Genomic DNA, 57,671 nt, shown 5'->3' with positions numbered 1-57,671 from the left:
CAAAAGATTTCACCGCTATCGACGCCGCTCAAGCCGAATTACAGACAGCTTGGAATGCAGCTTCTGAAGATATGTACAAAGCTTCCCAGGAAGCATCGGCCAATGGACAAGCCGGAGAGGATGCAGGTCAATCGACTGCCAATGCCGGAGAAGATGTGACCGACGTGGAATACGAAGAAGTGAAGGACAACGATAAGAAGTAGGTTTTAAGTACGAGGTACGAGGTAAGAAGTACGAGGTACGCGTTACAAAGAAACCCTCGCGGAGCGATTCCACGAGGGTTTTTTACTTGATTGTTCTTTTAAAACAATTTCTCCGGATATATCCCGTCTTTCACTAAACGGGCAATGTTTTCCTGCACAATGGGCTTATCTTCTGGGTACGTCACACCAAACCACTTCTGCGACGTAGGCAGTACTTTAAATGTAGCTTTCCCCTGCTGGATGAGTTCATCGGCCACTTTGGGAATTAAAAATTCTGATTTTGGATTATCTTCATTGGCAGGCACAAACGCTTTGAAAAGTTCCTCACTCACGCCAAAAATAGCAGGTGTAAAACCCCAGAAATTCATAGATACCCGGCTGCTTCTGGGTAGTTCCGTCTCCACGCCATCCTCCTCAAAGAAAATACGCTTTTCTCCGTCTACCTCTTTAAAGTAGACTTTCAAACGCTCATTGATTTCCGTCATGTTACCCTGGTCATCCACTTTACACACTCCCCTCGATACCGACCCATAATCAGATAAAGTTTTATCTATTTGGTATCCCATCAAAGAAAACTTGTCATCAGCAACCTCGTCGGTTAGGAATTTTGCCATCTTTTCAAACGCTTCATATCCATAGAAATCATCTGCATTGATCACGCAAAACGGCTCATGTATCTGGTTGCGTGCAGAAAGTACGGCATGCGCCGTACCCCAGGGTTTCGAGCGTTCAATTTGCCGATCAATACCGAAAGGTGTCAGATCATAGCTTTGATACACATAATCTGTCTCGATTTTACCGGCCAACTTCGGTTCAAAGATCTCTTTAAATTTTTCGGCAAATTCTTCCCGGATAATGAAACTTACTTTTCCAAATCCGGCCCTTATGGCATCATAAATTGAATAATCAATGATGGTTTCGCCATTTGGCCCGAAAGGATCTATCTGCTTCATGCTTCCGTAGCGGCTTGCCATTCCGGCCGCAAGGATTAACAACGTGGGTTTACTCATTTTAATTTATCGCTTTTTATGTGTAAGAATAATCAGTTTGTGCCAAATATACCATTTTAACAGCGCCTCTACCTCCTTTTTCTGAACATCGCCGCCAGGAGTCCATTGGCAAGTCTTGCAAGCAATTTAGTACCCTCTCTTGCCAGGGTAGTGGTTGCAGCTTTCTGTGCAGCCTCCAAGGGTGTTTGACGCGTACTTTTCCGGCCTCCCCTACTTTTGGAATGCTGCTGTTCGGATTCCTCTTTTTCAACCCGCTCGGTTTGGATTTGTATTTTTTCCGCTAAAATCTCGGCTGCACTTCTCCTGTCCACGGATTCATGGTACTTGGTATACATGGACGAGGCCTTCACCAATTGCTGATAGGTTGGATCATCGACGGGGCCCATTACTGCACGTGGCGGTATGAGATGGGTCGCAACCACTTCAGTAGGTATCCCTTTGTCATTAAGCACCGTGATAAGCGCTTGTCCCGTACCGAGTGAGGTAAGTACCCGGTCTATCTCGTAAAATTCAGAATGCGGATACGTTTTAACGGTCTTCCGCAACGCTTCCGCATCGTTGGGCGTAAAGGCACGCAATGCATGCTGCACACGGTTGCCCAATTGCCCCAATACACTCTCCGGAATATCGGTGGGTGCCTGGGTACAGAAAAACACACCGACCCCTTTGGAGCGGATTAACCTGACAATCTGTTCAACCTGTGTGAGAAATGCCTTGGGCGCATCCTTAAACAACAGGTGGGCTTCCTCAAAAAAGAACACCAGTTTGGGCTTATCCAGATCGCCCACCTCGGGTAAGCTTTTGAACAACTGCGCCAACAGACTCAACAGAAACGTGGAAAACAGGATCGGTTGATCCTGAATATCCGAAATATTCAGCAGGCTGATGACACCCCTGCCATCCACCCTTCCAAACAAGTCATTTATGTCAAACTCTTTTTCCCCGAAGATATCGGACACTCCTTGCTGTTCCAAAGCGACCAGTTTACGCAATATGGTACCGGCGGTGCTGCTACTGATACGCCCATAGCTATCCTTGATTTCTGCCGCTCCCGGTCCATCTGTGAGGTATGAGATCAGCTTTTTCAGGTCGGCAAAATCAACCAATGGCAATTTAGTATCGTCGGCATATTTGAATACAGCGGCCAGTACGCCCGTTTGTGTATCGTTCAATTCCAGGATACGCCCCAGCATAACGGGACCGAAATCCTCCACCGTGAGCCGCATAGGATTTCCCACTTTGCCACTTAGCGAAAACAACTCAACAGGAAATCCCGAGGGAACAAAAGGCCACTCCAGGGCTTCTCCTCGCTCCACCAGCGCTGGATTGGATTCGCCCGGCTGATGCAGACCCGAGAGATCGCCTTTGACGTCGAGCAGGAAAACCGGTACACCCGCATCAGAAAGCTGCTCAGCGATCAGCTGCAATGTACGTGTTTTACCAGTACCTGTGGCGCCGGCAATCAGGCCGTGCCGGTTCATCATCTTCAGCGCAAGATTTACCTTTGCGGCAGCGATAACTTCGCCATCCAGCAGGCCGGCGCCCAAAAAAATAAAAGCCCCCTTGGGATTATAGGAGGCTACTACTTTTTCTGCAAACTTGGATTGATTTCCCATGATATATTTAACAAATCAGGGGTGAAGCTACGCACTTCGGAATATAATTCCAAACCAAACGTTTGCAATTTCACATAAGGGCCACAGCAATACCTTTATTTCAATTCCCGGATGCGCATATTACGGAACCATGCCCGGTCACCGTGGTCTTGTAAGGCAATTTTCCCTTTGTCTACGAGCTTATAATCGGGGTAATCCTTCCATTTCCCAGCTTTCTTTTCGTTGCTCCACGCTTCAGTCCCCTCTTCAAACTCAACGATCTTCTGTCCATTAAGCCAATGTTCGACATGCCCGTTGTGATAGACAATTTTACTTGAATTCCACTCCCCGACCGGATTCAGCTGCTTCTTTGCGGTGTCAGCCGGGTTCATGGCGTAGTTTGCACCGGCTTTCTGCCAATCTTCCAATTTACCTGGAAAACCGATATCGTCAATCAGCTGGTACTCCGGCCCGGTTTCGTAAGGTGCCTTGTATTTGGGCGATTCAACAACATGATACATCAATCCTCCGTTTCCTCCGGGTGCTATTTTCCATTCCCATTCAAGTTCAAAATTTCCGAATTCCCTTTCCGTGACGATGTCACCACCGACATCGCTGCCACCTGTCTTTCCGAGACAGGTCAATACGCCATCCTCCACAACCCAATTGTCTACAGGTCCTGCCTTATTGAACCCATGCCAACCCGCCAGCGACTTGCCGTCAAACAAGGGTATCCAAGTGTCATTTTTCCCGCCACTGGATGCGCATGACGCCAGCAAGTAAGATAGTATACCGAATAAAATAAATGTAAAAAACCGATTCATAAAAAGAAAAATTAATGTAAATGATGATAAAAAGTAAGTTTCTCAATTACCTTGGGCAGAATCAACCCCACTTTCATTCCACGGTTTTCCGCGGCTATTTTTAACAGGTCGCTGAAATGATATCCGATCGATCCCACACAATTAAATGTCAGCGATCGATACCCCGGATATAAGCAAACCAATTTTCCGAAGAAATCCTGAAAAGCTTCTCCCACGATACGTTTGCGGTAGTCTCCCGCCGCTTCGGGTTCATCCAAAAAACGTGTAAATGAAGCGCAATAGCGATTCGGATGCGTTGAGGCATACACCCGCTCCAAGAGGGTTGCTTCATCCAGTGTATGCATACGTTCGAACGCACGGCGCACTACGCCGTCCATTTGGTTCCGCAAGAAATCCATCAATATACGTTTGCCGATAGCGGCCCCACTGCCTTCATCGCCCAGTAAAAAACCCAACGAATCGATATGGAATGTGATCCCACTACCATCGTATAAACACGTATTGGTACCCGTGCCTAAAATAGCTGCGAACCCCGGACCATCGCCGAGCAATGCTTTTGCAGCAGCAAGCAAATCCACGGACACCTGTATTGCGGCAGCTTCCGTAAAAACCTGCCGCAACGCCCGTTCCATATTAGAAATTTGCGCTCCTTGGCATCCCGCACCGTAGAAAAAGACTTGGCGGACTGCCGTTGGGTCAAGGTAAGCCCCAATTTCATCTGCCATGGCTTCTCCAATTGAATCGGCACCCATAAAGAAGGGATTATAACCGGATGTAGAAAAATACCTCGTCGAACCATCGTCGGAAATTATGCCCCAATCGGTTTTGGTCGACCCGCTGTCTGCAACTAAAATCACGATCGATGCACTCCTTTCATTTTTGCACCAAACCGGTAGCCGAATGCCGCATACCAGCCGACAATCAGGTAACAGGGAATGACCAGCCAATAGGCTTGTTGGGCATCCAACCGATCGGCAAGCCAACCATAAAATAGGGGAATAACCGCGGCACCGGAAATAGCCATCACCAGCAAGGAAGATCCGATCTTGGTGAATTTCCCCAGCCCATCAATAGCCAGCGGCCACACCGATGGCCAAATCAGCGAATTGGCCAACCCCAGTAAGGCAATGAAAACCACAGATGTCACACCTTCGGTAAACAAAGCAGACAGGCCGAAGAGGATCCCCAGTCCGGCTGAACATTTGAGCGCATCACGCTGGCTTACGAATCTCGGTATGCAGACGATACCAATCAGGTAACCTATCAACATGCCGACAAGCGTAAAAGAGGTGAAAAATTTTGCCGTGGACAATGGAATACCCAGAAAAGCTCCGTAACTAATAATCGTGTTGCCCGCAATGACCTCAACACCTGTGTATACAAAAAGGGTAAGCACGCCGAAAAGCAACTGAGGGAATTGAAAAACACTGGCTTTTTCTCCTATGTCTGTTCCATCCGTCTCCGTTTCTAACGCCGATTCATCGATTTCCGGCAAACCAGAACGGTAAACCCATAACGAAAGCAATAACAACATACCGGTGATAACCAAGTAAGGAACAATGACCTTTCCTGCCAGTTCGTTTAATACCACCGCCTTCTCAGAATCGGTTAAGGAAAGTAATTGGTCTTTTATGTTGTCGGCATTATCCAATACAACGGCACCCAGAATTGCTGGCGCGAGAATGCCTGCGATGCCATTGCAGATCCCCATGATACTGATTCGCCTGGCCGCGCTGTCTATCGGCCCAAGAATCGTGACATACGGGTTGGATGCCGTTTGCAAGATAGCCAGCCCAGCACCCTGAATAAACAAACCAAAAAGGAACACCGGATAAGACCGGTAAATAGCCGCTGGCACAAAAATAAGGGAACCTGCCGCCACGGCGAGCAGACCTATGGACATTCCTTTTTTGAATCCGGTAAACTTCAGCAACCATCCGGATGGCACCGCCATCACGAAATAGGAAATATAAAATGCAAAAGCGACCAAATAGGATTGAAAGTTATTTAGTTCGCAAGCAATCTGAAGATACGGGATCAGCACCGAGCTTAACCAGGTGATAAATCCGAGGATAAAAAATAAGGCGCCGATAATAATCAACGGCTGGATAAATCGCTTCATTTAGTATTACCGATTAGTATTACCGATTTTTTAATTTAATTGACTCGATGATCGTTTCATAGACATTTTCGGGAAATATATTCGGCTGTCCATACCAAAAAAATGAATCATATCCTTCATAAACTCCAGCCTTGATGTGCCTGCTGGTTGGCAGATAGCTGGACACGTCGTTGCAATAACCGGCCACAGTGACCAATTTGTCCGGCCAGAGCGCCTTTACACCCAAGCCATATTCAGTGGTCGTTTCCCGGGAAATCCCCACCAGTTTCCAATTGCCGATATTAAGGGTTTGGACAAATACAGGCATGGTTGCAGGCATTTCGTCGTTTTCGATATATTGCAGCATCAGATCGGCCCACCGGACATTCTTTTCCGCCCCGACGTCCCCTTCTTTCCCTTCATTGGCCGTCCGGAACTCCCTGATTTTATCTTCCGGCCATGGGCGGCTGTCAAACTTTACGGTATCCAAATAAAAAGTAATACCCCCTTGGATCGGCTGCATTTGGCTCCGATCAAGCACATCGGTCACAGCGGAAACCACTTTTTTAGCCGTCACCCGATGATCGGCATCGACAGGGTTAATATCACCACCACAGCCTTGCAGAAACATGGCAGACCGCACTTTCGAATGGTGTAGCAGCATTTCCCGGGCAACACCGGGGTAATTCGGACTGATGGTTACACCTTCCCGCCCCGCATTTTGAAATACCGGGTGGCACCCCGCCAAAAATATAATATCGTCTTTATCCAGGTTTTCGTAATCTACGCGGATCACATCAAGCGCTTTGTCGTAGGGCAAGTCCGTCCCGGGTAGGTTCCGATTATGCCCGATATCAACCTCAGATTTTCCGACATACAGGTTTGCAGGTTGCAGGGTTTCGGTCGCCTGGCGCATAGCATCCAGGATACCGGATTTCACTACCGTATAAAGATAGGTACTGTCGGGCTTTTGGCAATGTGGCCCCCAGGTATGCCAGTATTGCGTAACGGGAGCATAATGCGTATGCGATGCATTCACCATCACCGCATTAGGCGCTATCCCGAATATTCGCTGGATATCCTGCTTCAGGGCATCCACAAAGCTAGCATCAAACCCGCAGACGTCCGCCCCCAGAATAGCAACCCGATCTTTTCCCTTTTTGATCAACAGCGCATTCACCGCAAGCTGGCGCGTGCTGTTGTGCTGTCCTTTGTATAGCACACCTGCACGATCCATTGCCCAGAAACCTTCGCCGGACGCCATCACCAACTGCATGTCCTGATCATAGGTGATCCCGTTGCGGATTGCTACCCGCAGCCAGCCGTCCGGTCCATCATACCGCAGGATTTCCTGCTTGGCGGTGAGTACGTAAAGGTTTTCCCGATCCGCCATGACATCGATCACATCATCGCATTTCACCAGGGTATCCCACATTAGCCGACCACCGCCCTCCTTTGCCGTCCAAAGCATTCCCGTAGCATCCAATAAGACCCAGTGGTCCTTCCAATGGGATAAGGCCTTCGGAGTTTGTTCCAGCATACCCCTGCGTCTCCAATGCAACTCGTCCTGACGGGATCGTGTAGCTTCCAGCAATTCATTATCGGCTGTCAATGCCAACAAACTGTTGTTACTTCCCGTAATCTGGCTGATGCATTCGGCTTGCTTCAAGGCCTTTGGCCCACCTTCCAATTCATTCAAATCGACCTGCCAAATCGTACCTTCGCGCAGTAGGTATAGCCTGTCTGCCACAATTGCGGCATCGTCTGCCTTACCCAGGTTTGCGCACGTTTTCCATTCGAGGGAAAAACGTCCTTCGCGGGGTGCACCGTAGCCGGCAAGTGCAACGGAAAGAATAGGTCGATTGGGTTCGATCGATGCCTGGCCCTTACCAACCCGATATTCATACTGCGTAAATGCCAGCCAAGGCATCGCAAATAAACCGGCAAGCAAAATGATACGCCTATACATTTCTCGACACATGTTCCATTGCTTGTTTTACGCTGCCATATTTCAACAGCACCATTTTTGCCTCCTCATAGTCGGAAATACCGGCTTTTTCCATCAGCATCCGTACAGCCCGGTCGGTGATTTTATCATTAATCAATGCAACGTTGACCATGCTGTTGTCCTCGACCCTCCCCAATTGGATCATCGTGGTGGTGCTGATCATATCAAAAATCATCTTCTGTGCCGTACCGCATTTCATGCGTGTGCTACCGGTGACAAATTCCGGCCCGGTAATGACTTCTACGGGAAAATCTGAAGCGGCCGCGATAGGAGAATCGGGATTGCTGACAATGCAGCCTGTGGGAATACTGCGTTGCCTGCATTGATACAGGGCGGCCAATACAAATGGAGTAGTACCACTTGCCGAAATGCCGATTACGATGTCCTGCGTAGTTACGTTCGCCGCTTGCAATTTTTCCCATGCCTCTCTGGTGTCGTCTTCCTTTTCTTCCAACGCATCTGCCAGCCGATCGATCCCTCCCGCTAAAATCACGTTGAATATCCCCTTGGGCAGCCCATAGGTGGTTGGAAGCTCAATGACATCCAGCACGGAAAGCCGGCCGCCACTACCAGCACCTACGTAGAATAACCGGCCGCCGCCGCTAATTTTTTCCACAATCGCCTTGATCAGCCGGCTAAGCTGCGGCAAGACCTGCTTTATCTGAACGGCAACCGACTGATCTTCTTGATTGATCAACTCGACAAGCTCGTCAACTGATTTCTTTTCCAGATGCCTGTACACAGACGGGCTTTCCGTAACTCTCAAATCCATGTATTCTCCTTTTTTTAAGCCTTCGCAATTTGCTTCGCGTACTTTTGGATTTTCCGTATCGCTTCAGCGATCTGTTCCATGTTTTCCCGCGTTCCAAGTAACATAGTCTGAAAAAACCACAGCGACTGTTCTCTTGTTAACGTATCGTTCTGCGGACATTGATTACGGTCCAGCCACTCTTTCATGGTTTTCTCTCCATAAATACGCAGATAGTGCGGATTTGAGGCCAGCCCGGTCACATATGCATCGCGGTTCATCTGCCCATATCCGGGGTCACACGGAATTCCCTCTGCATTCAGGGCTTCTACAAATTTACCGCGGCTCAGGCCGTGAAAATGTTCTTTCAGGTAGCGGAACATATATAAGTGATAGGCACTCCGCGTAGTACCCGGATACCATTTTGCCGGTTCGATACCAGGGATATCAGCCAATAGTTCGGTCAGGTATTTGGCGTTTTCCGTTCTCGTTTCCACCTGTTGCTGCAGGCGCGTCATCTGTGCCAACAACAGGTTCCCCTGGAACTCAGTAAGCCTTAAGTTTGTGGCCCTCGTTCCCGATCCGGTACCATAAGACGTACCGGTTCCACCCTGCCCTTGATTATGGAACGTATAACAAGCACGCGCGAAATCTGCATCGTTGGTCAGGATCGCTCCGCCTTCCGCGCAGTTCAGGTTTTTGGATGACTGGAAGCTGAAAGCGCCAGCCAGCCCGAAGTTGCCCACCTTTTTACCTTTCCACTCTGCAAGGTGAGCCTGGCAAGCATCCTCGATGATTGGAATACCAGCCTTTTCGCCCAGCCGTATGAGTGCATCGATATCTGCTGGCGTACCGCCGATATGCACCGGCATGATAGCTTTTGTCTGCGCGGTTACCGCAGCTTCCGCCTTTTTAACATCAATCTGGAATGTTTCGATATCCGTATCCACCAGGATTGGCAATGCATAGTTGAGCACCACCACATTGTAAGTAGCAATGAAGGTATATACCGGAATTACTACTTCATCCCCCGGCCCAATACCCAATGCGCCCAAAATCGTGGTTAACGCTGCCGTACCGCTGGATACTCCCAGGCAATGACCGGCTCCATTGAGGCCAGCATATGCCTTTTCAAACTCCGCCACTACGGGGCCGTTCAGGCGTCCCCAATTCCCACTTTTTAGCACCGAAACGAGTGCTTTTTCCTCACGGTCATCGAACAATGGCCATGCGCTAAAGCCACTCGTATAGGCTTTGCTGCCGCCGAGAATTGCTGGTTTTTTTGATTCCTGTCCGAGCGCAAAATTCGGACCGGCAACCGCTAACCCGGTTCCCGCAGCAGCAGCCATACTAATAAATTCCCTTCTGTTGAATTTTTGTTTCATGCAATTAAAATTAAAGCTTAGTGAAAAACTAATATTACCTTTCATCCGTTATTATTCCGCTTTCAAGGGCCAAAAACCTTTGACATCAAATTTATACCGCCACAAATCCCCTGATTCGTCGATCGCTAATAGGTCATTTCCCGACGCAACCACGGATTGATACATATCCCAACCGCTTCCCAATTGAACCCGTTGCTGCGGCATATTCGTCTCAGACATGGGAATTTGCCATAGCGTACCATCTGCCTCAATCCCCAAAAGTGAAGAACCGTAAGCAAACAGCTGTTCATACCGGTTCCAATCTGAGGCAATATCGCGGATATTCGCCCCATCCAGATCACCCTGTTCATTATACGGATAAGCTGTCGTTAAACCATCGGGCCGCACACCGATCAAAAAATGCTTGTATGGAAAAATCTTTTCGAATATATTCCAGCCCCATCCAATGGTACGACTGCTTCCAAACCCGCCGTTACCGTCTACTTGATATTGAATCACGTCTGTAGCGATCCCCACAACCCGGTCCGGTTCAAAATAAAAAATCTGGTTAAAAATCTGCCACCCTGCACCGATCTGCACCGGGTTGCCAAACGCTCCTGCATCATCAGTGGCATACAGTTGCAGTGCGCCGTCCCCATCCCGTACAATCAGTTTACCATCGACGAATGGAATCAGCAGGTTACGTTGATCTGCACCTAACGATAATATCTTTTCCCGTGGCACTTCCCCCGGCCCAAAAGACGCAATGACTTCAAAATATACCGTTTGGAGCGCCTCATTGACGGGTGCACCCTCGGCCTCGACGGTAATCGGCAGCAGGTAAGGTTTAAATGGCTCCAGATATCCTTTTGGCTTTAATATAACATTGAAAATCGGCGTTGAGTTTTGACCGGATTCAATAGCGCCTGTCAAGTTGGGCATCTCATAGCTCCCTACCGGCAAGCTCAGGTAGTCTGTTCCGTATTTCTCATTGTATTCGTCTACCAGCGTTTCGTCCGTAACGAACGACAGCGAAATTCGATGCCCTGCCTTTTTCATTCCACCGTAAAAAGCGTTGTATTTCAGCAGAAATTCGTCCGCTGTCAAGGTAACAGTTGCCGAAAGTGGACGATAGTTTGCCTGCGGGATATATACTTTACCGAACCCTTGTACGGTAGCCGTATCTTCGTCGATCTGCACCTCTGCACTGCAGCCCGCCAGGAGCAGCATCGATGTGATTGCAATACCAAGATTTGTACTCTTTTTCATTAAGATCATTTTTTTTACATGCTGTTTGTTCTCAGCGGCGTTCAAGAGATCGCTTCGCTAAATTCATGTTTTATGTTTATGACAATTTATGCAGATTTCATTTTCAATGATATTTATTGGTTTTTATAGCACATTACCAACCTGGGTTTTGAACGATACCGGGGCTTTTGTCAATTTCAGATTGGGGTATGGGAAACAGGTAATGTGTGGGTGCCTGGAACACGCGCGTTTCAAACACAGTCCGCTCATAAAATGCATCATCTTGTAGATGTGTGCCTGCGGCAACATTCATCCCCTGGAAGGCACCACTTTCCGTTTGCTGAGCCACCTTCCATCGGTGACAATCGAAATATCGATGTGTTTCAAAAGCTAGCTCAATCCGCCTTTCGTGCCGGATACGTTCACGCATCTGGGCTTGCGAAAGTCCCGTTGGGAGCGGAGGCATTCCTGCCCGCTCCCGGATAGCATTCACATAATAATACACGTCGGGAACGGGACCGTCGGACTCATTCAACGCCTCTGCATAATTGAGATAAAACTCGCCTAATCGAAAGAAAATCCAGGTCTTTAACGAGTACTCCCCTCTTGAAATATTCACAGAAGGCTCTAGAAATTTCTTCAGCAAATAGCCCGTTGTGTTGTAGTCCCTGCCCGCGTTCCCTCTGCCATCGGCACCTGTTTGCCAAAATTCCAGTCGCCTGCCCCCAAAACCGGCACCGTTGAAATTAATTGTCGCATAGAACCGCGGATCACGGCCAACGTACATATTACGAACTCCCGCAAGCCACCTGCCCGATGGATCATCCGATGCCGCATAACCCGACTCCTGGTATCCCGAAGCTTCATTGATGATTGGATTACCATTACCTGAATAACCCGTTATCGGGGCCATGCCATTGGCCATTTCATATGCATCAATGATACGCTGGGTCGGATTCCATCCGTTCCACCCTCCCAAACTCGCGGGAAATGCACATCGTTCCATCCAGCCATCACGACCGCTGTTCCGCGCAAAAAGCACCTCTTCATTGTGATTGGTGATGAACAATTGTTGATAATTGGCCACGGGATTGTTGCCGGCAACCCGAAATAATCGATACCCCGCTTCTTCGCAGCGATCGATGCATTGTTTGTTTGCTTCGGCAGCAATCTTCCAGCGATCCGGAGACTGCGCCGCCGAAAACAAGGGCGTACCCTCATTGTCGACAAATCCAGCATAATCCGGATTCCCATTCCAAAGTGGGCTTGCATGGTAAAGCAACACCCGCGCTTTAAGAGCCAGTGCAGCCGCTGCAGTGGGCCGCCCCAAATGGCGACTGTCAACCACCTGCATGGGCAGGAGCCGGATCGCCTCGTCGCACTGGCTAACGACAAAGGATACACACTCATCCAACGGCCGGCGCTTGATCTGCAGAAAATCGTCATCCAAATTGGCTGCATAATCCATAATCGGCACCGGCCCGTATATCCGCATGAGTATAAAATGGTAAAAAGCACGCAGAAATACCGCTTCACCGATCCATCTGTCCTTATCCACTTGGGTAAATGAACCATCCAATGGCGTCAATTCGATATACTTGAGGAAAATATTTGCCTTCCGGATCCCCTCGTACATATTCTTCCAAATCTGGCCCGCCACATTGAACGCATTCCATGACCCCCGGTTGATCAACTTGGCGAATTTTTCAGGCCAAGGTACATTTAATTCATCAGACGCGATAACAAACGGCTGAATTTCAGCCATATCTGTAAAATAAATTTCATTCGGAATCCCTGCGTAGATGTCGGTTAGGAACGCCTCTGCGTAACGCCGCTGTAGAAACGCCTCCTCAATAACAATATCCTCTTCAGGCGCCTTATCCAAAAAACCTTTTTGGCATGAACTGACAATGAGCTGGACAACAGCAATCAGCCCAAATGCAACGAACTTCTTCATCTGTATAATGATTAATATTTTCAATTGAATTTAATTTGCAGTCCAAAATTGACCGAGCGTTGCAGCGGATAGCCACCCGTGCCGTCATTTGATTCAGGATCGATGATCTTCACGTGATCCCAGGTGTATAAGTTCATGCCGTTGACAAACAATCGTAGTTCTTTCAGGTGCAATCGGTGGGTCAAATGCTCCGGCACATTGAAACCGATTTCCGCATTACGAAGCCTCAAGTAATTGCCATTACGAAGCCAAATCGTCGAATTCAGAAAGTTATTCGGATTATTGCCCCTATCGATCGCCGGATAATGTGCGTCCGGCTGATCGGGCGTCCAGCGATTGTCATAATATTCACGCAGGACATTATTAACGCCTTCCCCATCATAGAATGGCCAAATGGAGTAGCCATTTAGAAAAATGCTCGACTGCGCCGCTCCGGTAAAGTACAGGCTTACATCAAACCATTTATATGCAATCGTACCACCGAAACCGAAAGACATTTGCGGCAGCCTGGGATAACCTACTGGCACCTGGTCGTACGAGTCAATAACTCCGTCTCCGTTTATATCACGGTACTTGACGTCCCCCGGCCGGGTTACCGAAAATGTCTGACGAGGCCATGCTTTAATCTCTTCTTCGCTCGCAAATAAGCCCTCTGCGATATAAACATGATGCGTATTCAGTGCCAATCCCCTCGACGAAAGGTACGGATATCGACGTTGAGGTTCATCATTTTCAACGATCGTGTTTTTGGCAAAAGTAAAATTCCCGCGGAATGTATACATCCAACCCGAGGTAGTTGAATTACGCATCTCCAACAAGGCATCCAACCCCTTATTTTTCATCACGCCGATGTTGGCATAGGGAATAGACCACGGGAAAAAGCCTGCAACGTCTGGAACCGTTGATCGGCGCATCAATATTCCCGACCGGTGCTCATTGAAGGCATCGACTTGCAGCGTAATCCGGTCATTCCACAACCCTAGGTCAATACCCACGTTATTTTTCGTGGCACGTTCCCATGTGATGCGATCATTCCCGATCTGGTTTTCCTCCATCCCATAATACAACTGCTGATCCGGGCCGAACAGATAGGATTGTCCCGCGGTATTAATGGTATTGAGGAACAAGAACCGCTGGCCGATTTGGTCGTTACCGACTTTCCCATGGGATCCTCTGATTTTAAAGTGGTTGATCACTGATATATTCCAAAAGTTCTCGTTTGAAACCACCCAACCGGCTGAAAAAGCAGGAAACAACCCGAAACGTTTGCCCTTTGGAAAATTTTCTGACCCATTGTATCCAAAGTTTACCTCGGCCAAGTAACGGTCATCAAACGAATAAGTAGCCCTGCCAGAGACACCCTGCTTTCGAAACGGCAGATTCAATATCGAACTACCCGCAGTAAGATCCACATAGTCCCGTTGATTGTATAGTAACATGGCCGTCACGTAATGGGCATCAATTTGACGCTCGAAATTAACCTGGCCTTCCATGTAAATCGCCCGGTTTCCCGCATTGCTTATTCCATAGCCCAATGGCTTTTCTTCCCGATAAGGCGCACTATAGAGATCCTCGCCGGTATCGGGATCTTTACCCAAATAACGTTTCACTTCAAATTCTTTCGCCCGCACATTACTCGTGAGTGCATAACGGTCATAGGAAAAAAGCCCGCGCACCGACAATCCTTCGGTGAGGAGCGAAGAGAGATCCCACCGACCGCCGAATGTTGCTTGCAGGGTTGTATGGTCTTGCGTGGAATAGCCCGATTGTGTAGCTAATCCCCAAGGGTTCCCCCCTACGTACGTGGAGGCACCGCCCGGTGTGCCGTCTGGATTCAGCACTGGGTAGGCAATTGGAGAGATCACACGCAACATGTTGAATATCTGATCAGCCGATGCGCCGGGGTAATTGCCATTCTGAATAATGCCGCCTATCCCAAGCTGCATGGTTAGGTCTTTCGACAAGTTAACATCGACGTTACTCCTGAAATTATACCGCTTAATATTCGCATTGGTATTGTATTTATTCGCAGGATCCTGTTTATAGATTCCGTTTTGCAACGTATATCCTACGTTCGTATAATACTTGATTATTTCGGACCCTCCGGTAACACTTAGGTTGCTGATTGTCTGCCACGTTTTTTGGTTCAGCACAGTTGCGGTCCAATCCGAATTGGGATATAAATAAGGATCCGTTTGTTCAAAAAACTTATTGACTTCTTCATCCGACCAACGGGGTGCCAAACCTTGGTAACTTCTCGCTTCATTCATGAGCAATGCATATTCACCACCATTGATGTAATTCGGCAGTCGCAACGCAGTCAATGATGCCGCCTCGCTTCTGAACATAACGGTTGGCTTTCCGACCGTGCCCCGTTTTGTGTTGATAATGATGACGCCATTGGCCCCCCGGACGCCGTAGACGGCCGTGGCAGATGCGTCTTTCAGGATCGTGAAACTTTCGATTTCCTGTGCATTTATCTGGTTCATGTTTCGTTCTACCCCATCTATCAGGATCAGTGGTGCATTGTTTCCAAATGTCGACAATCCCCTGATGAAAACCTGCGCAGCGTCAGCACCCGGTTCACCGCTGGATTGCCGTGTAATGATGCCTGGTAGTTTACCCGCGATCGCGTTTGATAAAGACGGCGTGGAAGTCTTTTCCATCTCGCGGATCGAAATGGTTGATTGTGCACCGGTGAACGTTATTTTCCGCTGTGTTCCATAACCCACGACAGTAATCTCCTCCATCATGCTTTCCGAAGTCACCATGATCACATTAAAAACAATGCGATTTTCTACAGGAATTTCCTGTGATGCATAGCCAACATGTGTAAAAAGCAATGTGTCATTTGGTGAAACAACGATTGAAAATTGTCCTTTGTCGTCGGTTGCAACGTCAATCTCCGAGCGATATTTAACCGTCACCGATACGCCCGAAACAGGCTGCCCGCTATCGTCGGTTACCCGACCGGAGACTTGGGCCTGATTCCCTTCTTGGGCCGAAGACAACAGGGCAATCATCAGCAACACCATTATCCCCCCGAAACGTAAAAGTGCCGATCTGATCATGCTTAGCCTGATAAAAACTACCACGTAAACTCTCTTCATAAAATATAATTTGGTTAATGCTTATTTTCTGCCGCCTTAAGTCAAAATCGGCATTATCTCGACAAATATAACTTACATTTCAAATATTTGCAATATTTATTTTGATTTAAAATATATAAAACCGCAAAATAACAGAAAGTAATTCACAGCAATAATTTACATAAAGCCCTCAAAAACTACACTTACTGATCAGAATCAGGTAGATTTTCCGATTAAACCATGCTATATTTGCAGTATTTAATACACCATTATATGCAGTAAAACCGCAAACACGTTAACACAACCAACTATGAGAAAAGATAAACGACAAGCCCTTATTTTACGGGAAGTAGATTTGCACAATAAAGTTCTTTCTGTGGACTTAAGCGAGCAGCTCAATGTTTCTGACGACACCATCCGCCGCGATATTAAAGAATTGGCTGCAGAGGGCAAGATCATACGCGTACACGGGGGCGCTGTCAGTAAGTCCTTCGTCACGCCTTTCAATGCGGATAACATTGTATATGCAGCCAATGCCAAGGCACATATTGCGCGAAAAGCCTTATCGTTGATTAAAAACAGCATGGTCATCCTTACAGAAGGGGGCACTACCATGCTTGAACTCGCAAAGGCCATTCCCACTGCGCTGAAAGCAACTTTCATCACCATCAGTCCACAGGTCGCGATCACGCTCGCCCAGCACGAAAGCCTTGACGTTATCAGCATCGGGGGAAAATTGACAAAAAACGCGAATCTCCACATTGGTGCGAGCGTTGTCAATCAACTGGCGGGTTTAAAAGCGGATCTGTGCATCTTGGGAGCCAACGCGTTTTCATCTGAAGAAGGATTGACAGACCTGGACTGGGAAGTGGTACAGGTAAAGAAAGCGCTCATCCGATCGGCTAAGAAAGTAGCGGTCATCAGCATTTCCGAAAAGCTGAATACAGTTAAATGGCTGAATATCTGCTCCGCTAATCAGGTGGATTACTTGATTACTGAGCTGGATCCGACGGATCAACTGTTAAGTTCCTTCACGCAGAAAAGTATCAAGGTCCTCTAACACTGCGGTCAGCGTGCGGTTGTCGGACCTAACACAGTCAGCACCCCATGTTCATTGATTCCCATTTCGTCGATAAACACGACGCGTTCATCTCCCGTCTTTTTTGTCCGTCCGTGGTATACGCACAGCATCCTGCCGTCCGGCAGAAATACGACACTGTTATGCCCCGTACCGGTCACCTCACCCCCCTTTGCCGTATTTTTCTCCAGCACTGGGTTGTTTGCCGCTTTGGTAAACGGCCCCAGGGGACTTTTTGCCGTGGCGTAACCGACCGCATAGTTTTCGCCTGCAAAATGGTTGGCTGAATACATCATATAGTATGTGTCGCCATGTTTGAATGTAAAGGAGCCCTCTGTCCAACGTCTGTTTACTTCACGGCTGGTCACGGAGCGGCTCTCCCATTCGGCTTGCGCATCGTCCATTTTTTCCGGAGGCCGCAGCAGCAGCACGGGCTCGCCGATGATACCTGAAAAATCCGGCTTGAGCTCGACACCATACACCCAACTTTCTTCGATTTCATCAAACCATCCCTTTTGCTTTGCCCAATCAGCCACTTCGCTCTTTACCGCATGCTTATAGCAACAACGCGAATAATAGAGGTATACACGGCCATCTTCTGCGAAATAGACGTTCGCATCGATGATCGGATATCCGGGATCGAAGACAGGACGGCTTTGCAGGTCGATAAAAGGCCCTGTAGGCTTATCGGCCACCGCAACACCAATGCGAAAGTTTTCCAATTCCTTGCCGGGATTGTCTTTCCATTGTGCGCTGTAGAATAGATAAAATTTACCCTTATGCGCATATACTTCAGGTGCCCAGTATGCGCCGCCCCATGCAGCAGTGGAATCGCTCCACCCATTTTTGTTGCTGGCATGATAAACCTGGCCTTCGTTCTTCCAGTTCGCCAGATCGGCAGAGGAATAAACCGAAAAACCGTTCTTGGCACCGCCACCGGTGCCATACATAAAATAGCGCCCAATCGCATCGTCATAGATGACATACGGATCACCGAAGGCGACATCCAGAGGGTTGTTGAATGAAGTGGCTATTTCCTGCGCATCGGCAACCTCCGGCGCAACCTTTGTCAATTCGTTTACATGATGAAGCAAGATATGGAACCCGGGAGAAGCCATGGCACCGTGATCAAAACCATCCAGCTCATAAAGGTATACCTGCGGATGTCCAACCACCTTCATCATGCGGTAAAAGTAGGCAGTTTCTTCGTATCTACCCAGCATCTCTTGCTCCCGATCTCCCGATACCAATACAAACGGTGGGGCGTCCCGGCGCACATGGTACAACGGTGCATATTCATCTACAATCGGTTGTGTATCTTTTATTCCCCGCTCCGCCCGGATGGTCATGTGCGTAATCGCATGGCCACTGAAGTCGATAATTCCGGCAAGCTTGTCTGCGTCTTCGCCATACTTCTGCAGCCAGGATTTGTCAAGCCCCACCATCGCAACCAGATATCCCCCCGCTGAGTGGCCGGAAATGAAGATCTTTCCCCGATTACCCCCATATTCTTCAATGTGCTTGAAAACCCATGCGATTGCCGCCGCAGCGTCGTCAATATAAGTAGGTGCCTTCACTTTCGGGCTCAGCCGATAGTTAACCGCCACCACTGCAAGCCCCTTTTCTTTCAGCTCGTTTGGAATGAATTTTTCTCCGCCAGTGATTCCACCGCCGTGAAACCAAACCACCGTCGGGAAGTCGTTTCCATTTTCCGGGTAATAGACGTCCAGCACACAACGCTCCTTGCTATAGGTATCCTGCACCGTGTCGGGTCTATAACGAATATTTTCTGCCAATTGATAAGTATCCGACTTCACTGCCTGTTGTGCATGTGCGGTAAGCACAAAGGCGATCAGGTATCCGCTTATCAGTAGCGGTAAACACCGCTTTGTATGTATGGAGGGATTCATCATTTGAATACACGACTTTTCTGTGTGGAAACCGCTAAAGTACACAATGCTGTCGAAAAGATAAAATTCATTCCCTACGCGGACTCTGCGGGCGCGGTGGCATCGGTGCCGGGTGCCGCTTGAGCATTGCCTCAAGCTTCGCACGTACATCCGGCTGTTCAGCGGCAATATTCTTCCATTCCATTGGTCCCTGTTCGTAATCGTATAACTCATATTCGGCGACCGCGGTCGGATCATTAATTTTCCTCCATTCCACTAGCCGGTAGCGGTCGGTGCGGATAGCTCTCCCCAGATGGCCACCTCTGGGGAAGGCATGGTAGGCATGATCACGGATGCGGGTTTCCGGATTTTTGAGTACCGGTACCATGCTCAGGCCGTCAAGCGGTTGCGCTACTTGCGGCGCGGGCAAACCGGCAAGTTCTACCAACGTCGGGTAGATGTCTACCGTTTCGGTGAGCTGTGCCGTTCGTGATCCCGCCCGACTGACACCCGGAGCAGAGATAATCAACGGTATATGATTGGCTAACTCGTAATTTACATGTTTGGTCCACATGCCCATTTCACCAAGCATATAGCCATGATCCCCCCAAAGCACGACGATGGTGTTTTCATCCAATCCGAGTGCTGCCAACTCGTCCAATACTTTACCGATTTGGGCATCTACATAACTTACCCCTGCATAATAGCCGTGAATCAGTTTGCGCGTAAGGCTATCGGGAAACGGCTCATCAGTCACCGGAGTGGGAACAGGAACATACTGGTCAATTTCGTCTCCGTATTTTACCGCATAGGGCGGAGCGCCTTCCGGCCGGGTGGTACGCTGGGGCAAGGGAAGTGAGCTTTCGTCATACATATCCCAATATTTTTGGGGCACCGAAAACGGGAGATGGGGCCGGGCAAAGCCCACAGCCAAAAAAAACGGTTGGTCAGGCTGCGATTTCAGACCCCGAAGCCGTTCGATGGCCCGATTTGCGATACGGCCATCCGCGTAGGCATCGTCAGCTACATCGGGCGACTCCCAGGCAATCCCTTTCGGTAATGAACGTGCATAGTCCCAGTCTTTATTAGCAAATAAGGCCTCTTCACGTGTAAATCCGTCTTTTTTACTAGCGGGATCGACGTACTCAATCAACAAGTCTTTGTGGTGTGGCACGCTCCATGACGCCGTATCATTATACGTATTGTGTCCGATGTGAAATACCTTGCCCATCGACTCGGCGTGGTACCCATGCTGTTTAAAATATTGGGGCAGCGTCACTGCGTCGGGGTAGTGGTCGCGGAAATCGCTACCAAAATTATAGATTCCCGATGAGGTGGAGCGGCTGCCCAGCAGGAGGTTGTACCGGGAAGGCCCACATACGGCTTGGTTGGCATATGCCCGCTCAAACAACAGACCGTTTGCAGCCAGTTTATCTATATTGGGCGTAATGGCCAGTGTATCTCCGTATGCGCCGATGGCGGGGCGGAGATCGTCGATCAGTATCAACAGCACATTTGGCTGCTCCGGTTTGTGCACGAAGGTACACGAAGTACCCGCCAGAAAAGCAAGACCAGCGGTGCATAACACCGCCAGCTTCTTCATTACGTTACGCTGTTTATCATTCATCTTCATAGTCGTGTTATCCGTTACCATGTTGCTATACAATACATTAATTTTCCAATACCTTCAAGATTCAATATCCCTCGTTCTGTTCCAATGAAGGATCCGCATCTATGGCATCCTGCGGTATCGGGAATCGTGTATGGGTTTCACGGGCATTCGTTTTTCCCCGTTCATGAGCTGAGGATACAAACTTACCGAAACGGATGAGATCTTCGCGGCGTATACCTGCTTCCCCGTAAAACTCCCATGCCCGTTCGTTGAGCAAGTGATCGCGGAACGCTTGTAGGCCGGGAAAATCGGTCAATAAAACTGCATCGTCACCAACAAGACCGGCGCGTTCCCGTATTTGGTTTACCAGATCGACAGCCTCCTGATTTGGCCAATTCAGCTCGGCAAGTGCTTCCGCTTTGGCCAACAGGATATCTGCATACCGGATTTCCGGCAGGTCATTGCCATGTTCATTCACGATCGCATTCGGGTCGGGCCAAAACTTGATGGCACGCGTATTGTTATCATTCAGCAACGATACCGTTTGTCCCGCTCCGTTGATATAACTTGTCATAATCAAATTTTTACGCTTATCCGCACTCGTAAACGAATTGTAAAAGCGATCATACAGACGATATTGTGCCGCCCAATTCTGCCAACCACTCCGAAATTCCAGTCCCATTTCCGGACTTCGCTGGAAACCCGGCGGAAGCGCACCATTGACGTAATTGTTACCTCCACCCTGCGGTGATTGGGGAAATACCAAAATGAACTCGTTATTGCGTTCATTCTCTACCCTGAACAATTGTCCATATTCTGGATATAGCCGGTACGTATCGAGTGCAATGATGCTGTTGGCTGCATCAACTACCTTCTCCCACTGCTTGGTATTTAGGTAAAACTTGCACAAGGTGGCCAACGCCGCCCCTCTGTTCGGTCGCCCATAATTTGCTTCATCACCCGGTAACGGTAGTTCGGCAACCACCGATTGCAGTTCGCTTTCGATAAACGCTTTCATGGCATCATCCGTAGCCCGTCCCAACTCCAGCGGATCGTCGCTCGACGTCCGGAGCGGTACCGGGCCGAACCAACTATACATCTTCGCATACGCCAACGCCCGCATAAAGCGTGCTTCCGCCAGATAGGTCGCTTTTCGAGCAGCATCGTAGGTTCCCCGATCGATATTCTCCAATAACAGGTTGGCATTCCGTATCGCACGATAGGGCCGTAGCCAAAGAATGTTATTTAACCAGTTGCTAGCCAATGACGCATCCCATGTAAAGTTGATCATCTGAGTGGCAATCAGGTTTTCGCCCCCGTCCGTCTCCCACTCGATATCCGTACACCAGTTTTCCAGGTTAATCCGGGACTTCCCGTCCCAGCCACTCAGGAAGAGTTCGCCAAATGTCGAATTCAGCAACGAATTTACACCAGCTTCGGTAGCCAACAGCGATTCCGGATCCATTTCGGAATAGACCGGTTCTTCGAGGTACTTCTCGCAGCCCGCCGTGCTAAACACCAAAACCGACATGCCTATCAGGTGCCGCAACCGTCGTATTATTAAGATATGATTTGTGTTCATGACTTTTCAGATAAAAGATTAAAAATCAGCCGTCAGTCCGATCATCCACGTCCGGGCAAGCGGGTAAGCATTGTAATCAATCCGATTGAAAGCACCACCGTTTGGATTAATTGAAGGATCAAATCCCGAGTAGTTGGTGAATGTTGCGAGGTTTTCGACCGAAAAACTTACAGCCACATTCTTCAGGTAAGTCAACCCCGGTGAAAACCGGTAGGATAACGACATGTTACGGATGCGTGTATAGGAGGCATCTTCCACCGTATAACTGTTTACCCGCTTATCACCCTGGCCGCCGGGATTGACGAACGAAGGATAGCGGTTTGACGGATTTTCCGGCGTCCACCGGTTCAGGTAAAGCTCGGCATACCGATTTCGCCTGAAGCTGACCGGAAAATACGACTCCACCAAGTTGTTGTTCAGCATTTTCACACCTGAGACACCATCCAGAAAGATCGATAAGTTGAATCCTCGATAGGAAAATTGGTTTCCTACGGACCAGGTTAGCTTCGGGAATGCATTACCCAACAAGACCCGGTCTTCGCCGTTCACGGTTCCATCGTTGTTGACGTCGCGGTATTTAATATCACCCGGCGCCACTGCATCGCGCGTTACGGAAAAGTCATCATCCGTTTGCCAGATACCGTCGATTTCCCACCCATAAAAAGAAAACAACGGACTACCCGGTTGAAGGATGAACACGCCTGTGGTCTGTCCGGCACCTCCAGAGATAATCGGATTATCCTGACCGATATTCAGCACCTCATTGGCCAGTACAGCCAGGTTCAATTGTGTATTCCATTTCAGATTGCCTGTCAGGTTGTTGCTATTTACGCCGAACTCCCAGCCGCGGTTGCGTATACTCCCCACATTGGAAAGCCGGGTAGGGTACCCGGTGGACGACGGTATGGGCAATTCAAACAGCATATCGAATGTAGTTTTCGTAAAGTAATCCACGCTGCCTGAAATTCGCCCGTTGAACAGGCCAAAATCAATTCCGGCATTCAGTTGTTCGGTGGTCTCCCATTTTAAGTCCGGATTGGGATAACGCGCCGGCTGCGTACCCACACTGAGCCGGTCGTCCAAAATCGCCGATGGACCACCGCCGAAGGTGGTAAGCGCACTGTAGTTACCGATTTCCTGATTGCCGGTCTGCCCCCAGCTAAGCCGGGGCTTGAGTTCGGAAAACACCGATACATCCTGCATAAAATCCTCTTCCGTCAGTTTCCAGCCTAAGGCAAAGGAAGGGAAAAAACCAAACCGGTTGTTAATCCCGAAGCGCGAGGATCCATCGGCCCGTAGCGAAGCCGTAAACAGGTATTTGTTATTCAACTCGTAGTTCACCCGCCCCAAATAAGAAAGCAGGCGATTGGCCGCCCGGTTGGTTCCCATCCGAAAGGTTTCCTGATCGCCAAGGCCCAAATTGTCGGAGCCGGTGACGTCCGATGGGAAGCCGTCGGCATTTTGAGAGGAAGAGGTATACACGAACCGTTGCGTGGTGGCCCCGCCCATAACATTGAGGTAATGGTGTTCCCACCGGCGGTCATACGTGATCGTCCCTTCGAGCAGGTAGTTGCCCAGCATGCCGTTAAGTACCGATCCGCTACCGCCCGCGGCCATCGCACGCCGGGTCTTCTGCCCCACATAGACATCCCTCCGCCGGTTATTAATGTCTCCACCGGCATTGACCTTTGCGGTTAGGTAGGGGGTGATTTTATATTGTGCATATGCAGTACCGAACGTCCGATAGGCATTGGAGGTGGCCAGCGCCTCGTTTACCAATGACATCGGGTTATCCATGTCCAGAAACGATGACAACTGATAGTTGCCATCATTGTCATAGATCGGTAGCGTCGGGTCGAAATTGAGTGCCGTATACATGGCACCCGATTGGGCATTGATTCCAAAGCCGGACGGCACCTGCTCATCATGGGAATAACTCACATTCAGGGCCGTGCCCACTTCCAACCGATCCGTAATACGAGAACTGATATTAAGTTTTGCGGCATATCGGCTAAATGCCGTATTCTTCAGAATCCCCCCCTGGTCAAATGCGTTGAGTGCAAAGTAATACCGGGTTTGTTCACTTCCTCCACTGAATGCCAAACTGTGGTTCTGGATGGGCGCGTTGTTATCGAAAACCTGTGCCTGCCAATCCGTTCCCACGACATTGGCGTCGGTGATACGGTTGGTCTCGGGACCACCGCCAGCATCGATCAATGCGTTGATGACCTGGATATATTCCGCGGTGGACAGCAAATCGATCGTATTGGCAACCTGCTGTTGTCCGTACGATCCACTATATGACACTGTATTCCGGCCAGCCTTTCCTTTTTTGGTAGTAACCATGATCACGCCATTAGCACCCCGGGAACCGTAGATTGCCGTTGCCGATGCATCTTTAAGGATTTCTATTGACTCGATATCCTCCGGATTAATACCTGCCAACGGATTCCTTGGAGATGGAGGGGCATCGAAATTAGCGCCGCCACCACCCGCCACCGAAGAATTATCGATCGGCAAACCATCGATCACATATAGCGGGCTCGTCCCGGCGTTGACCGAACTCGCACCGCGGATACGTACCGCGACGCCGCCGCCCGGTTCACCGCTGCTTTGAATGAACTGTACGCCTGCCGCCTTACCGGCTATGAGCTGATCAAATGTTGCGTTGGCTCCTTTATTGAAGTCTTCCGCGCGGATGGAGCTCACCGCCCCGGTGATGTCGCTTTTGCGCTGGGTACCATATCCCACCACCACCACTTCACTCAAATCGGCAACGATCGGCTTCATCGTCAGGGAAGTCAAATCTGCCGAAGCAGCAAGTTCCCGGGTTTCATAGCCCACAAAAGAAATGACGATGACGGCATTCCGCTCCAAATCATTGAATGTAAAACGCCCGTCACTGCCTGTGCTGACTTCCTGTTGCGACCCTTTGATCCGCACCGCAGCGCCTTGCAGCGGATTGCCATGTTCATCGAGCACACGGCCGGAGATGGTTTGCTGTTGCAACTCCATGTCTCGCCGTGTATCGGAAGCTCTCCGCACACCGGGCTTCTCTTTGATTACGATTTCTTTGCCGGTAATTACGAAATCCAACGGCAGACCCTCCAGGATACGGGTCATCGCCTCATTGATATCCATATCGGTAAAGGAAACCGTTATCGTAGGCATTCGCTCGATATGTTTCACACTATACACGACGGAGTATCCGGTTTGGTTGCGGATTTCGGAAAAGATATTGCGAAGCCCTACCTGTTCCCGCTGGATAGTCAGCTTCTGCGCCGAGGTTTCGGCAAACACCTGAACCAAGCATACCGTCAGTAGAAAATACGTAATTTTCATAACCCTCAATATTAGCTTTGCAGGGGTAGCAACCGTATCACGATTGCCTGTTAACGAATAATTGTCCATAAAATAGTTAACGCTTTGACAAACACGATCGTCCAGCTTTGAAAGCTGCTTTGTGTTGATTATGTTTGTCTGTGTTTTGATAATCGAACAGACTGTCAGTCGCGAAACGGCGGGCTGTCCGAAAGTTAATTTATCATCACAATAAGCCGGAGGTGGTGAAGCATCTCCGGTCCTTTTACGTTTATGAGTCGGTGTTACGGCTTAATCACAATCCCCCTTTCTTCAATTTTAAAATGAACTTGACCCGTCAGCTCCAACCGGCGCAATACTTCCGATACGTTCGCGTACCGGGAGACTGTTCCCCCGAATCGAAGCTGCTTATCTGCACCCTCAAAATGAACATCAACGTCATACCAACGGCTGATATCACGCATGATATCTTCCAGCGTTTCCTCATTGAAGGCTATAAAGCCCGATTTCCAGGCGATAAACGGGGATGTATCCACTGGTCCGACCGATATTGCCCCCGCATTTACGATGGCCTGGTCACCCGGTGCCAATTGGTGGGTGCGCTGTGTAGTCGCAATCCTGATTTTGCCTTCGACCAGTGTTGTTTGTTCGGATGCTTCATCCGCATAGGCCGTAACATTGAATGACGTGCCGAGCACGGCAATCTCCTGCTCTGCGGTTTTGACTATAAACGGACGGTTGGAGTTATTAGCTACCTCAAAATAGGCCTCGCCAACCAACACCACGTTACGGTCTGTGCTAGCAAACCGTTGTGGAAATGCCAACCTGGAATCGGCATTGAGCCAGACTTTCGTACCGTCACTAAGTACCACCTGATAAGTACCTCCCTTTGGCGTAATGATTTCGTTGTATGTACTTTCACTTGTCTCAGCGTTTCCGTGAAAGCTCCCCACAACCGTGCTATCCGTGTAGAGCAGTTGATCGGACAAGATCATCACTCCGTGTTGGCTGCTATCCAGATGAATAGTCTGTCCACCTGCAAGCTTCAGTATCGCTTTATTGCCCCCTGCCGGTATGTCTGTCAATGGACGGACATCCGCACTGTTAGTTTCTGAACGGTACAGCAACGTAATCGTGGTAATCAGCACGATAGACGCAGCAGCAGCGAGCCATGGAATAACAGTTTTGGTAACCTTTGGTGATAACCTTCCCTGCAAATGCTTCCAAACGCGCTTTTTAGTGATTGAATCTTCAACTGCATCCTCGGTCGCGGACTCGCTGGGGTATGCACGCAAATACAGGCTTTCGATCAATAGGCGTTCAGCTTCTGTACATTGGCCCCGCCGGTAGCGATCCAAAAGCTTGATCAAGTCTTTTTCGTCCATCAATACGCTCGGTTTATAGAGTGATGACGGACAAAACTGCCATCAGGGTAAAAAATATTTTAAAATTAAGACCAAGGGAACGGCCAACAAACTCTTTTTCAGGAGAATCAATGCATTTTTTATTTGCCGGTTTACGTTATCCCGGGAGATTTTCAGGGAATCACTGATTTGTTGGTGGGTCATCATTTGGAGCCGGCTGAGCGTAAAGATTGTACGCATTTTCGGTGGCATTTTATCAACGCAAGCTTCAAACCGTTGCTCCAGCTCTTTTTCAAAAAGTTTACCATCGGTCGTATAGTTGCCCTCGCTATAGGTTTGTTTCAAGTCTTGAAGGTAGGACAGTCGGTATTTCGAACGATCGATGCGATCAATCACTTTATTTAGCGTAGCCCTAAACAAGTACGCTTTCAGAGAGCTATTAATTTGCAGGGAATCCCGCTTCTCCCAAAGCGTCATGAACAATTCCTGCACAACGTCTTCCGCATCGTCCGGATCAGCCATGGCATTGCGGGCATAACTCCACAGCGTTGTCCAATACCGATCATACAAGGCCCTGAACGCCTGTTGGTCGTCATCTCGAATCAACGCCAAAAGCACATCATCCGTACGCTTGCTGAAATCGTTCATGATCAACGAATATTACCAAGCCAAATTTCTACTCTTCCATGGAATTTCAAAACAACATGCATAAATCATGCGCAATTATGTACATTTTATGCCTATCGTCTGTCACCGGCTAGTTGCACCTTACTTATGTTTAATCGGGACATCCAATGCGGCTCCGCGATCTCCCTGTGTTTCCATCCATTGTTGCAGCTGCCCCAGGTAATTTTGAACCAACGTTTGGTATTCCGGCTTTTCTGCAAGGTTATTTAATTCATCCGGGTCATTGCGGATATCATAAAACTCAATTGCCGGTTTGTGTACGATCCGCTCCGTCAATGCTTTTGCGTGATCGTCATACGCCGCGCGATCTACCCAACTCGTCCAAGCCAGCTTTTCGTTTTCGGTATTCAGCATATACTTAATGTAGTAAGCCGAATCGGGAGTAAGATTCCAGATCAGTTTATATTGGCGGTCCCGCACACTCCGGATCGGATACGGCGGTCCTTCGGGAATATTGTTATGAATTCCGTAGGCTACGTCACGGTGTACCGCGCTTTCCCCTTCCAATACCGGTTTAAAGCTCCGCCCATCCAACCCCTCAATGGGATTTCCGCCTAGGATGTCAATTAAAGTCGGGGTGATATCTTCGTATTGGACAATGGCATCGGTCTCCGTGCCCGGCTTCACCTTTCCCGGCCATTTGACAATCATCGAGCTCTTCTGCCCGTTGTCATACAGGGTCCATTTGCCACCGGGAAACTGCGGTCCCTGTTCGCCCAGGAAAATGACAATCGTGTTCTCGACAGCTCCAGTTTCTTCCAGCAGGTTCATCACATCGCCTACCTGATTGTCCAGTCGGCGTACCTCTGCCAAGTAATTTCGAAATTCGCTTCTCGTCCGTTCGGTATCCACCCAGTGGGCCGGCAATTTGAGCCGTGCCGGATCAAACTCGTCCGGATTACCTACCGTCCACGGCGTGTGCGGGTTGATGCTCATCACAAAGAGGCAGTAAGGCTCGTCCTGTTGGATATAGCTCCTTACACTATCCAGGAAACATGCATCCGTTGATGCCACGCAATTCGGTTCGAATCCGTCGACCAAATCAAAGGGGAAAACCGTCCGCGGTTTCGTCATGTGGTCCTTCCCGGTCAGCCCAACGCGGTATCCGAGATCATTGAGGTAGTGTACAATGCTTTTTAAATCATCGTACACCGGCTTATGGTTCTGGTATGCACCATGCTTCACCGGATACAATCCGGTGAACAGCGAGGCCCGGGTGGGTATGCACATCGCTTCGGAAGCGATCATCGCATTGAACTTCATTCCTTCGGAAGCCAGTTGGTCGATGTGCGTCGTCCGGAGGTTCTCCCCGCCATAGCAGCTCAACTGATGCGAATCCAAGTCGTCTGCCATGATGATAACGATGTTCGGTTTTTCGTGCAATCGGGCCAAAGCCGCAGTGCCACTGAAAAACACCGCGATTAAAGACGCCGTCAATGCCCGGTAAACGTACTTTTCCATAATTGTCCTTTTAATCAAAGTTATGCTTTCTGTCACAGATACAAAAGTGTTATACCTGCTACCCCGTCAACGGCTCAGTTTATGGGCGGATTTGCCCTTCCAGTAGTCAACTCAGGCAGGTAAGTCCGCCAAGTAATCAATTTATTCTGCAGCAACTTAACCGTATCCGGATGTGTACCGGCAAGATTCGTCGTCTCGTACCGATCCTGTTCCAGGTCATACAACTCGGGATTGTCCCTGCGGTAATCGATCAATAATTTCCATTTCCCTGACCGAATGGCCAGATTGGGACTGCGATCATTTCCTTTCGGGTAGTTAAAAGCGTAATCATTGCGACCGTACTCCCAATACATATCCTTAGTCCGGGACGCAGCAGTGCCCAGCCATACAGACGTACGGTCTTCCCCATCCCCCTGGTAATTGGCGGGGAGCGTCGCTGCTGCAATATTTGACAAGGTAGGAAAGAGATCGGTCGAATTGAGTACCGAAACGCTATCTATGGCACCCGCCTGCACCTGACCGGGCCAGCGGACGATAAACGGCATGCGTATTCCTCCTTCATAAAGAGAAAATTTGCTACCCCGCAATCCTCCTGCCCGGCTGCCCCGGAAGCTGGGTAATGGACCGTTATCGCTGGTAAAAATCACTAAGGTGTTTTCAGCGATACCTAACTCCTCCAATCCATCAAACAAGCGTCCCAATTGCCTGTCAAATTCAGCGAGGACGAGTTTGAAAGCTTCCTCTTCTTCCGGATTCATCGGAAACTTTCCCTGCTGCCGTTGGTTTTCCTCAGGAACCCATGGCGTATGCATATCATCCGGCCAAAGGTTTACGAAACAGGGTTTATCGCGATGCCTCCGTAGGAAATCGAGCGTCTTATCCACGAAATATGCCGTTCTGTCCCAACGCTTTATAGAATCTTCATCCGACCATATCCAATCGGTAGCGGTCAGCACCGGGTCTGGCTCAGGACTCTCGTATGTGCTGGCATGTTCATCAAATCCATATTTTTCAAACGTCGGTGCATTTTTGATATCCCTTCCACCCCCCATATGCCATTTCCCAAAATGTGCTGTCGCATAGCCGGCACTTTTCAGCACCTTGGCGATGGACGGCGCATGTACGTTGAGGTAGTTGGCCTGTTCGGCCAACTCATTGCTCCGCCTGTTGTTGAGGAAGGTGGTAAAATTCCACTCCGCCGGAAACATACCGGTCAAGATACTTGCCCGTGAGGGACTGCAAATCGGGGCGGCGCTGTAGTACTGGGTAAACCGGGTACCTTCCGCGGCAAAGCTGTCCAACTGCGGAGTCGGCACAAAATCACCGCCAAATGCACCGATATCGCTGAACCCCATGTCATCGGTCAGAATCACCAGGATGTTGGGTTGTTCCTGACCCCAGGAAGCGGAACTCCCAAGCAGCAACCCAACTAAAAGTATACTTTTGCCAATAGTTTTCATCTTTATAAATTGTTTTTCAACAGCGATGAAATTATCAGATTTATTCATCTCATTATAGTCAAATAACCGCTACTACCCTTCTCGGATAATAGCGGTTAAAAAATCAAAAAATGAATAAGCCTATCGCAATCTTACGACCTGCGAATAGATTGCCTGGTCCTTGCCCACAGAACGCAATGCAATGCGGGCAAATACCGGTTTTCCTGCTTTGAAATCGGCATTATTAGCCAAATCCAACACTTCGGTAATTGTCGATCCAGGAGTTAAACCCTTGATTTCGAGCCGTTCGGTATACGACACATCATCAACGAAAGATGTCTTTCCAGCCAAGATCAGTACATAATCAATGTCCCGACCGCCGGCCACTTCATTAATCTGGAACGATGCGTTGACACTGCTCCCATTCAACGCAAGCTGTACGTTTGACAGGGTATAGAACGGCGTGACCTCGATATCCACATTAGCTGTACCTTTCACGTTAATAACCGTCGTATCCCGATCATTTACCCATGGACCATTGTTATCCCGGGTTACCAACTTATATTCTCCGTCGAATAATTTGGCCTCGAAAGTGCCATCCTGCCCCACATACACTGGAATGGGACTGTGCAATTCATAGCCATCTTGGTACAGCTGAAGCTGTACCGCCTCACCCGTACCGCGTACACCAACCGGTTCGCCGTTATAGACGACCCGTCCAAGCAATTTGGATTCCGGCTCATCATAGTTATCCAGTCCGCAGCTGCTTACCGCCACTATAGCGGGAAGCAACAACATATTCACATATTTTCTCATTGTTATAATCATAAAGGTTATTGAAACGGATTCAATACAATCTTAGGATTCGCATTCTGCCAACCCAAATCGATGAAGTTATAGTAATTCCGCAACTCGAAAAACCGCGGATGCAACGAGTTACTAAATACCTGTCGATCGAACACATACTTACCATCATTCGCCGTGCCGGGTGCTACCACCAAATAAGGGAACAACGCATATTGTTGGGCAGTCGGGCTATTGACCACACCATTCCATACAATATGTGCCCTACGGAAACGCTTCAAGTCCCAATACCGGTGGTTTTCAAAAGCAAACTCTACCCGACGTTCCTGGATAATATCATCCAAGGTTACGCTTGTCAACGGTTGGATACCCGCGCGTTCACGAATTTGGTTGATATAACCAACCGCAACCGGCTGCTGCCCCAGTTCCATGGCTGCTTCGGCAGCAATCAACACCGCTTCGGCAAATCGGAAGCGTGGAAACCACATCTCGCTGTTACGTCCACGGGTCGAGGCCCCTGAGGCTTCATCCAGAAACTTACGGAAGAAGAATCCGGTTTTATTGACATAGGGGTCGTTGTTACGAACCGGTCCATTTGCCGAGGTAATGAGCCGCCCGGCAGCATCCCGCTCGTCCGACTGGCCGACTACCGTCTGCCACGAACCATTATTCCATATTTTCTGCCCCGCTTGCAAAGGCACCGGTGTACCCTTAAACAGGGCATTCGGTAGAATAACTGTACCACCTAACCGCGCGTCCTTATTCGCGAAAGCATCCAATGGGTCATCGTAGAAGATGTAGTTCCCTTGGTTATCGCGGATATGTATAGCGCCATTCCGATTGTCGGTGTATTCAAAATCTTCCACTAAATTCAAGATCGGGCCGGCGTAGGCACGGTCGATATCCTCCGCATGTGAGCCAGGTATATTTCGCGTAGTAAAACTCGTCTGTTGGCCTGTACCCGGATAAATACGGTCATGAGCCCAGATAACCTCAGTATTGTTGTCTTTAATACTTAAAGCCTCGTAGAAATTGCGTTGCAGATCGTCTGGTTTATTCAACTGCAGCTGGTACGGACTATTGTTGATGACGTCCTGTGCTGCAGCTAAGGCTTGTTCGTAGTAGCCTTGTGCACGATCAGCCGGAATACCAACTTCACCACCCGGAGTTTTGATTGGGCTCGGCATCTTATTGTTATAATTCGCCAACGAACCAGCATAAATTGCCGCACGGGCTTTCAGCATTAAAGCTACCCATTTATTAGCCCGAGCGGAATGCGTATTCTTCTTGTCAGATAACAGTGTAGAAATGGCATCGCATTCGCCAATGATATAATCATATATTCCTGCCTCGGTTGAACGTGGATATTGCAATACTGTTATATCCATACCGCTTTCGTACTCAAACACTTCGTCGCCAACAATAGGCATACCACCCATTCCACGCGCCATATTGAAATATGTCCATGCACGCAGAAATCTGGCTTCGCCTTCGTATGTCTGCTTTTCATCCTCCGCAATTGCCGTAGTCTCACGCAGGCCTTTTAAGAACTGATTAATGTTACGAATCAACGTATAATCGTAGACTCGCCAAAGTTCATTTGAGTAGCCTTGAATATTGTCTGGACCGCCGTCGGACTTTCCAGCCTCATCCAATATGGTATATGTATAGTCGTCGCTGATGTGTTGACCCCAACTCACGCGGCCGTAATAATTGGCCAATACTGAGCGGACCATTACCTCGTCACCGAAAATTTGATCATCGGTCATGATGGTGTCGGGCTGACGCTCAAGGAAATCCGAACAACTGCTGAAGCAGGTAATCCCGCCCGCCAGCATCAGCACCTTGAATATTGATATGCTTGACTTTTTCATAATACTTTCTTTCTTTTAATGATATCCAACCTACTAAAATCTCACGTTTATACCGAAATTCATGATCCGCATCGTCGGATAACCCAATCCGTTTGTATCCTGCATTTCGGGGTCAATACCAATCAGGTTCGTAAGTGTAAAGAGGTTTTGTCCCGAAAAATACACCCGGACACCTGTAATGGAAAGTGGTTCCAGAATACGTTTAGGCAATGAATAACCAAAGTCCAGGTTACGCAGTTTAATATACCGGATTTTTTGCTTCCAAAAATCGCTATTCCAGTAGTTACTGTGGTCACCATTACCAATCAACAGCATGGGGTATTTACCCGGAATCAAGTCACTGTTGGCATCCCAAATATCGGAAAGCTTCCACGCGTCATCCGCATAGTACTGCGGAATATTCCCGCCGTTTTGAAAGGGGGTACGCATTTCCCACTCCTTGTAGAAGGTATACATACCGCCACCGGAAAAATCCAACGCCAAATCAAATCCTTTGTAAGCAAAGGCAAAATTCAGCCCAAAGTTCAGTGCAGGTGTAGCATCTTGGCGATAACCAATCGGCCGAAGATCCAAATCATTGATTACGCGATCGCCGTTGAGATCTTTATATTTCACGTCGCCCGGACGCAAGGTACGGTTGCCCTGACGGTCATTATCGATTGGCCAATTGGTAATTTCCTCCCAACTTTGGAATTGCCCGTCAGCCTGCAAGCCCCAGTTCAAATAACCATAACGTTGCACAAGCGAGTTCCGGTACTCGTCCCAGGAGTTGCTGAAACGGGGTTTGTAGCGATCCCAATCGAAGAAACGAGCGAATGTGACATTACCACCCAAGGAATAGGAAAAATCGTTGGTTTGATCGCTCCAACGCACCATAGCCTCGTAACCACGAATCATGTCGGAGTTCAAGTTTTCATTAGGCAAAGCAAAACCAGCCTCCGTAGGCACCAACACATCATACCGTGCTGCTGGAAGTCCCGTACGTTTCCGCTGGAAGAATTCAACCGTAGTAGTCAATCGGTTACGAAGAAATGCAGCGTCAAAACCAACATTAGCCATCTCAGCACGTAACCAAGACAGTGTCGTCACCGGAAGTCCCCGGGGTTGGGTTCCGATGATATAGGTTCCGTCGATTACTGAAGAAGCTACGTTCACCCAATCGCCATTGGCATTTCTATATCTTTTGTAGTTATAGCCGGCCATATAGTCGAACGGGTTATATCCGGCGGTATTGTCATCCCCAACAAGACCATATGATCCTCTAATTTTGAGATCGTTGACAACATTTCCGATTTTGCTGTCTTGCCAAAACGACTCTTGGGAAATGCGCCAACCTGCAGACGCCGCAGGGAAGAATCCCCAACGGTCATTCGGCGGGAACTTCCAAGACCCATCGTAGCGACCTAGTAATTCCAACAGGTATTTGCCGTTGTAATCGTAATTGATCTTCCCGATATAACCGATCCGGGCTTGTGGATTATCACCCCGATCGTCATAGGTATCCATCGTTTCATAGTCAATCAGGTGTAATGCGTTGGCCGTAGGAATGGAGTGTACCCATGTAGATGGATCTTTCCTCAAGATGGTCTCCACACCACCGATTACTGAGAGGTTATGTGCCCCAAATGCCTTATTGTAATTCAACTGTATATTGGATGTCATTTCTTCGACGTGACCCATGGTGCGCTCTCGCCAAGGATTGGTGTTTTCAAAATCCACTTCATAGGTATCCTCGGCTTCATTATACTTGTACAATTTGTAGGTGTACTCTTGATTGTCCATACGTTGGTTGGCAAAATAGTAACCTACCAATGCTTTAGCCTTCAGTCCATCGATGATATCGTATTCTGCATCAAAGTTGAGTTGGCTGACCCGCCAAGCCTCCGTCCGTTCACCGGCCAAATCGTAATTCAACCATGCGAAGTTCGTACCCGGGTCGGTGGAAGTCAACTGGGGATACAACGGATTATCGTTTGCAAATGGACGCACTGTCGGCAAGTTGCGGAATGTTGCGAAACGTGGCAGCCACAAGTCGTCGCCTCCCGGTACACCCGGATTCCGTCGCGCCTCTAACCGGGCATTGTAGCTGGCGCCTACTTTAAACCGTTCAGAGATCTGAGCATTGATATTCATTTGCACGTTCGTGCGCTTGAAACCACCGTAGTTTACAATCACATCCTGCTGATTGAGATGCCCTACGCTGAAATAATAGTTGATTTTCTCTGAACCACCCGATACGTTGGCATTCAAGTAAACCTGGGGCGAGGTTTCCCAAATGTAGTCGTACCAATCAAACGGTACATAGCCCTTCTCCGTCCCCTGCTGCCATTTGGCAAGATCTTCAGGCGAATATCGATAGTCGCCCACTCCTTGTACGGTTTCAGACTGAATGTAACTCTTTACAAAGGTCACCGCATCCGCTGGCTGCGGAAATGTAGACAAGTTTTGGAAACCGTAGTTGGATGTCAGGCTAATCGTATTTTTGGTATTACGCTTTCCCTTTTTGGTCGTAACCACCACAACACCATTTGCCGCCCGTACACCGTAGATGGCTGCCGAAGCATCTTTTAGTACGGAAATCGATTCGATATCGTTGAAATCCAAGTTATTAAACTGACCAGCATCCTTTTGTACCCCATCGATGACGTACAAGGGATCGCCCATGTTCCGGATACGCAGCTGGGTTGACGCCCCTGGTCGGCCATCTGTCTGCCGGAAGTTTACACCTGCCAATTTTCCCACTAAAGCACCGGAAGTTGTAGACGACAGCGACCGACTGATATCCTCCGCTCCAATAGAAGCAATGGCACCGGTCAACGTTTCCTTCTTCTGCGCCATACCGAATCCTGTTACGATGACTTCTTGCAACGATTCAGAAGAAGTCGTCAGGTCCACAGACACCGTACTGGCATTACCTACCCGGATCACGGCTTGATTATAACCGAGGTAGGAAACCAGCAGAGAGTCGCCCCCAGCCGCCACCTCTATGGAGAACGTGCCATCCACCGAGCTGGAAGTGGTTCGCTGGCTGACCAACGCTTTGACAGTGGCGCTGCCGATCGGAGTCTTGCCCTCCGCATCCCTTACCGTCCCGGTGATAGAACGGGTCTGGGCCATTGCCATGGATAGTCCCACGCACCATAGCAATGTTACAAGTAAAGATTTACTCATAATTCTGTTGTTTTGTTTTAATTGTTGATAACTGTATTAACTAATCCTCATTCAATTGACTAAATTCGAATATCTGCTAAATTGATTTATTGACACTCAATTATAGGCGGCGGACCTATGGAAGGCTCGCGTCTGACTATCTCAATAATTTCATTCCAAACCCTGGTGCGTCGGAGGGAATTAGGTTTCCATCTTTGATCGTATATCCGCTGAGATCCACGTCATCAGAGGTACTGGTAACACCCTCGATTGTTACGGTATTTCCAAGGCCTCCCGCCAAGTGGGCGGTATAATAAGATTTAAGCAACGAGCCCCAGGCGTGGGGCGATGCCTGCACGTTGTATCGGATGAGACCGGGCATGAGTTTCCGCCAATTGGTAAAGCCTAATCCCTCGATATCCGAAATATGTACATCCATCAGTTGCTGACGCATCAGCTCATCCAGCAACACCGGATCCGGATCCGCTTCCCCATCTGCAAGTAGGCTCTTGACGTTGGCATCTTTCATCCAGTTCCTGAGTTTGCGGTAATCTTCCACCGTTTCGTGGAAAGGTTCTTCGATCCAGAACAGTGGGGTATCCCCTATCCCGGTAAGGTACTGAGTAAACTCGTGGAACGTGAATCCGTTGTTACCATCCACTAGGATATCGCAATCCGGAAAGGCTTGCGCTACGGCCTTCGTCACTTCAATATCGCGGGCAAGCCCATCTTTCAGTGACATCCAGCGGTGGCCACGCCCAATCTTCAGCTTGAACTGCCGATATCCGAATTCATAATCTTGGCGGCATTCCCTCAATACCTTGTCTATCCCACCGGGTGCATGAGCTGGTTCGAGATCATCGAAATAAATCATACCCGTGTAGTACTTCGTGGTAAACGGTTTATCACGGCCCAGCAACGCGTATACCGGCTTATTCAAAACGATGCCTGCCAAATCGTGCAGTGCAATATCGAATGGAAGGAACCGATCATCGGTAAGACCTGCTGTGACCTGAAATACTTCTGACAGTTTTTTGCCCACCAACTCCGGTACAAGCCGTTGCGCAGCGCCCCGACCACCCAGCAGGGAAGCCCATCCCGTTGCGCCTTTATCAGTGGTGAGGGTGCATACTTCGATGCGCGGTCCGAACCCGTGTACATCCAATCTCGCATTCTTCCCCACAAAACGTGGATACTGCATCCGTATGTCTCGGAAGTCGACAGACCGGATGGTATGGTAGGCCAGCTCATCCTGCAAAGCGGTCTCCGCAGGAGGCAGGAACCATCCTGCAACGGCCGATTTAGACACCAGCCCGAGGGCCATACCCGCATTCAATGCACGGATAAATTCTCTTCTTTTAATCATTTTTGGTTTGTTTTAATTAGGTATTACCATTGGATCAATCTATCTGATTTGAATAGCGGCCCTCCCCACCGCAAAATGTCTTTTTTAGAAATCCAAAGCCCTCTGCCGCCAGCTCATCTGCACTGGCCGCCAATGGCCGCCAGATACTAGCTGCCCTCGCCAGTTCTTTGGAGGGCGCACCGAATGTTTCTATGACCAGACTTCCCCCGTAGCCGATCGTCTGTAAGGCATCGCGTATTCCCAGCCAATCGAGGTGGCCTGTCCCCGGTGTTCCGCGATCATTTTCATTGGCCTGTACGTGGACCAGCCGATCACCCAACTTGAGTATACTGGCTGGGATATTTTTTTCTTCAATATTGTTATGGAACGTATCCAACAGAATTTTCAACCGATCACTTGCAACCTCGTCTACTAATGCAATCGCTTGGTCGACCGTATTGATCATATCGGTCTCAAAACGATTTAGCGGCTCCAATGCTAAAGTTACCCCCAGTGCTTCTGCCCGGCGTGCCGCCAAGTGAAGGTTTTCCAGACACCATTGGCGCTCCTGCTGTTTCTGCGCTTCGGGAACCAGCCGGGTCTTTCCTACCGCGGAATACAATGGCCCCCCGAAGATGGGGCTTTCCAGTTCATTGGCTATTTCGAGGCAATCGATGATATAGGAAAGCCCGTTCGCCCGGACTCTGGCTTGATCACTGGAAATATCGCGGTCCATCCCGAACGCACCGCTTACGGTCACTTTCAGACCCAAACTGTGACATGCCTTTTTCAAGGCCACCCAATCGATCAATTCCCGGTCTTCCACGGCAATTTCAATGACGTCGTAGCCGATGTCCTTAGCTTTCCGCAGCACATCAAAAGATGCCGTAGAAAACGGTGAGACCCAAACAAACGTGCTTATTCCTATATCCATCTTTACAAGCTCAGTTCACTATTCAAAACTTGGTATTTCTACCCGCACGCCACCTTTCATGGCCGACTCATGCGCACAAATACCTGCACAGGTATAGTTTGCGGCAAGGGCAGCATCCACGGCTGAATCCCTGCCTTCTACAATGGCCGCAACAAATTCCTGTACCAAGTGGGGATGTGAACCACCGTGTCCCGCCCCTTGAAGAAAGGAGACGTGGTTGGGATCGTCAATCTTTTCCCGTTTGGTAAAGTCGGCGATCTCCGGAATCAACAATTCATCGGTATCCGGCACATCAATCCGCCGCGCATTTTCCCCACCGTCGAAGATGACGTGTTCTTCATCCTGTAGCTGTTCCCACTCGAACGACATCTTCGTGCCATATACGTCATAGCTCTCGCGATACTGGCGGACGACGTCAAACAACGACCGCGTTGCCTCAGCAACCACGTCCGAATTTTTCAATTTGAAGGTCGCGGTCTCAACCGCATAGGGGGCATTGTAACGGCTTGCCAGATCATCAGATAATCTGCCCGAGCCATGACAAACCACCGATTCCGCAATCGTGTTATTGATACGCAGCAACGGAGATATGGCGTGTGTACCGTTCAGCATTGGCGGGTATCCTTTCCAGTAGTCCGCCCAACCTTCCATACTCATATCCTGGATGTGCGACCCGCGCACAAACTGGATTTTTCCCAATTGCCCTGTTTCGGCCAGCTTTAACCCATAGAGGAACTCGCGGGTGTACAGCGCGGTCTCCATCATCATGTATACCTTGCCCGACTTGCGTTTGGCCGCTACAATCGCTTTGCAATCTTCCACCGTCATCGCCATCGGAATGGTACAGGCGGTATGCTTGTTCGCATTCAGCGATGCCAGCGTCATGCGTGCGTGTTCCGGCACGGGCGTCACAATGTGAATGGCATCGACGTCTTCCCGCTTCACTACCTCTTCGAAATCAGTGAAAATCAGGTTATCATCCAAATTAAACTTGTCCTTTAATTCATTAAGTGTGTCCTCATTCCGGGTACAGATTCCTACGGCTTTAATATTCGGGTGCTTCTGATAAATGGGAATGAATTCCTTCCCAAAACCCATACCTACGATAACGACAGTGATTTTTGACATATTCTGATTCTTATTAGCTAATTATATTTTTTCTATTTAGTCCGCAATCCAATTGACCGCGTTAATTAACAAGGTCTTATATGCTTCATGTTGATGGCTGCGCTCATCGTGGCCTGTTGTAATTCCGGCTATTTTTGCTTTCCGGTGCTTCACCGTAAATACGCCTGGATAAACTGCGTCGGTTTCCTTGGATTGACCAATGACCAATACCTCGATTCCTTTCGCAGCGGGATCGGGTACGTGACGGTACAACTCATCCACAAATTCAAACTTAGCCGGAACGCCTTGTGTAATCGGATGCCCGGAATTAACGACAAAGCTTTTTATTTCCTGAAGCTTTTCGTGGCTTTTACTGCCTCCCCCCACATAGTTTAGGTTATAAGCGGGCCAGTCTTCCCAGTTATACCATACCGCGGCATGGAGGAGCAACAGCCCATGTCCTTTCTCGACGAACTTGGTGATAGCTGCCTGCCCTGCTGCACTGATCGGTTGATTGTTTGTCAAAATCAGCAGGTCAGCTTGTTTCAGATAGGCTGGTATGGAATCCGTCTGTTCGGTATATGTCACGCTATATTTACCGGTCGACTCGATGGTCTTTTTGTCTTCCTGGCCGTACCACCGACCGAAATCATGGGATCCCCCGCCGCCTACCATCAAAATCCGGAGCGGCTTTTGGGCCAATACCACACCCGTGCTCATCAATACCAGGGCAAACCCTGCCAATAGTTTCATCGTCTTGTTCATCTTCAATATAATTAGTGAGTGCTCTATTTTACAACGTGCATAATACCATTCATCCCCCGCCAATGACCGGGGAAAGTACATACGTAAGGATAATCCCCGGCTTCCGTCGGAGCGGTAAATTCCAGCGTAAAGCTTTCGCCGGGATTGACCAGCGGCGTATGGTGCAGCACTTCAGGAATCGAAGGGATATACTGCTTGTCAAACGCTTCGGACGAACGCAACATGTCATCAGCCGCCTTGCCCACGATATCCAGCGTACCGGGCTGGATAATCAACAGATTGTGCTGCATACCATCCGGGTTTTCGAACACCAATGTGATGCGTTTGCCTGCCTGGACCGTAAACGTTTTCTTGTCGTATTGCATGATGTCTTTCACTGCTTTCAGTTCGATACGCGTTGATGGCGTAGCATTGGCAGGATCATCCAAGCTGGCATTTTCCTGGGTACCAACCGCGGGCAGGTTTGTCTTGGCCAGTCTTACGGTGATGTTGTTGACATTGCCCGTGAACTCAGAAGATCCACCATAATCGGTGAAGGCATAAGCTTCATCAAAATCCTCGCCCGAGCGCAGGTTGAGTTTCAACGGCTCGGCGAAGAGGTGCATGGCTTTCGCAGTACCCTGGCTAACGCCGTTCACAGACAACTCGATCGTTGCGTCTGCTTTTAGGTGTGCTTCGGCCAAGAAATTGTTCGGCACGCTGCCACGGGAAGATACCGAAGCAGTCTGGCCATGCTGGTAAATTTCAAAAAAGAGCTTGTTGTTCTTCACGAAGAGTGCATATCCTGCAGTCTTGTCGCCCTGCCCGACGATCAGGCCACGGTAGGGCTGATTATCGCGGCGGCTTACTTCCGTTTGGATATAAATCTCTTTATTGGAAACGTCTGGCGAAAACGGAAAGCGGGTACGGCGTCCCAATACATATTGTTCATTAACCAGCGATTCGAGGATACGCTTGGTAAAGTTGCTTGCCGAAGCGGTAGCCGCTGCTTTGAAGAATGCATCTTCGTGGCGTGCGATCGCGCTGAACAGAGCCTGTGACAACCACCGGTCGTTCTCATTGACCGAGTCGTTGGTAGCTTCAACCAGTGCACTGGCAACTGCATCCGACGCAGGATATTCCGCAAGCTTCACGAATACCGCCAAGCGCGTATTGAGATTGCTATCTTTCAGAAGCCCGCTCTGTAACAGGGCATCGAGAGATCGGCTGTCTAAAGGCAGCACTTGCACGGCAGCCTTCCGCACACCGGCAGCCGGGTGGTTGAAAGCCTTGACAACGGCATCAAACACATCTTGGCGCTTTTCGATCAGGTTAAGCCCCCGCAAGGTCCACAACGCATGGACAGCCGGGCTGTTTAATCCGATCTCGTCGACCTTTTGGTCGGATGCAATCCGGATCAGGTCGCCTGCAACGTCATCTTGCTTCCGCTCGACCAATAACCGCTGGGCGTGCATCCGCCAGAATTTGTTGTCGCTTTTCAGTGCATTCAGTAATCCTTTTGAATCGTCTTTTGAAAGCTTATGGCCAGCTTTATGTTTGGCATCTTTATATACGAGCCGGTAAACGCGGCCATATTTTTTGTCCCTCAAGTCGCTCTCGAACGCGTTGCCTGGGCCATGCGGTTGGTCAACAAACGGCAATACTTTGTCAGAAGGAGCCTGGGCGGGGACGAATACGTTGTGCTGGATGATAAAATTATACCAGTCGAGTATCCAGACGGCGCCATCCGGGCCAACTTCTGCGTGAACAGGTCCGTACCATTCATCTGAACTGGCGACAAGGTTCCACCCGTCATGTTCTTTGAAACCGGCACCATCCGGTTCGATGACCGCGTTGTGGATTAAGCGTACCGTCGGTTCGGTCACAAAAGCGACCTTATTCCAATAGTGCTGCGGATAATCCCTCGCGGTATATAGCTGGTGTCCCGCTGCAGAAGTGAAGCCGCCCACAACGTCTACCTGACGCAGGTTGGGTGTCATCGCATGTACTTCATAATGCCCATCGATTTTCTGGACGGCACTGACGTTGAGCTTTCGGTCATCTTCCTTCAGCCTACGCAGCATCAACTGCTCGGGCATCGAATAAAATGCACTGTGCGTATTGTTAGCAGTAGAAATAAACACGTTGTTATCTTCGGTCATCCCCAGTCCCCACGTGTTGTTACTGGTCGTTGCTAAGTATTCAAAATCTGACCCATCCGGCTTAAAACGATAAACACCCTGACCAAAGGCAAGCCGCTGCCCATTGATAAGGCCATTGAAACCGGCGTACCCGGTAACTCCCCAAATCTTGTTGTCAAAACCATATTGCAGATTGGAAGGCCCCGCGTGCGTGTCATTCTTATTCCATCCGGTCATCAGCGTGTCCCGCTGGTCGGCAACGTCATCGCCATCCGTATCCTTCAAGAAAATGAAGTGCGGTGCCATGGAAACAATAACACCGTCATTGGCAAATGTCAGGCTTGTCGCGATATTCAGACCGTCGGCAAATACCGTAAACTTATCGGCCACACCGTCGCCATCTGTATCTTCACAGATCTTAACCCGGTCGTTGGCCTCTCCCTTCAACTCCACAAAATTGTTGGGATAATCCATGGCTTCAATGATCCACAACCGACCCTTTTCATCCCAACTCATCGCCATCGGGTTAACGATATCGGGTTCAGAAGCAAACAATTGCAATTCGAAACCTATCGGAATCTGCATCAATTTCTGTGACTCCTCAGGCGACAACGGGTCCTGCATCTTCGGAACAAAATGCCGTGCGGTAAAATCAGCAATGGTATCTTCATAGATGCTTACTTGGGGAATCTTCAGTTGCGCAACCAACCCCATCACCCTGTCTCCGATAGCCCATTGGGTACCGTTGCTGACCAACCGCAGAAAATCAAGCCGCTTCCAAGTGGCTGCATCGTTACCATGAGGCGTATGAAAGATGCGCCCCCTGCCCTTGGTCATCCGATCTGCCGAATCCGCAGCCGCATTACCTGCGTCTCCCTCAATCGCGTCTCCACTTATAGGTGGTTTCACACCGATAGCGATCAGTCCTTTCCCGCCTTTTACGAAGTCATCCAACGTGTTTTCCTGATCGGAAGAAATCGAATCCACACGGGAAAACAGCACAATCCCATCATATCGGTCTATATTAGCTTCATTCAGATCGTTCCAATCAGCCGTATATGTGAGATTAATCCCGCTTTTAAAAAGTTCAATAGCCAGCCACGAGGCATACTTCCCGGACTCGATCGATGCATCGTTACCTGCCAAAAACAATACCTCAGCTCTTCGGGGATTCGAATCGCTGGTACAGCGGACAAGCAGGATGCAGGCAATACTAATAAAGAAGCAGGATAATATTCGGCTCATAAAATATAGTTTTACAATTGTTTACAAAAACAAAATTAGGTCGGAAAGCTTTAGAAAAACCGCGTTATATTATCTCTTTATAGTCAAATTATATCATGATATATTATATTTGCAATCAAGTAATGATAAATTATGAATCGTCCATGTCTAAAATTTCATTTTTATCACACAAGGAAATATAAATTTTAAACAGGATAAGCTCCATCTGACCGATGGAATGAATAAACCGAGCTCGCGAGTTCTTGAACACAAAAGCCAAACTTATTCAAGTGAAAAATCTGATAGCTTCATCACCATAAAAAAAGATCAATTATATATAGATGAAAAAAAGCCATGTAATACCGAAAGCGCTCATCCCGGAAAACCGTTCTTTTGTCATACGGAAACAAATCGAACCTTATTTTGATCCCACTTTTCACCTGCACCCCGAATTCCAGATTTCCTATGTCATGGAGGGCGAAGGAAACCGATTTGTTGGCGATAGCATTAAGCCTTTCAAGGCAAATGACCTCGTATTGATTGGTCCGAATTTACCCCATGTATGGCGCAGCCACAACGCCTATTTTGAAAAAGACAGCCAATTAAGCACAACGGTTGTGGTCATTTATTTCCATGATTATTTTTTGGGTGAAATCATTCACGATAAAGAAGAATTTGAAAGCATCAAACACCTGTTTCAACGGTCGCAGTGCGGCATCGAGATTACCGGCAACACACAGAAGCAGGTGAGCCGGCTGATGTTGGAATTGCTGGAACTGAGCGGTGCCGACAGTATTATCCACCTATTAAAGATACTGAATACCATTGCGATGTCGAATGAATGCCACCTGATCACCGATACCCATTCCAAATCTTACAATACCGAAGCCGAGACGGACCGCATGAACAAAGTATATGAATTCATCATGAAAAACTTTCACCGGAAAATCCACCTGGAAGAAGTTGCCTCCATCGCCAGCATGACGTGTACATCCTTCAGCAGGTATTTCAAATCGCGTGTCAATCAGTCTTTTTCGGATTTCCTCAAAGAAATACGCATCGAATATGCCTGCAAGCTGCTGAAAGAAGGGAAGATGAGCATTGACCGGATCGGTTATGAGTGCGGCTTCCAATCATTGACCAATTTCAATAAACAGTTCAAAATGGTCACCGGAAAACAACCACATCAATACCGAAATGAATACCTGAAAGTAGCATTGGAAACCTACCACCATTATCATTGAAACACCGGCGCATCCTGCACCGTTGTACTCGGCGTACCCCCCGAAATCTCCGGCCATCTATCACGCCAAACAACTTTGTCAAGCATCAGCATCCGTCGGCTGGCACCGCTGGAAACCTTACCGCGCGCCTTGTCGATGCCGTGGTAAAGAAACCAGTCTGTTCCCTCGTCATCCGGGATCAGCCGTGCATTGTGTCCAGGGCCCACAAACTTTTCGTTACCTTTGAGGAACAGCGTTCCTTTACCCCGTTCCGAGATATCGTCGCCGTTTTTATCCAAATAAGGCCCCATTAAATCCGTCGCTCGCGCCACCAATACATGGTATTGACTATTCGCGCCTTCACAGCAGCTCCCCTTGGAGCCAAAGAAATAATAGTATCCATCCCGTTTGTGGATCATCACCGCCTCGAAATCGCCCGCAGCAATTTTAAATTTACGATTTAAATCCGGCACCGACAGACCATCGTCCGATAGTTGCACACCATAGGTGCCCTGGGTAGGGGCATTACTGAAACTACCCCAGAACAGGTATTTCTTTCCTGCCTCTTCGAAATAAAACGGATCAATCGAGTTCGGCACGTCTACTTCTTCACTCGTAAACAGCTTACCGTGATCGATGAAAGGTCCGGCCGGTTTCTCTGCCACCGCTACCCCAATGCCCGGATTCGGGTCGCCCCATGTAGAGTAAGCATAGTAGAGGTAATAGGTTCCATCTACAACGTTGACATCAGGCGCCCAAAGCCCGCCGTTGTCCTTCCACGTGGGCTTATTGGAAAACGCCTGGCCCACCGCCTTCCAATCCACTAGATTGGTCGATTGCAGAATCGGCATCAGTCGGCTGCCTTGCCCATCACCCCAGTCATCCTGTGTACCATACGCGTAGAACAGTCCAGATTCGGGGTCACGGATAACCGTCGGATCCGCGAGGACCGGTTCAAAAACAGGGTTAACGTAAGTGCCTTCCTCCTTGACGGGTGGCTTCTTTTCATCCGGATTTTGACTCTCCGTCGATTTCCCACACCCCGCAGCGGCCAGCAAAAGCGCAAAAAATGGATAAGCAAATATATTCAGTAGCATCTTCAAAGATTTACATTTTATTATTAATCTGCAAGTGTTTGACGTACAGGCTTAATGACTTCGTCTCGTTTTACACTAAACGTATAGTGGCCTTTCTCAGCATCCCAGTGCTTGGTTACGGGTACGATCCGTGTCCGCCGTGGGCCAACTTGTTGTTGATCGAAGTGAACGTGGTAAACATAATACAATTGACCGTCTAATCCTTCAAATAAATCTCCATGTCCGGCTCCGTTTTCACCAACGATCGAACGATGGATGATCGGGCTATCCTTTTGCTTGATCCAGGGTCCGTATGGTGAATCCGAAACCGCATAACCAACTGCATAATCGATATTCCGGAAATGATTGGCGGAATAAAACAGGTAGTATTTATCTTTTAATTTGATTACGGTCGGACCCTCCATAATGGGTGCCGACTCATAAGCCGGAGTGGCTTCCCACGGTTCTGTTTGGCCAAAGCATTTCCGTAGCGTCTCCGGTTTGATCTTTCCCTTTTCCAGGTCAAACTCAGCAACCCACAGGTAATTACCGTTTTTAAACCGGACATGGTAAAGGTAGTACTTCCCGTCGTCGTCTTTGAAAATATACGAATCGATATTTTTTTCAGATCCGTCAATGGGAGCAATTTCCTTTTGCCGATAGGGTCCCAGCAAGGACTCGGACTGGGCCAGCACCGTTTGCTCGTTGGCGGTATAGGTCAAATAATACGTGTTATTGACGTTGAATAATTGTGGTGCCCAAAAACCCTCGGCACCAAAGGTCTGATCGCCCTTAGATAGGATCATATACACCGAGTCTTTTGTCCTTGCCGGCGGGGTCCACGTTTTCAGGTCTTTGGATTCCAGCATAGAAAATCCCGATGCGCCTTTTCCGCTTCCCCCCGTTCCGGTTAGGTAATAATGACCATTTTCAATGTATATGGTCGGGTCTGCAAAAAATAGCTCCCGCTTTTCCTGCGCTGTCAAGTGCATCACCGTGACGAAAACTACAGTGATTAATAGGTAATAGCTTTTCATAGACATGATCTGATTTTATTCGAGCCGTTGAGGTGTAAGATAATTTTCATCAACTTTCAGCGTGGTTTTCCCGTTTTTCTTTTCAAATGTAACCTTGCTGATATGCATCATCCGGGGATGTATCTGCGTGTCACTGTAATGCGAATGGAATACCATGCAAAGATTACCCTCCTTGTCGCTAAACATCGCACTATGCCCCACACCTACCAAATCTCCGGGTTTCTGCAAAACCGGATTACCTTCGTACTTCTTCCAGGGGCCTGTTGGGTGATCGGCTGTGGCAAAGCCGATTCCATAAAACGGGCTTTCGTAGCTATTGGCGGAATAAGTCAGGTAATAGGTACCTTCATGTTTTATGACAAAAGGTCCCTCGTTGACCCGCGGCCAAACAGTTTCCCATTCCTGGGACACATGGATACACGGGCGCATGGTTTCTTTATCAATGGTCATCAGGTCAGCTTCCAACTCGGCCACCCAAATGTTAAGTCCATCGTTGAAACGATCGAAAAAAAGATAGGCCTTGTCGTCGTCATCGATAAACAGCGAGTTGTCGATACACTTCTCCTCGGCAATCATGGGTTTCTTTTCCGCTTGTTTAAACGGCCCCAATGGGCTATCACTGGTGGCTACACAGATATGTTCATCGGCTGTATAGTACATATAGAACTTTCCATCTATTGCGTACACTTCGGGTGCCCAAAACCACCTATCGCCCCAGGAATCCTGCTTATTTAGCGCGAGCCGGTTACCTGGAACTGCCTCCCACGTAAGCAGGTCCTGCGACACAAGCACGGCAATGCCATCCTCTTCAGCAGTTCCATACGCATAGTAGGTACCCTCATGTAAAAGGATGAAAGGATCTCCGAAAAATACATGGGTTGCTACCCGCTCAATAGGTATTTCGGGTTTGGCGTCCGAATGGCCGGACGAACAGGCTAATACACAAACACCAATGCTGAGGATTCCTATAACCGAATTCCTTATCTGAGTAATCATATTGTTTATTTATTCGTTGACCATTCCAAAACGCTTCACCAATGCATCGTATTCTCCCCTCGAAATCGTAATCATACAACCATGGCGTACAGATGCCGGCAAACTGTACTTATCCCAATCGGCATGAAACGTATATCCCGATGCTTGGTACCAAGGGCCATTCAGGTTGTCGGCTATGGACAATCCATACGAAACACCCGGATATTGCTCATAATATAGATACCAAATCTGGTTATCGGGCGACGGGATCAGCATCGGCGCTTCCCGGAAGTTGGGGCTGATCGGAGCCGATGGCTCCGAATACGGACCGGTGAGTGACGGCGCACGTGAGATGCGGATGGTCTTTCCGGTTGGCCAATACAAAGTCGGATAGGTCTCATCCTTGATGATGGCATAATAATGTTCGCCTACTTTCCGGATGAATACATCAATGGTACCCATATCCCAGTCAAATAATTTGACCGGGTGATCGGAAAAGGATTTGAGGTCTTTTGACAATACATAAAGAGTCCGCTGACTTGCCCAATACCGCTCAGGATCTTCCTTGGTCCCCTCCTTGTGCGGGGTATGCCACGTCAGGATATACTCCCTGGACGGCTCATCAAAATACAGCTTGGGTGCTCCGATCCGTTGCAGGGCATGTGCATAATCCGGTGTACTCCGCAGATCAGGCGTGTAGGTATGGTATTTCTCCCAGGTAATCAGGTCTGCAGAAACCCAAATGTCAATATCGGGGGAAGCATCATTGGTATTTCCCGCCAAGTAATACCTGCCATCGTGCCCCTTACAGATGTCAGGATGACCGCGGTACGCATCGAATATCCGCTTCTTTCCGTTCAGTGCCTGCCAATGCAGGCCATCGGTGCTAACCGAATAGTATAACCGGCCATAATCCTGATGGGTCATGTGTGCAAACAGGTAAGCCTGGTTCACCGCCTCTGCAGCGCGGTGAACCTGACCTGGAGGGTCTGGCTGCTGGCTCCTCCCCTCAACAAGAGTAGTTACAACCAATAAGCAGATAGCGACTATCCGCGTGTTAATTCTATGAACGTTGTGCATCGCTTAATAACCTGGATTTTGGGTTAGCTTGCCGTCGCTGTTATCCACTTCAATCTGTGGAATGGGCAGCCGCTTGTGCTTACCGAGAATAAAATTATTGAAATCACCATCTCTTGACTTCAACTCGTCAATTCCCTCCTGAGTATCGAGCAAGCCCCACCGCTTCAGATCCGCCCAACGCCACCCCTCGAAGCAAAGCTCAAGGGCACGTTCCATCTGCAGCCGCTTCAAAAACGCATCCTTCGAACTCAGGGCATTCGCAAAGATACTGTTTTGCAGCGTTGGCAAGTTGGTCGAAAGTCGGGTGCGGACTTTGTTGACGTATACGGCCGCCTCTGTGGGTGTGCCCCCCGTCTCCACGATACACTCCGCATACATCAGGAGTATATCTGCATAGCGGATCAACCGGTAGTTGTTGGGTGCAAAATAATCCTCGCGGTCGCGGTAATATCCCGTGGAATATTTCCGGATAAACATGTGATCGCCCCAAGCGCCATCATCCCATTTCCTACCATAAATCAGAGGATTTTCATCCGGAAAATCCTGGGGGCTGGTTTTGTAATACAAATTGTGGTACAAGCGGATATCATTCTCACCGCTGAGGTTCTTTTCCCGTTTATACTCACCGACCAACCAAGCACGTGCTTTGCCGTCTTGCCAACCGATTCCTCCCGGTGCATAGAACTGTGTCCGTTGGAAACCCGTAGCCATTGATGCATCGTTGCCCGTTCCGCCTTTATTCTTATCATCAAACTGGATCTCAAAAATACTCTCTTTATTGTTCTCGTTGTAGTGGGTGAAATTATCCATATAATCATCCATCAACCCATACAATGAGTTTTCTTTATCGATCAACCACTGCAGTTCGGCTTTTGCTTCCGCAAATTTATGCTGCTGCATATAGGCTTTGGCCAACAGGGCTTTGGCTGCGCCGATGGTGGCTCTTCCCCGATTGTCGGCATCCCACGATTCAGGCAACTTCGCTGCTGCACTTTGCAGATCCGCTTCTACCTGTGCCCACAGTCGTGCTTCGGGCACTTCTTCCGGTTTGTAACTTCCGTCTTTGGGTTCCAGTACCAGGGCACCTTTTTCCCAAAGCGTTGCCACCTGGAAATACCACAATGCCCTGAGAAACTCCGCCTGGCCAATAATCCGGTTCTTCTTCGTATCATCCGTAAACGATATTTCGGGGACGTAATGCAGTACTTGGTTAGCTCTGAAAATGCTTACGTAAAAATCTTCCCAATGCTGATTATTTCCTTCCCAAAAGTTATAATTCACGTAGTTGAACCGTGTCCAATCGGCAAGCTCATTCCACGGACTGGTACTCCAGCCTTCGTCAGATCCCAAATCATACCTGAATGACAGCCAACGCATCCATGTTCCCTCTTTATAAAAGCGACTGTAAACAGCATCCAATCCTTTCTGAGCATCGTCTTCCGTTTTCCAAAACGTACCGGTGGTCGGCTCATTGGGATTTTCAATATCTAACAGATCGTGGCTGCAACTTGTATAAACCAAGGTGGCAAGCAGCCCACATATTACGATGTTAATTCTTTTCATTGTCTTCAATTTGAAAAAAGGTTTATCACTAAAAACTCAGCTGAAGGCCCATCATCACGGTCCTCGGGTTGGGGAACGCCATGTTGTCGGTACCCCGATCCCACACACTGGTATTGATGAAATCCGGATCGAGCCCTTTGTACTTAGTCAGTGTAACCAAGTTATTTCCGCTTACGAATACCCGTAAACCGCTCAGGTGAAGGCGAGCCAATGCCGCTTTATCAAACGTGTAACCTAATTGGACGTTACGAAGACGCAGGTAAGAGCCGCTTTCCAACCAGATATCGCTGTCGCCCCGGGTATTACGGGTGTCGCCATAGATAATCCGCGGAAAATCGCTGTCCGGATTTTCCTGATAGGGTTCGTGGCCCTTTTCAAAGCGGATATAGTTAGAATTGTCAGAAAAAAGGCGGCCTTGGCGCATACCGCCGTTGAGCACATCGTTACCGAACTGGCCATTCCAGAACATGGAAAAGTCGATGTTTTTCCAGGTCACACCTGCATTTACAGACACCAATGCATCCGCCCACGGATCACCCACGATCTGCCTGTCGTTGGTGGTAATCTGTCCGTTGTCGTCGGTATCGATATACCGCAGGTCACCCAATTGAGGTCTCTTGCCTTCAATGGTAATCGGGACTCCCTGCGAATTTACATAGGCATCGATTTCCGCCTGTGAACGGAAAAGTCCATCGGTTTTAAGCAAATAGTATTCGCCAAGGGAACGGCCGATTTCACTGCGTGTTTGGCCGGTGTAAAACACTTCGTTGCCATAACCCAATTCGAGGATAGTATTCTTCTGTGTAGTAAAATTGGCCCCTACAGTATACCCGACGTTACCGACTTTATCCCGCCACGTTGCAGCGAGTTCCACACCTGTATTCCGGAGACTTGCCGCATTGGCCAGTGGTGCACCTCCCTGATTTCCGGTGGTCATCGAAATCTGCATACCCGTCAGGATATCGCTGGTCTTCGAATTGTAGTATTCAGCCACCAGTGTCAAGCGATTCGATAACACAGTGGCATCGATACCGGCATTGATCTGCTCGGTCTTTTCCCACCGGAGGTTCTCGTTGACAATCTTTACCTGGGTAGCGCCGTTTACGATTTGCTGGTTATCACCGAATATGGTGATGATGTTGGGATTAATGGTTCCGAGGTAATCCCAATCGTTGATGGCTGCGTTGCCCAGCTGGCCATAGTTGGCGCGCAGCTTCAGGTCGTTGATCCAGGGGACATTGAAAAATTGTTCGCCGCTGATCCGCCAGGCGCCGGACACCGAATAGAAATTATCCCACCGGTTTGCCGGGCTTAGCTTCGAAGAGCCGTCCCTTCTGAACGTAAATGTTGCATAGTACCGATCATCGAAATTGTAGTTTGCCCGTCCCAGATAAGAAAGTAAGACAGACTCTCCAATGCTGTTCCAGTTGGTCTGGTTGGTTTGGCCGGCATTGAGCACGGTGATATAATCGCCACCCAGAAATGGAAACTTCAGCCGCTGCGCGCCGACATCTTCAAAGTAATAGTGCTGATAGGTAAGTCCCGCCACGGCATCGACGCGATGCCGGCCGAAATCCTGGCCGAAATCCAGCGTGTGCTCGATGAGCTCGGTGGTTCGTTTTATCCGGTTTTTCTGTCCGGTCGGATCGCGGTACTCCTGGTTCATGGTCCAGTTACCTTCCTTCCGGAAATACCGGTATTCATCAAACGTATAGTCTATACCTGCGTTAAGTTTGTACCTGAGGTAGTCGGTGATCCGCGCCTCACCCCAAAACGTACCCCGTAACCGGTAAATCTGGGTATTGGTATCTTCCAGTTCTTCCCGAGCGATCGGGTTGGTACCGAAGGTGCGCGCATTGGCTTCGCTGCCATAGCCAAACCCGCCGAGGTTGTCGGGATCGCGGACGGGAATCGTCGGCACCATCCGGACAATGTCTATGTAAGAACTGGTCTGCAGCGGATCCCGGTCGGTCTGGGCAAAATTGAACGTCTGGCCAAATGAGAATCTTCCTTTTGTACCTGCGGTATTTACACGGAACGTGTAACGGTCAAACGAATTGCCGTACATCATCCCCTCGTTGTTATAATATCCACCGGAGACAAAGTAATTTCCGGCTTGTCCGCCGCCCGACAAAGAAACGTTGTAATCCTGAACAAGTGCCGTTTTCATGGTTTCCTTTTGCCAATCGGTATCAAAATCCCGGTGGTCCTGCAGCGTCCCGCTCCAGGTTCCATCTTTTATTCCTTCGCGATAGGCCATGTCATTATACTTTTTGAACTCCTCCGCGTTCATCAGGTCATATTTGGGAGACCAATCGAACGATTCGCGTACCGAAAAATCAACTATAGCTGGGCCTTCTTTTCCTTTTTTGGTGGTCACGATAATCACGCCGTTCGCAGCCCGCGATCCGTAGATCGCCGCCGCCGAGGCATCCTTCAGAATCTGGATGGACTCTACATCATTAGGGTTAAAATCGGCCCCACCGGATGTAATCATACCATCGATAACCCACAGCGGATCGTTATTCTGAAGTGTTCCCAGCCCACGGATTTCAATCGTTGCATCACCACCTGCATTTCCGGTATTCCGTATATTTACGCCAGTAGCGAGCCCCTGGATGGACTGACCGATTGTGCTCGCCCCCACCTTGGCCATCTCCCGGGTATCGATGACGGATACCGCACCGGTTAAATCTTTTTTCTTGACACTGCCGTAGCCAATGACAACCACTTCCTGTAGTTCCTCCAGACTTTCCAAGAGGGTGACATTCAGTTGCTGCCCGGCGTTTACCGCAATCTCTTTCGTTTCGTACCCGATTAACGAAAAAACCAAGACAGCGTTACTCGCTGGGATCCGTATGGAAAAGCTACCGTCGGCTGCCGTCAAAGTCGCTGCATCACTTTCCTTCACCTTAACCGTGATGTCTTCCAACGGATTTCCAGCAGCGTCGACAACACGCCCTGTTACAACTGCCTGTTGTGTTCCGGCCGTACCGATTGCCCCATGCGCTGTCACCACGCCGGAATTTACGGCGTAGGCGCTTGTCAATGTACCGAAACACGCGATTACATAGGCCACTGCCTTGAGCCGCTTCAGTACATAAGTCATGTCTGTTAAGTTTGTATTCATAAAATCATATTTATTATTGGTTAAATGTGCATCTGATACCTATCGGTTGGTTAAAAGCTGTTTAATTACATCGACCTCTTCCTGCCTGTACGGTGTACCATCTCCCCTGAAAATGTCGTGGAACCATAGCGGAGGCTCCGCCGTGTAGGTCTTGGTCCAGCTATCCCAGGGATAAATGGTCTGCGTTTTGCCATCCACGAACCCCCAATTGAACATTGCCACATTATATTTTTTTGCGATCGGCAAAAAGCCCGCGAATGTGCTGCCGTTGGGCCGCGCCATGTATTCGGTACATAAAAGCGGCTTGCCGTAACGCTGGAGTTGCTGGATGCGCTTTTCAAAATCTTCCGGCGTATCGTAGTTGTGAAAACTGATGATGTCCGACTGCTCGATCTGTAACCGTTCGATCGGCTTCAAGGTACTGTCTGACGACCAGTCGCCCGCCCAGATACCGGAAGTCAGCGGTTGGGCCGGGTTCGCAGACCTTGCCCATTCAAATGCCTGTGCCAACAATGGCAGCACATAAGCTACCTTATCCTTGATTTCCATGGCTTCATACGAAGGCCCCGTCATGTTATCAGGCTCATTCCACACATCCCAACCCAAAATCCGACCATCGTTGGCAAAATGCCCAATCACTCCTTTGACGTAGCGCTCCAGACGAGGGTATTGTGTGCTGTCCTTCAATGCATATTGCCCCGGGCTTTGTACCCAACCCGAATTATGGACGTGCGGTTTGGGTGCACGCTGCTTACCCGATACCGGGAAGGGATCCCAACAAGAGTCGAAAAACACCAATAACGGCCGTATACCATGCTTATCGGCCAATTGTAAAAAGCGGTCTATCCGGGTTAGGAATCCCAGCGAATCCTGTTCATAAGGCAGGTCATGGAGGTAAACACGGGCAGTATTCATGCCCAAACCAGCTGCCCAACCCAATTCTTTGTCGATGGTTTCAGGATCAAACGTATCTTCCTGCCACATCTCCAATTGATTGATGGCCGTAGCGGGCGTATAATTGGGCCCGACCAGCCATTTTTGCCGTGCATACCAGTCATTGGCTTCTTCTGCCGTCCAGATATTTCGGTTTGGGGCGGTAGTACTGGTTCGTTGACGACTGTCGCAGCCGCATAATAAAACGGAAAGAAAAAACAGAAATGTACTGGTAATCCGTATTGCCATTGGTTTCATTATTGGTTATTAAAAATCGGCGCTCGGCCATCCTCCATACAAAGGACGGCATTACCTCCGCAGCGATGGATACCATTTTGTTTCAATTTTTCCCTATTTTGTCTCACGGAATTTTATTAACTTAGTAACATTGTTCAATCTACTTCCCTTCCAAACTTTTAATTCCCAACATTCTTCTTACCTACTGGTAGACATGTTTATACTTTCTTCGCCATGAATCTAAGATAACAGCAGGGTGAGTCCGAGGTGAGTCCAAGTATTTACCGTAAAAAGTCGGACTCACTTCGGACTCACTATGGACTCACCCTAAAGAAGGTATCTACGAGGCACCTCCTTTGTATATTGCTTGTCTTTGCGATGTCCGACTCAAATTGAATGCGGGGATTGGGTATCGGATTGACGAAGCCAAGGTAAAACAAATACCGTAATCTTGCCAATTTTACTGTTATCTTTGGCCGATAACCGTCGGACCACGTGGCCGTGAGAGCGCTTTTGCTGAAATACCTAGTATGTTTGTTGGCGTTACATAACTACGCCTACTGCCAGCCTTATTACTTTACGCATTACCAGGTAGAAAACGGCTTATCAAACAATGCCGTGCTGTGCAGCGCACAGGATGAAATGGGTTTTATGTGGTTTGGCACCAAGGACGGCCTGAACCGCTTCGACGGTTATTCATTCAAAGTTTTTCATAGCGATCCCGATAATCCCAACGGACTGGGCAGTAATTTTATCCGGGCCTTGTTTGTTGACAAAACCGGACGTGTCTGGGCCGGCACCGATCAGGGAATTTACATCTTCGATCCAAAATCCGAAACGTTCTCGCTGTTTCATCCCACCATCACCAACGAAATACTCGGGATAAAAGGCGACCGTTCGGGCAACGTTTGGTTTGTCGATAACCTTACGCTGTATCGATATTCCCCGAAGACCGATAGCCTGGTGACCATTACCGACCCGGAGTTTTCGGTAAGCTCATTCGGCTTGGCTAACACCGGGGATGCCTGGGTAGGTACCATACACGGAGATCTGCTTCATTACCATTCCACCCGGATAAAAGGCCGGTATTCATTATTCGATCATTCGCCGCATGTGGTTTCCCAATGGATTGAAAAAGTATATTGCAGCGATAAAGGCTTTCTCCTAATAGGCACCTCCAAACAGGGTTTGAAAGTATTTGATATACAGACAGGCACTTATGAAGACTTGTTAACGCACGATAACTACGGAACGGACATCTTCGTGCGGGATATACTGGCACATAGAGCCGATGAGTACTGGCTGGCTACCGAATCCGGTATTTTCATTTTCAGACACAACAATGGCCAATGGACCAATCTGAGAAAACAACGGGGTAATCCGTGGGCCTTATCCGACAATGCGGTCTATACACTCTGCAGGGACCGCGAGCACAGTATATGGGCGGGAACCTACTTCGGAGGCCTCAACCATTACGCAGCAGCCAATACCTTTTTTGAAAAGTTCTTTCCGCAGGGGGAGACTACTCATACCATTTCAGGCAATGCCGTAAGGGAAATCTGCGCAGATCGCCACGGAAATTTATGGATTGGTACGGAAGATGCCGGATTGAACAAAATGGACGGGGCTACGGGTCGGATGACCAATTACCGGCCTACCGGTGATCCGCACAGTCTTGCTTATTCAAACATCCACGGACTGCTTGTTACGGGTGATACACTGTGGGTGGGCACGTTTGAACACGGACTCGACCTGCTGGATATCCGTACAGGAAAGGTCATCCGGCACTATGATGCCGAAAACCGCACGGGATCGCTGCATAATAATTTCATATTCAACTGTTATCAGACCCAACAGGGCCAGGTATTGTTGGCAACGGGACAGGGCTTATATGAATACGTAAAAACAGAAAAAAGTTTCCGTTTTGTTGCCGGATTTCCGGAGCACATCTTTTACACCACGTTATTTGAAGACAGCAGGGGAACGATATGGGCCGGTACCTGGCGTGATGGGTTATACTACGTTAATCCGAAGACAGGCGAACACGGCACGTTTACCCACGATGCCGGTAATTCCCACAGCATCGGCAGCAATCGCGTAAACCGGATTTTTGAAGATAGCAAGGGCACGCTTTGGGTTGCGACCGAAGGCGGCTTATGCCGCCTGCATGCACCTGATGGCACTTTCAAGCGGTATGGCACTACGCATGGATTGCCAAGTAATCTGATATTGGCCATTTTGGAAGATGCCGATAACAAGTTGTGGGTAACTACCTCGAAAGGGCTTGTCCGCTTTGATACAGCCACCGAGAACATCAAGGTGTTTACACAAGCCAATGGCTTGCTGAGCGACCAGTTTAACTACAATTCCGCATACAAGGACCCCGATGGTACCTTGTATTTCGGCAGCGTGAAAGGTTTGGTTCGTTTCAATCCGGCTAATTACGTTGAAAATACGTTCCAACCCCCCGTCTATATCACCGGATTACAGGTATACAACCGTGAGCTGGAAATC

38 protein-coding genes (2 of these 38 cut by a window edge) are annotated in these 57,671 nt (G+C 48.9%); 4 read left to right on the top strand and 34 right to left on the bottom strand.

From position 1 onward, the window contains the following. Nucleotides 1-203, top strand: the final stretch of a protein-coding gene (dnaK, locus tag IEX60_RS09800; protein WP_188750023.1) for a molecular chaperone DnaK. Its footprint begins 1,717 nt before the window's first position; the window shows 203 of its 1,920 coding nt (coding positions 1,718-1,920); its start codon lies beyond the left edge, outside the window; the stop codon is at nucleotides 201-203. A gap of 98 nt (nucleotides 204-301) precedes the next feature. Here dnaK and IEX60_RS09795 read toward each other — a convergent pair whose 3' ends face one another. The 11 genes from IEX60_RS09795 to IEX60_RS09745 all read right to left on the bottom strand — a co-directional run bounded on the left by IEX60_RS09795 (nucleotide 302) and on the right by IEX60_RS09745 (nucleotide 16,168). Further along, entirely contained in the window at nucleotides 302-1,213 is a 912-nt protein-coding gene (locus IEX60_RS09795; protein WP_188750021.1) for a nucleotidyltransferase family protein, read from the bottom strand. A gap of 68 nt (nucleotides 1,214-1,281) precedes the next feature. Further along, nucleotides 1,282-2,829: a helicase HerA-like domain-containing protein gene (locus IEX60_RS09790; protein ID WP_188750019.1), complete on the bottom strand. Its 1,548-nt coding sequence runs from the start codon at nucleotides 2,827-2,829 to the stop codon at nucleotides 1,282-1,284. 95 nt (nucleotides 2,830-2,924) lie between these two features. After that, the gene (locus tag IEX60_RS09785) at nucleotides 2,925-3,632 is read right to left on the bottom strand and encodes a 3-keto-disaccharide hydrolase (protein ID WP_188750017.1); all 708 of its coding nucleotides are present in this window, start codon (nucleotides 3,630-3,632) and stop codon (nucleotides 2,925-2,927) included. Nucleotides 3,633-3,643: 11 nt separating this feature from the next. Continuing rightward, entirely contained in the window at nucleotides 3,644-4,489 is an 846-nt protein-coding gene (locus tag IEX60_RS09780; RefSeq protein WP_188750015.1) for a BadF/BadG/BcrA/BcrD ATPase family protein, read from the bottom strand. Then, the gene (locus IEX60_RS09775; protein ID WP_188750013.1) at nucleotides 4,486-5,754 is read right to left on the bottom strand and encodes a sugar MFS transporter; all 1,269 of its coding nucleotides are present in this window, start codon (nucleotides 5,752-5,754) and stop codon (nucleotides 4,486-4,488) included. The genes IEX60_RS09780 and IEX60_RS09775 overlap by 4 nt, the downstream gene beginning before the upstream one ends. 19 nt (nucleotides 5,755-5,773) lie before the next feature. After that, nucleotides 5,774-7,702, bottom strand: a complete 1,929-nt coding sequence (locus tag IEX60_RS09770; RefSeq protein WP_188750011.1) for a hypothetical protein — start codon at nucleotides 7,700-7,702, stop codon at nucleotides 5,774-5,776. Then, nucleotides 7,695-8,513, bottom strand: coding sequence for an N-acetylmuramic acid 6-phosphate etherase (locus IEX60_RS09765; RefSeq protein ID WP_188750009.1), 819 nt, complete (start codon nucleotides 8,511-8,513; stop codon nucleotides 7,695-7,697). Before IEX60_RS09765 ends, IEX60_RS09770 begins: the two co-directional genes overlap by 8 nt. Nucleotides 8,514-8,527: 14 nt before the next feature. After that, complete coding sequence (locus tag IEX60_RS09760) at nucleotides 8,528-9,874, bottom strand: DegT/DnrJ/EryC1/StrS family aminotransferase (RefSeq protein ID WP_188750008.1); 1,347 nt, start codon at nucleotides 9,872-9,874, stop codon at nucleotides 8,528-8,530. A gap of 51 nt (nucleotides 9,875-9,925) precedes the next feature. Continuing rightward, the gene (locus IEX60_RS09755) at nucleotides 9,926-11,122 is read right to left on the bottom strand and encodes a BT_3987 domain-containing protein (protein WP_188750005.1); all 1,197 of its coding nucleotides are present in this window, start codon (nucleotides 11,120-11,122) and stop codon (nucleotides 9,926-9,928) included. A 133-nt stretch (nucleotides 11,123-11,255) separates the two neighbouring features. After that, on the bottom strand, nucleotides 11,256-13,058 hold the full coding sequence (locus tag IEX60_RS09750; protein ID WP_188750003.1) for a RagB/SusD family nutrient uptake outer membrane protein: 1,803 nt from the start codon (nucleotides 13,056-13,058) through the stop codon (nucleotides 11,256-11,258). Between the two features lie 20 nt (nucleotides 13,059-13,078). Next, nucleotides 13,079-16,168, bottom strand: coding sequence for a SusC/RagA family TonB-linked outer membrane protein (locus IEX60_RS09745; protein WP_229717503.1), 3,090 nt, complete (start codon nucleotides 16,166-16,168; stop codon nucleotides 13,079-13,081). Between the two features lie 289 nt (nucleotides 16,169-16,457). On the opposite strand from IEX60_RS09745, the gene IEX60_RS09740 reads away from it, so the two are divergent. Next, the gene (locus IEX60_RS09740; RefSeq protein WP_188750001.1) at nucleotides 16,458-17,207 is read left to right on the top strand and encodes a DeoR/GlpR family DNA-binding transcription regulator; all 750 of its coding nucleotides are present in this window, start codon (nucleotides 16,458-16,460) and stop codon (nucleotides 17,205-17,207) included. Between the two features lie 8 nt (nucleotides 17,208-17,215). Here IEX60_RS09740 and IEX60_RS09735 read toward each other — a convergent pair whose 3' ends face one another. From IEX60_RS09735 to IEX60_RS09660, 16 genes are all read right to left on the bottom strand, one after another. Continuing rightward, nucleotides 17,216-19,138: a DUF5005 domain-containing protein gene (locus IEX60_RS09735; RefSeq protein ID WP_229717502.1), complete on the bottom strand. Its 1,923-nt coding sequence runs from the start codon at nucleotides 19,136-19,138 to the stop codon at nucleotides 17,216-17,218. A 64-nt stretch (nucleotides 19,139-19,202) separates the two neighbouring features. After that, on the bottom strand, nucleotides 19,203-20,747 hold the full coding sequence (locus IEX60_RS09730) for a sulfatase (protein WP_229717501.1): 1,545 nt from the start codon (nucleotides 20,745-20,747) through the stop codon (nucleotides 19,203-19,205). Nucleotides 20,748-20,808: 61 nt separating this feature from the next. Continuing rightward, complete coding sequence (locus tag IEX60_RS09725; RefSeq protein WP_229717500.1) at nucleotides 20,809-22,308, bottom strand: RagB/SusD family nutrient uptake outer membrane protein; 1,500 nt, start codon at nucleotides 22,306-22,308, stop codon at nucleotides 20,809-20,811. An 18-nt stretch (nucleotides 22,309-22,326) separates the two neighbouring features. Beyond that, complete coding sequence (locus IEX60_RS09720) at nucleotides 22,327-25,650, bottom strand: TonB-dependent receptor (RefSeq protein WP_188749999.1); 3,324 nt, start codon at nucleotides 25,648-25,650, stop codon at nucleotides 22,327-22,329. 263 nt (nucleotides 25,651-25,913) lie between these two features. Then, nucleotides 25,914-27,014, bottom strand: coding sequence for a FecR family protein (locus tag IEX60_RS09715; RefSeq protein WP_188749997.1), 1,101 nt, complete (start codon nucleotides 27,012-27,014; stop codon nucleotides 25,914-25,916). Between the two features lie 42 nt (nucleotides 27,015-27,056). Further along, on the bottom strand, nucleotides 27,057-27,641 hold the full coding sequence (locus tag IEX60_RS09710) for an RNA polymerase sigma factor (protein WP_188749995.1): 585 nt from the start codon (nucleotides 27,639-27,641) through the stop codon (nucleotides 27,057-27,059). A gap of 120 nt (nucleotides 27,642-27,761) precedes the next feature. Next, the gene (locus tag IEX60_RS09705) at nucleotides 27,762-29,141 is read right to left on the bottom strand and encodes a sulfatase family protein (protein ID WP_188749993.1); all 1,380 of its coding nucleotides are present in this window, start codon (nucleotides 29,139-29,141) and stop codon (nucleotides 27,762-27,764) included. A 74-nt stretch (nucleotides 29,142-29,215) separates the two neighbouring features. Next, nucleotides 29,216-30,601 (bottom strand): sulfatase-like hydrolase/transferase, encoded by a 1,386-nt coding sequence (locus IEX60_RS09700; RefSeq protein ID WP_188749991.1) that lies wholly within the window; start codon nucleotides 30,599-30,601, stop codon nucleotides 29,216-29,218. A 120-nt stretch (nucleotides 30,602-30,721) separates the two neighbouring features. After that, nucleotides 30,722-31,396 carry a DUF3823 domain-containing protein gene (locus IEX60_RS09695; RefSeq protein ID WP_188749989.1) on the bottom strand — a complete coding sequence of 225 codons (675 nt, stop codon included), beginning with the start codon at nucleotides 31,394-31,396 and terminating at the stop codon, nucleotides 30,722-30,724. Between the two features lie 17 nt (nucleotides 31,397-31,413). Next, nucleotides 31,414-33,258, bottom strand: coding sequence for a RagB/SusD family nutrient uptake outer membrane protein (locus tag IEX60_RS09690; protein ID WP_188749987.1), 1,845 nt, complete (start codon nucleotides 33,256-33,258; stop codon nucleotides 31,414-31,416). A 33-nt stretch (nucleotides 33,259-33,291) separates the two neighbouring features. Next, entirely contained in the window at nucleotides 33,292-36,429 is a 3,138-nt protein-coding gene (locus IEX60_RS09685; RefSeq protein ID WP_188749985.1) for a SusC/RagA family TonB-linked outer membrane protein, read from the bottom strand. 136 nt (nucleotides 36,430-36,565) lie between these two features. Next, on the bottom strand, nucleotides 36,566-37,774 hold the full coding sequence (locus IEX60_RS09680; RefSeq protein WP_229717499.1) for an enolase C-terminal domain-like protein: 1,209 nt from the start codon (nucleotides 37,772-37,774) through the stop codon (nucleotides 36,566-36,568). 34 nt (nucleotides 37,775-37,808) lie between these two features. Next, the gene (locus IEX60_RS09675) at nucleotides 37,809-38,687 is read right to left on the bottom strand and encodes a sugar phosphate isomerase/epimerase family protein (RefSeq protein WP_188749984.1); all 879 of its coding nucleotides are present in this window, start codon (nucleotides 38,685-38,687) and stop codon (nucleotides 37,809-37,811) included. 18 nt (nucleotides 38,688-38,705) lie between these two features. Then, a complete protein-coding gene (locus IEX60_RS09670) occupies nucleotides 38,706-39,815 on the bottom strand; it encodes a Gfo/Idh/MocA family protein (RefSeq protein WP_188749982.1) in 1,110 nt (369 codons plus the stop codon). Nucleotides 39,816-39,851: 36 nt separating this feature from the next. After that, entirely contained in the window at nucleotides 39,852-40,559 is a 708-nt protein-coding gene (locus tag IEX60_RS09665) for a ThuA domain-containing protein (protein ID WP_188749979.1), read from the bottom strand. Between the two features lie 23 nt (nucleotides 40,560-40,582). Beyond that, nucleotides 40,583-43,924: a PVC-type heme-binding CxxCH protein gene (locus IEX60_RS09660; RefSeq protein WP_188749977.1), complete on the bottom strand. Its 3,342-nt coding sequence runs from the start codon at nucleotides 43,922-43,924 to the stop codon at nucleotides 40,583-40,585. 320 nt (nucleotides 43,925-44,244) lie between these two features. On the opposite strand from IEX60_RS09660, the gene IEX60_RS09655 reads away from it, so the two are divergent. Further along, entirely contained in the window at nucleotides 44,245-45,147 is a 903-nt protein-coding gene (locus tag IEX60_RS09655) for an AraC family transcriptional regulator (protein ID WP_188749975.1), read from the top strand. Here the strand turns inward: IEX60_RS09655 and IEX60_RS09650 are convergent. Genes IEX60_RS09650 through IEX60_RS09620 form a run of 7 tightly spaced genes read right to left on the bottom strand, consistent with a single transcriptional unit; the run spans nucleotide 45,141 to nucleotide 55,169 of the window. Further along, entirely contained in the window at nucleotides 45,141-46,223 is a 1,083-nt protein-coding gene (locus tag IEX60_RS09650) for a family 43 glycosylhydrolase (RefSeq protein WP_188749973.1), read from the bottom strand. The two genes, IEX60_RS09655 and IEX60_RS09650, sit on opposite strands and share 7 nt — an antisense overlap. A 23-nt stretch (nucleotides 46,224-46,246) precedes the next feature. Then, nucleotides 46,247-47,239: a glycoside hydrolase family 43 protein gene (locus IEX60_RS09645; RefSeq protein WP_188749970.1), complete on the bottom strand. Its 993-nt coding sequence runs from the start codon at nucleotides 47,237-47,239 to the stop codon at nucleotides 46,247-46,249. 15 nt (nucleotides 47,240-47,254) lie between these two features. Further along, complete coding sequence (locus IEX60_RS09640) at nucleotides 47,255-48,235, bottom strand: glycoside hydrolase family 43 protein (RefSeq protein WP_188749968.1); 981 nt, start codon at nucleotides 48,233-48,235, stop codon at nucleotides 47,255-47,257. A 9-nt stretch (nucleotides 48,236-48,244) separates the two neighbouring features. Beyond that, nucleotides 48,245-49,294 (bottom strand): glycoside hydrolase family 43 protein, encoded by a 1,050-nt coding sequence (locus tag IEX60_RS09635; RefSeq protein WP_229717498.1) that lies wholly within the window; start codon nucleotides 49,292-49,294, stop codon nucleotides 48,245-48,247. A 3-nt stretch (nucleotides 49,295-49,297) separates the two neighbouring features. Then, a complete protein-coding gene (locus IEX60_RS09630) occupies nucleotides 49,298-50,857 on the bottom strand; it encodes a RagB/SusD family nutrient uptake outer membrane protein (RefSeq protein ID WP_188749967.1) in 1,560 nt (519 codons plus the stop codon). 28 nt (nucleotides 50,858-50,885) lie between these two features. After that, nucleotides 50,886-53,987 (bottom strand): SusC/RagA family TonB-linked outer membrane protein, encoded by a 3,102-nt coding sequence (locus tag IEX60_RS09625; RefSeq protein ID WP_229717497.1) that lies wholly within the window; start codon nucleotides 53,985-53,987, stop codon nucleotides 50,886-50,888. Nucleotides 53,988-54,026: 39 nt separating this feature from the next. Then, a complete protein-coding gene (locus IEX60_RS09620) occupies nucleotides 54,027-55,169 on the bottom strand; it encodes an endo-1,4-beta-xylanase (protein ID WP_229717496.1) in 1,143 nt (380 codons plus the stop codon). Between the two features lie 522 nt (nucleotides 55,170-55,691). Between IEX60_RS09620 and IEX60_RS09615 the strand changes: the two genes are divergently transcribed. Beyond that, nucleotides 55,692-57,671: the 5' portion of a ligand-binding sensor domain-containing protein gene (locus IEX60_RS09615; protein WP_188749963.1), read on the top strand. The gene runs 1,143 nt beyond the window's last position; 1,980 of the gene's 3,123 nt are visible here — the first part of the coding sequence; it begins with the start codon at nucleotides 55,692-55,694; its stop codon lies beyond the right edge, outside the window.

This window comes from Parapedobacter defluvii (assembly GCF_014642075.1).
Taxonomy (GTDB): Bacteria; Bacteroidota; Bacteroidia; order Sphingobacteriales; family Sphingobacteriaceae; genus Parapedobacter; species Parapedobacter defluvii.
Note: the sequence above shows the minus strand (reverse complement) of the source record. Positions and strands in the feature narration are given on the sequence as shown.

What these genes read in the sequence shown, in the direction of transcription:
- IEX60_RS09670 (WP_188749982.1), bottom strand. Translation starts at nt 39,815, where the DNA reads ATGTCAAAAATCACTGTCGTTATCGTAGGTATGGGTTTTGGGAAGGAA.
- IEX60_RS09700 (WP_188749991.1), bottom strand. Translation starts at nt 30,601, where the DNA reads ATGAAAACTATTGGCAAAAGTATACTTTTAGTTGGGTTGCTGCTTGGG.
- IEX60_RS09750 (WP_188750003.1), bottom strand. Translation starts at nt 13,058, where the DNA reads ATGAAGAAGTTCGTTGCATTTGGGCTGATTGCTGTTGTCCAGCTCATT.
- IEX60_RS09735 (WP_229717502.1), bottom strand. Translation starts at nt 19,138, where the DNA reads ATGATGAATCCCTCCATACATACAAAGCGGTGTTTACCGCTACTGATA.
- IEX60_RS09690 (WP_188749987.1), bottom strand. Translation starts at nt 33,258, where the DNA reads ATGAAAAAGTCAAGCATATCAATATTCAAGGTGCTGATGCTGGCGGGC.
- IEX60_RS09665 (WP_188749979.1), bottom strand. Translation starts at nt 40,559, where the DNA reads ATGAACAAGACGATGAAACTATTGGCAGGGTTTGCCCTGGTATTGATG.
- IEX60_RS09720 (WP_188749999.1), bottom strand. Translation starts at nt 25,650, where the DNA reads ATGAAAATTACGTATTTTCTACTGACGGTATGCTTGGTTCAGGTGTTT.
- IEX60_RS09760 (WP_188750008.1), bottom strand. Translation starts at nt 9,874, where the DNA reads ATGAAACAAAAATTCAACAGAAGGGAATTTATTAGTATGGCTGCTGCT.
- IEX60_RS09655 (WP_188749975.1), top strand. Translation starts at nt 44,245, where the DNA reads ATGAAAAAAAGCCATGTAATACCGAAAGCGCTCATCCCGGAAAACCGT.
- IEX60_RS09625 (WP_229717497.1), bottom strand. Translation starts at nt 53,987, where the DNA reads ATGAATACAAACTTAACAGACATGACTTATGTACTGAAGCGGCTCAAG.
- IEX60_RS09740 (WP_188750001.1), top strand. Translation starts at nt 16,458, where the DNA reads ATGAGAAAAGATAAACGACAAGCCCTTATTTTACGGGAAGTAGATTTG.
- IEX60_RS09745 (WP_229717503.1), bottom strand. Translation starts at nt 16,168, where the DNA reads ATGAAGAGAGTTTACGTGGTAGTTTTTATCAGGCTAAGCATGATCAGA.
- IEX60_RS09620 (WP_229717496.1), bottom strand. Translation starts at nt 55,169, where the DNA reads ATGGCAATACGGATTACCAGTACATTTCTGTTTTTTCTTTCCGTTTTA.
- IEX60_RS09705 (WP_188749993.1), bottom strand. Translation starts at nt 29,141, where the DNA reads ATGGAAAAGTACGTTTACCGGGCATTGACGGCGTCTTTAATCGCGGTG.
- IEX60_RS09640 (WP_188749968.1), bottom strand. Translation starts at nt 48,235, where the DNA reads ATGATTACTCAGATAAGGAATTCGGTTATAGGAATCCTCAGCATTGGT.
- IEX60_RS09755 (WP_188750005.1), bottom strand. Translation starts at nt 11,122, where the DNA reads ATGAAAAAGAGTACAAATCTTGGTATTGCAATCACATCGATGCTGCTC.
- IEX60_RS09725 (WP_229717500.1), bottom strand. Translation starts at nt 22,308, where the DNA reads ATGAACACAAATCATATCTTAATAATACGACGGTTGCGGCACCTGATA.
- IEX60_RS09695 (WP_188749989.1), bottom strand. Translation starts at nt 31,396, where the DNA reads ATGAGAAAATATGTGAATATGTTGTTGCTTCCCGCTATAGTGGCGGTA.
- IEX60_RS09710 (WP_188749995.1), bottom strand. Translation starts at nt 27,641, where the DNA reads ATGAACGATTTCAGCAAGCGTACGGATGATGTGCTTTTGGCGTTGATT.
- IEX60_RS09650 (WP_188749973.1), bottom strand. Translation starts at nt 46,223, where the DNA reads ATGCTACTGAATATATTTGCTTATCCATTTTTTGCGCTTTTGCTGGCC.
- IEX60_RS09790 (WP_188750019.1), bottom strand. Translation starts at nt 2,829, where the DNA reads ATGGGAAATCAATCCAAGTTTGCAGAAAAAGTAGTAGCCTCCTATAAT.
- IEX60_RS09770 (WP_188750011.1), bottom strand. Translation starts at nt 7,702, where the DNA reads ATGTATAGGCGTATCATTTTGCTTGCCGGTTTATTTGCGATGCCTTGG.
- IEX60_RS09675 (WP_188749984.1), bottom strand. Translation starts at nt 38,687, where the DNA reads ATGGATATAGGAATAAGCACGTTTGTTTGGGTCTCACCGTTTTCTACG.
- IEX60_RS09765 (WP_188750009.1), bottom strand. Translation starts at nt 8,513, where the DNA reads ATGGATTTGAGAGTTACGGAAAGCCCGTCTGTGTACAGGCATCTGGAA.
- IEX60_RS09680 (WP_229717499.1), bottom strand. Translation starts at nt 37,774, where the DNA reads ATGATTAAAAGAAGAGAATTTATCCGTGCATTGAATGCGGGTATGGCC.
- IEX60_RS09730 (WP_229717501.1), bottom strand. Translation starts at nt 20,747, where the DNA reads ATGAAGATGAATGATAAACAGCGTAACGTAATGAAGAAGCTGGCGGTG.
- IEX60_RS09660 (WP_188749977.1), bottom strand. Translation starts at nt 43,924, where the DNA reads ATGAGCCGAATATTATCCTGCTTCTTTATTAGTATTGCCTGCATCCTG.
- IEX60_RS09775 (WP_188750013.1), bottom strand. Translation starts at nt 5,754, where the DNA reads ATGAAGCGATTTATCCAGCCGTTGATTATTATCGGCGCCTTATTTTTT.
- IEX60_RS09795 (WP_188750021.1), bottom strand. Translation starts at nt 1,213, where the DNA reads ATGAGTAAACCCACGTTGTTAATCCTTGCGGCCGGAATGGCAAGCCGC.
- IEX60_RS09685 (WP_188749985.1), bottom strand. Translation starts at nt 36,429, where the DNA reads ATGAGTAAATCTTTACTTGTAACATTGCTATGGTGCGTGGGACTATCC.
- IEX60_RS09645 (WP_188749970.1), bottom strand. Translation starts at nt 47,239, where the DNA reads ATGAAAAGCTATTACCTATTAATCACTGTAGTTTTCGTCACGGTGATG.
- IEX60_RS09635 (WP_229717498.1), bottom strand. Translation starts at nt 49,294, where the DNA reads ATGCACAACGTTCATAGAATTAACACGCGGATAGTCGCTATCTGCTTA.
- IEX60_RS09715 (WP_188749997.1), bottom strand. Translation starts at nt 27,014, where the DNA reads ATGGACGAAAAAGACTTGATCAAGCTTTTGGATCGCTACCGGCGGGGC.
- IEX60_RS09785 (WP_188750017.1), bottom strand. Translation starts at nt 3,632, where the DNA reads ATGAATCGGTTTTTTACATTTATTTTATTCGGTATACTATCTTACTTG.
- IEX60_RS09630 (WP_188749967.1), bottom strand. Translation starts at nt 50,857, where the DNA reads ATGAAAAGAATTAACATCGTAATATGTGGGCTGCTTGCCACCTTGGTT.